This is a genomic window from Kineococcus sp. NBC_00420 (genome assembly GCF_036021035.1).
Lineage (GTDB): Bacteria > Actinomycetota > Actinomycetes > Actinomycetales > Kineococcaceae > Kineococcus.
Genome location: NZ_CP107930.1, coordinates 1 through 56830, shown reverse-complemented (window position 1 = coordinate 56830; position 56830 = coordinate 1). Strand labels below are relative to the sequence as shown.

59 protein-coding genes, 3 pseudogenes and 1 riboswitch are annotated in these 56830 nt (G+C 68.7%); of the genes and pseudogenes, 32 read left to right on the top strand and 30 right to left on the bottom strand.

The genetic code is table 11. The features are described 5' to 3' along the window. The first annotated feature begins 163 nt into the window (after positions 1 to 163). Positions 164 to 475, top strand: a complete 312-nt coding sequence (locus OG218_RS00305; protein ID WP_328291208.1) for a hypothetical protein — start codon at positions 164 to 166, stop codon at positions 473 to 475. A gap of 159 nt (positions 476 to 634) precedes the next feature. On the opposite strand, the gene OG218_RS00300 is transcribed toward OG218_RS00305, so the two are convergent. Beyond that, positions 635 to 940, bottom strand: coding sequence for a hypothetical protein (locus tag OG218_RS00300; RefSeq protein ID WP_328291207.1), 306 nt, complete (start codon positions 938 to 940; stop codon positions 635 to 637). 267 nt (positions 941 to 1207) lie between these two features. Here OG218_RS00300 and OG218_RS00295 point away from each other — a divergent pair, with 267 nt between their 5' ends. Both OG218_RS00295 and OG218_RS00290 read left to right on the top strand, forming a co-directional pair. Further along, positions 1208 to 1747 carry a GNAT family N-acetyltransferase gene (locus OG218_RS00295; protein ID WP_328291206.1) on the top strand — a complete coding sequence of 180 codons (540 nt, stop codon included), beginning with the start codon at positions 1208 to 1210 and terminating at the stop codon, positions 1745 to 1747. A gap of 214 nt (positions 1748 to 1961) precedes the next feature. Continuing rightward, entirely contained in the window at positions 1962 to 2624 is a 663-nt protein-coding gene (locus OG218_RS00290) for a hypothetical protein (protein ID WP_328291205.1), read from the top strand. Between the two features lie 133 nt (positions 2625 to 2757). On the opposite strand, the gene OG218_RS00285 is transcribed toward OG218_RS00290, so the two are convergent. Next, positions 2758 to 2982 (bottom strand): helix-turn-helix domain-containing protein, encoded by a 225-nt coding sequence (locus tag OG218_RS00285; RefSeq protein WP_442906434.1) that lies wholly within the window; start codon positions 2980 to 2982, stop codon positions 2758 to 2760. An 83-nt stretch (positions 2983 to 3065) separates the two neighbouring features. Next, the gene (locus tag OG218_RS00280; protein ID WP_328291203.1) at positions 3066 to 3776 is read right to left on the bottom strand and encodes a hypothetical protein; all 711 of its coding nucleotides are present in this window, start codon (positions 3774 to 3776) and stop codon (positions 3066 to 3068) included. 208 nt (positions 3777 to 3984) lie between these two features. Between OG218_RS00280 and OG218_RS00275 the strand changes: the two genes are divergently transcribed. Continuing rightward, positions 3985 to 4362 (top strand): hypothetical protein, encoded by a 378-nt coding sequence (locus tag OG218_RS00275; protein WP_328291202.1) that lies wholly within the window; start codon positions 3985 to 3987, stop codon positions 4360 to 4362. A 70-nt stretch (positions 4363 to 4432) separates the two neighbouring features. On the opposite strand, the gene OG218_RS00270 is transcribed toward OG218_RS00275, so the two are convergent. Together OG218_RS00270 and OG218_RS00265 are read right to left on the bottom strand one after the other, a co-directional pair. After that, on the bottom strand, positions 4433 to 4849 hold the full coding sequence (locus OG218_RS00270; protein ID WP_328291201.1) for a hypothetical protein: 417 nt from the start codon (positions 4847 to 4849) through the stop codon (positions 4433 to 4435). Positions 4850 to 4967: 118 nt separating this feature from the next. Further along, complete coding sequence (locus OG218_RS00265; protein WP_328291200.1) at positions 4968 to 5753, bottom strand: aminoglycoside 6-adenylyltransferase; 786 nt, start codon at positions 5751 to 5753, stop codon at positions 4968 to 4970. A gap of 243 nt (positions 5754 to 5996) precedes the next feature. On the opposite strand from OG218_RS00265, the gene OG218_RS00260 reads away from it, so the two are divergent. Beyond that, positions 5997 to 6665, top strand: a complete 669-nt coding sequence (locus tag OG218_RS00260) for a hypothetical protein (RefSeq protein ID WP_328291199.1) — start codon at positions 5997 to 5999, stop codon at positions 6663 to 6665. 537 nt (positions 6666 to 7202) lie between these two features. Here the strand turns inward: OG218_RS00260 and OG218_RS00255 are convergent. The 7 genes from OG218_RS00255 to OG218_RS00225 form a co-directional block, all read right to left on the bottom strand. Then, on the bottom strand, positions 7203 to 7862 hold the full coding sequence (locus OG218_RS00255) for a hypothetical protein (RefSeq protein ID WP_328291198.1): 660 nt from the start codon (positions 7860 to 7862) through the stop codon (positions 7203 to 7205). 2 nt (positions 7863 to 7864) lie between these two features. Next, positions 7865 to 8437 carry an RNA polymerase sigma factor gene (locus tag OG218_RS00250; protein WP_328291197.1) on the bottom strand — a complete coding sequence of 191 codons (573 nt, stop codon included), beginning with the start codon at positions 8435 to 8437 and terminating at the stop codon, positions 7865 to 7867. A gap of 260 nt (positions 8438 to 8697) precedes the next feature. After that, on the bottom strand, positions 8698 to 9387 hold the full coding sequence (locus tag OG218_RS00245) for a hypothetical protein (RefSeq protein ID WP_328291196.1): 690 nt from the start codon (positions 9385 to 9387) through the stop codon (positions 8698 to 8700). Between the two features lie 314 nt (positions 9388 to 9701). Continuing rightward, complete coding sequence (locus tag OG218_RS00240; RefSeq protein WP_328291195.1) at positions 9702 to 9995, bottom strand: hypothetical protein; 294 nt, start codon at positions 9993 to 9995, stop codon at positions 9702 to 9704. Positions 9996 to 10325: 330 nt separating this feature from the next. Next, complete coding sequence (locus OG218_RS00235; RefSeq protein ID WP_442906339.1) at positions 10326 to 11078, bottom strand: phosphotransferase family protein; 753 nt, start codon at positions 11076 to 11078, stop codon at positions 10326 to 10328. 134 nt (positions 11079 to 11212) lie between these two features. Then, on the bottom strand, positions 11213 to 11614 hold the full coding sequence (locus OG218_RS00230; protein ID WP_328291193.1) for a YunG family protein: 402 nt from the start codon (positions 11612 to 11614) through the stop codon (positions 11213 to 11215). A 106-nt stretch (positions 11615 to 11720) separates the two neighbouring features. Then, positions 11721 to 12245, bottom strand: a complete 525-nt coding sequence (locus OG218_RS00225; protein WP_328291192.1) for a GNAT family N-acetyltransferase — start codon at positions 12243 to 12245, stop codon at positions 11721 to 11723. Positions 12246 to 12336: 91 nt separating this feature from the next. Here OG218_RS00225 and OG218_RS00220 point away from each other — a divergent pair, with 91 nt between their 5' ends. Then, complete coding sequence (locus tag OG218_RS00220) at positions 12337 to 12840, top strand: GNAT family N-acetyltransferase (protein ID WP_328291191.1); 504 nt, start codon at positions 12337 to 12339, stop codon at positions 12838 to 12840. Between the two features lie 112 nt (positions 12841 to 12952). On the opposite strand, the gene aspS is transcribed toward OG218_RS00220, so the two are convergent. Further along, positions 12953 to 14236 carry an aspartate--tRNA(Asn) ligase gene (gene aspS, locus OG218_RS00215; RefSeq protein WP_328291190.1) on the bottom strand — a complete coding sequence of 428 codons (1284 nt, stop codon included), beginning with the start codon at positions 14234 to 14236 and terminating at the stop codon, positions 12953 to 12955. Between the two features lie 477 nt (positions 14237 to 14713). On the opposite strand from aspS, the gene OG218_RS00210 reads away from it, so the two are divergent. Next, positions 14714 to 15253, top strand: coding sequence for a hypothetical protein (locus OG218_RS00210; protein WP_328291189.1), 540 nt, complete (start codon positions 14714 to 14716; stop codon positions 15251 to 15253). Between the two features lie 107 nt (positions 15254 to 15360). Then, on the top strand, positions 15361 to 15963 hold the full coding sequence (locus OG218_RS00205) for a hypothetical protein (protein WP_328291188.1): 603 nt from the start codon (positions 15361 to 15363) through the stop codon (positions 15961 to 15963). A 123-nt stretch (positions 15964 to 16086) separates the two neighbouring features. On the opposite strand, the gene OG218_RS00200 is transcribed toward OG218_RS00205, so the two are convergent. After that, positions 16087 to 16707, bottom strand: a complete 621-nt coding sequence (locus OG218_RS00200) for a hypothetical protein (RefSeq protein ID WP_328291187.1) — start codon at positions 16705 to 16707, stop codon at positions 16087 to 16089. Between the two features lie 349 nt (positions 16708 to 17056). Between OG218_RS00200 and OG218_RS00195 the strand changes: the two genes are divergently transcribed. From OG218_RS00195 to OG218_RS00180, 4 genes are all read left to right on the top strand, one after another. Further along, positions 17057 to 17590, top strand: a complete 534-nt coding sequence (locus OG218_RS00195) for a hypothetical protein (protein ID WP_328291186.1) — start codon at positions 17057 to 17059, stop codon at positions 17588 to 17590. Positions 17591 to 17774: 184 nt separating this feature from the next. Then, positions 17775 to 18869 carry an IS630 family transposase gene (locus OG218_RS00190; protein WP_328291185.1) on the top strand — a complete coding sequence of 365 codons (1095 nt, stop codon included), beginning with the start codon at positions 17775 to 17777 and terminating at the stop codon, positions 18867 to 18869. 145 nt (positions 18870 to 19014) lie between these two features. Then, on the top strand, positions 19015 to 19602 hold the full coding sequence (locus OG218_RS00185; RefSeq protein ID WP_328291184.1) for a hypothetical protein: 588 nt from the start codon (positions 19015 to 19017) through the stop codon (positions 19600 to 19602). A gap of 6 nt (positions 19603 to 19608) precedes the next feature. Beyond that, positions 19609 to 23694: a PHP domain-containing protein gene (locus OG218_RS00180; RefSeq protein ID WP_328291183.1), complete on the top strand. Its 4086-nt coding sequence runs from the start codon at positions 19609 to 19611 to the stop codon at positions 23692 to 23694. 38 nt (positions 23695 to 23732) lie between these two features. Here OG218_RS00180 and OG218_RS00175 read toward each other — a convergent pair whose 3' ends face one another. The 7 genes from OG218_RS00175 to OG218_RS00145 all read right to left on the bottom strand — a co-directional run bounded on the left by OG218_RS00175 (position 23733) and on the right by OG218_RS00145 (position 31864). Continuing rightward, on the bottom strand, positions 23733 to 24281 hold the full coding sequence (locus OG218_RS00175; RefSeq protein ID WP_328291182.1) for a hypothetical protein: 549 nt from the start codon (positions 24279 to 24281) through the stop codon (positions 23733 to 23735). 61 nt (positions 24282 to 24342) lie between these two features. Then, positions 24343 to 24591 carry a hypothetical protein gene (locus OG218_RS00170; RefSeq protein ID WP_328291181.1) on the bottom strand — a complete coding sequence of 83 codons (249 nt, stop codon included), beginning with the start codon at positions 24589 to 24591 and terminating at the stop codon, positions 24343 to 24345. Between the two features lie 269 nt (positions 24592 to 24860). After that, positions 24861 to 25169: a DUF4193 domain-containing protein gene (locus OG218_RS00165; RefSeq protein ID WP_328291180.1), complete on the bottom strand. Its 309-nt coding sequence runs from the start codon at positions 25167 to 25169 to the stop codon at positions 24861 to 24863. A 743-nt stretch (positions 25170 to 25912) separates the two neighbouring features. Then, on the bottom strand, positions 25913 to 27709 hold the full coding sequence (locus OG218_RS00160; protein ID WP_328291179.1) for a hypothetical protein: 1797 nt from the start codon (positions 27707 to 27709) through the stop codon (positions 25913 to 25915). Between the two features lie 422 nt (positions 27710 to 28131). After that, positions 28132 to 28428 (bottom strand): hypothetical protein, encoded by a 297-nt coding sequence (locus tag OG218_RS00155; protein WP_328291178.1) that lies wholly within the window; start codon positions 28426 to 28428, stop codon positions 28132 to 28134. Between the two features lie 268 nt (positions 28429 to 28696). Beyond that, on the bottom strand, positions 28697 to 30328 hold the full coding sequence (locus tag OG218_RS00150; protein WP_328291177.1) for a TerD family protein: 1632 nt from the start codon (positions 30326 to 30328) through the stop codon (positions 28697 to 28699). 291 nt (positions 30329 to 30619) lie between these two features. Continuing rightward, positions 30620 to 31864: a M15 family metallopeptidase gene (locus OG218_RS00145; RefSeq protein ID WP_328291176.1), complete on the bottom strand. Its 1245-nt coding sequence runs from the start codon at positions 31862 to 31864 to the stop codon at positions 30620 to 30622. A 790-nt stretch (positions 31865 to 32654) separates the two neighbouring features. Between OG218_RS00145 and OG218_RS00140 the strand changes: the two genes are divergently transcribed. The 6 genes from OG218_RS00140 (at position 32655) to OG218_RS00115 (ending at position 39556) form a co-directional block, all read left to right on the top strand. Further along, positions 32655 to 32990 (top strand): hypothetical protein, encoded by a 336-nt coding sequence (locus tag OG218_RS00140; protein ID WP_328291175.1) that lies wholly within the window; start codon positions 32655 to 32657, stop codon positions 32988 to 32990. Positions 32991 to 33339: 349 nt separating this feature from the next. Beyond that, on the top strand, positions 33340 to 33993 hold the full coding sequence (locus tag OG218_RS00135; protein ID WP_328291174.1) for a DUF305 domain-containing protein: 654 nt from the start codon (positions 33340 to 33342) through the stop codon (positions 33991 to 33993). A 176-nt stretch (positions 33994 to 34169) separates the two neighbouring features. Further along, positions 34170 to 36710: a heavy metal translocating P-type ATPase gene (locus OG218_RS00130; protein WP_328291173.1), complete on the top strand. Its 2541-nt coding sequence runs from the start codon at positions 34170 to 34172 to the stop codon at positions 36708 to 36710. Positions 36711 to 37106: 396 nt separating this feature from the next. Then, positions 37107 to 37403: a metal-sensitive transcriptional regulator gene (locus tag OG218_RS00125; RefSeq protein WP_328291172.1), complete on the top strand. Its 297-nt coding sequence runs from the start codon at positions 37107 to 37109 to the stop codon at positions 37401 to 37403. A gap of 269 nt (positions 37404 to 37672) precedes the next feature. Further along, complete coding sequence (locus OG218_RS00120) at positions 37673 to 38113, top strand: hypothetical protein (RefSeq protein ID WP_328291171.1); 441 nt, start codon at positions 37673 to 37675, stop codon at positions 38111 to 38113. 154 nt (positions 38114 to 38267) lie between these two features. After that, a protein-coding gene (locus tag OG218_RS00115) for an IS3 family transposase (protein ID WP_328291170.1) occupies positions 38268 to 39556 on the top strand; the annotation gives its coding sequence in 2 pieces (ribosomal slippage) (positions 38268 to 38541 and positions 38541 to 39556; 1290 coding nt in all). 190 nt (positions 39557 to 39746) lie between these two features. Here OG218_RS00115 and OG218_RS00110 read toward each other — a convergent pair. The 3 genes from OG218_RS00110 to OG218_RS00100 all read right to left on the bottom strand — a co-directional run bounded on the left by OG218_RS00110 (position 39747) and on the right by OG218_RS00100 (position 41348). Next, positions 39747 to 40451 carry an anti-sigma factor family protein gene (locus tag OG218_RS00110; RefSeq protein ID WP_328291169.1) on the bottom strand — a complete coding sequence of 235 codons (705 nt, stop codon included), beginning with the start codon at positions 40449 to 40451 and terminating at the stop codon, positions 39747 to 39749. Beyond that, positions 40448 to 40954, bottom strand: a complete 507-nt coding sequence (locus tag OG218_RS00105) for a sigma-70 family RNA polymerase sigma factor (protein ID WP_328291168.1) — start codon at positions 40952 to 40954, stop codon at positions 40448 to 40450. Before OG218_RS00105 ends, OG218_RS00110 begins: the two co-directional genes overlap by 4 nt. Positions 40955 to 41081: 127 nt before the next feature. After that, a complete protein-coding gene (locus OG218_RS00100; RefSeq protein ID WP_328296298.1) occupies positions 41082 to 41348 on the bottom strand; it encodes a hypothetical protein in 267 nt (88 codons plus the stop codon). 25 nt (positions 41349 to 41373) lie between these two features. Between OG218_RS00100 and OG218_RS00095 the strand changes: the two are divergent. Together OG218_RS00095 and OG218_RS00090 are read left to right on the top strand one after the other, a co-directional pair. After that, positions 41374 to 41481, top strand: a pseudogene (locus tag OG218_RS00095) (hypothetical protein); the annotation flags it as partial. 9 nt (positions 41482 to 41490) lie between these two features. Continuing rightward, positions 41491 to 41703 (top strand): hypothetical protein, encoded by a 213-nt coding sequence (locus OG218_RS00090; RefSeq protein WP_328296200.1) that lies wholly within the window; start codon positions 41491 to 41493, stop codon positions 41701 to 41703. Between the two features lie 266 nt (positions 41704 to 41969). Here the strand turns inward: OG218_RS00090 and OG218_RS00085 are convergent, their stop codons facing one another. After that, positions 41970 to 42932 (bottom strand): LysR family transcriptional regulator, encoded by a 963-nt coding sequence (locus OG218_RS00085; protein WP_328291167.1) that lies wholly within the window; start codon positions 42930 to 42932, stop codon positions 41970 to 41972. A gap of 92 nt (positions 42933 to 43024) precedes the next feature. Between OG218_RS00085 and OG218_RS00080 the strand changes: the two genes are divergently transcribed. Further along, positions 43025 to 44137, top strand: a complete 1113-nt coding sequence (locus OG218_RS00080; RefSeq protein ID WP_328291166.1) for a YeiH family protein — start codon at positions 43025 to 43027, stop codon at positions 44135 to 44137. 112 nt (positions 44138 to 44249) lie between these two features. On the opposite strand, the gene OG218_RS00075 is transcribed toward OG218_RS00080, so the two are convergent. From OG218_RS00075 to OG218_RS00065, 3 genes are read right to left on the bottom strand one after another with little or no spacing between them, the layout of a single operon-like run. Next, positions 44250 to 44747 (bottom strand): universal stress protein, encoded by a 498-nt coding sequence (locus OG218_RS00075; protein ID WP_328291165.1) that lies wholly within the window; start codon positions 44745 to 44747, stop codon positions 44250 to 44252. Continuing rightward, complete coding sequence (locus tag OG218_RS00070; protein WP_328291164.1) at positions 44744 to 45121, bottom strand: fluoride efflux transporter FluC; 378 nt, start codon at positions 45119 to 45121, stop codon at positions 44744 to 44746. The genes OG218_RS00075 and OG218_RS00070 overlap by 4 nt, the downstream gene beginning before the upstream one ends. Continuing rightward, on the bottom strand, positions 45118 to 45585 hold the full coding sequence (locus OG218_RS00065) for a fluoride efflux transporter FluC (protein WP_328291163.1): 468 nt from the start codon (positions 45583 to 45585) through the stop codon (positions 45118 to 45120). The genes OG218_RS00070 and OG218_RS00065 overlap by 4 nt, the downstream gene beginning before the upstream one ends. 145 nt (positions 45586 to 45730) lie before the next feature. Continuing rightward, positions 45731 to 45807, top strand: a riboswitch (Fluoride riboswitch). A gap of 48 nt (positions 45808 to 45855) precedes the next feature. Here OG218_RS00065 and OG218_RS00060 point away from each other — a divergent pair. Continuing rightward, entirely contained in the window at positions 45856 to 46614 is a 759-nt protein-coding gene (locus OG218_RS00060) for a 2,3-bisphosphoglycerate-dependent phosphoglycerate mutase (RefSeq protein ID WP_328291162.1), read from the top strand. A 75-nt stretch (positions 46615 to 46689) separates the two neighbouring features. Continuing rightward, entirely contained in the window at positions 46690 to 48063 is a 1374-nt protein-coding gene (eno, locus tag OG218_RS00055; protein WP_328291161.1) for a phosphopyruvate hydratase, read from the top strand. Positions 48064 to 48152: 89 nt separating this feature from the next. Here eno and ilvD read toward each other — a convergent pair whose 3' ends face one another. Next, on the bottom strand, positions 48153 to 50012 hold the full coding sequence (gene ilvD / locus OG218_RS00050) for a dihydroxy-acid dehydratase (protein ID WP_328291160.1): 1860 nt from the start codon (positions 50010 to 50012) through the stop codon (positions 48153 to 48155). Positions 50013 to 50088: 76 nt separating this feature from the next. On the opposite strand from ilvD, the gene OG218_RS00045 reads away from it, so the two are divergent. From OG218_RS00045 to OG218_RS00020, 7 genes and pseudogenes are all read left to right on the top strand, one after another. Continuing rightward, positions 50089 to 50931 (top strand): helix-turn-helix transcriptional regulator, encoded by an 843-nt coding sequence (locus OG218_RS00045; protein WP_328291159.1) that lies wholly within the window; start codon positions 50089 to 50091, stop codon positions 50929 to 50931. A gap of 177 nt (positions 50932 to 51108) precedes the next feature. Continuing rightward, positions 51109 to 51531, top strand: a pseudogene (locus OG218_RS00040) (integrase core domain-containing protein); the annotation flags it as partial. A gap of 69 nt (positions 51532 to 51600) precedes the next feature. Then, on the top strand, positions 51601 to 51990 hold the full coding sequence (locus OG218_RS26445) for a histidine phosphatase family protein (protein ID WP_380156080.1): 390 nt from the start codon (positions 51601 to 51603) through the stop codon (positions 51988 to 51990). Further along, positions 51975 to 53564: a molybdopterin-dependent oxidoreductase gene (locus tag OG218_RS00035; RefSeq protein ID WP_328291158.1), complete on the top strand. Its 1590-nt coding sequence runs from the start codon at positions 51975 to 51977 to the stop codon at positions 53562 to 53564. The genes OG218_RS26445 and OG218_RS00035 overlap by 16 nt, the downstream gene beginning before the upstream one ends. A gap of 53 nt (positions 53565 to 53617) precedes the next feature. Next, the gene (locus tag OG218_RS00030; RefSeq protein ID WP_328291157.1) at positions 53618 to 53767 is read left to right on the top strand and encodes a hypothetical protein; all 150 of its coding nucleotides are present in this window, start codon (positions 53618 to 53620) and stop codon (positions 53765 to 53767) included. A 90-nt stretch (positions 53768 to 53857) separates the two neighbouring features. Beyond that, the gene (locus OG218_RS00025; protein WP_328291156.1) at positions 53858 to 54043 is read left to right on the top strand and encodes a hypothetical protein; all 186 of its coding nucleotides are present in this window, start codon (positions 53858 to 53860) and stop codon (positions 54041 to 54043) included. A gap of 84 nt (positions 54044 to 54127) precedes the next feature. Continuing rightward, positions 54128 to 54589, top strand: a complete 462-nt coding sequence (locus OG218_RS00020) for a ribose-5-phosphate isomerase (protein ID WP_328291155.1) — start codon at positions 54128 to 54130, stop codon at positions 54587 to 54589. Between the two features lie 181 nt (positions 54590 to 54770). Here the strand turns inward: OG218_RS00020 and OG218_RS00015 are convergent. Next, a pseudogene (locus OG218_RS00015) lies at positions 54771 to 55088 on the bottom strand (integrase core domain-containing protein); the annotation flags it as partial. Positions 55089 to 55379: 291 nt separating this feature from the next. Here OG218_RS00015 and OG218_RS00010 point away from each other — a divergent pair. Continuing rightward, positions 55380 to 55772, top strand: coding sequence for a type II toxin-antitoxin system Phd/YefM family antitoxin (locus tag OG218_RS00010; protein WP_328291154.1), 393 nt, complete (start codon positions 55380 to 55382; stop codon positions 55770 to 55772). Then, positions 55769 to 56185, top strand: coding sequence for a PIN domain-containing protein (locus OG218_RS00005; RefSeq protein WP_328291153.1), 417 nt, complete (start codon positions 55769 to 55771; stop codon positions 56183 to 56185). Before OG218_RS00010 ends, OG218_RS00005 begins: the two co-directional genes overlap by 4 nt. Positions 56186 to 56830 lie beyond the last annotated feature (645 nt).

Genomic DNA, 56830 nt, shown 5'->3' with positions numbered 1-56830 from the left:
CCTGGTCAGCCCGAGAGAGCACACGGTCGTAGCGTGAACCGAAGCCGGTGATCCAGCGGTCAAGTCGCGGTGCGCGACGTCACGGTCATCCCGCGGTGCGCGCGGGACATCCAACGGTCTTAGCGCCAGCAGACGACCACGTCCCGCTGGATACCGTGCAGCGATGGCAGAGGACATGCAGGCGCCAGTAACCCTGATCTTCAAGGCCGACTTCGGCGCCGACCCGCTCTGGCGGCGCGTCGCAGGACGTCAGAACGGCATGGTCAAGCTCGGCCAGCTGCCCCTGTCTGACAACCTCAAGACTGACGTGCGGGCCTGGGCACGGCACCACGACGAGCTGCAGGACCCGCCCGGGCCCATCCGAGGAACCCCTGCGGATCTGGCCGCGTGGGTGGCAGCGGGCAGGGACTTGGTCGCTCGGCTGCGCACCGAGTTGGGGCCGGACTTCGATGTGATCGACGGCTACCAGAGCTAGGACACGACGGAGTGTCCGGCTCCTCCGAACGTCACGGTCATCCCGCGGTGCGCGGAGCGCACGGTCATCCCGCGGTGCGCGCGAAGCGCACGGTCATCCCGCGGTGCGCGCGGTCCTGAGCAGCCGACAGCGTCACAACCACCGCAAGAGCGGGCCTACCTACGACCGGCGTCGCACTAGACCCCGCACACCCAGAATCAAGGCGTTGATGAATGCCAAGTACCCGGCCACCAGACCGCCGAGCATGATCGCCGCCACCGCCCACAACGCATCCTCGGTAGACAGCGGCGGCACCGCACCCACCATGAATCCCACCAACACCACCGCAGGTCCCCACCAGCTGTGAATGCCGAGATGCCCCATGAGGCACGCCACGGCAAGGACAACGGCGAGGGCAGCAACCATCCGCCCGGGGATCTGTGGACCAGCCCAGCCCGGCGCGGTCACGAACAGGTACCCGGACACGACGCCGACCACGGCTGCGACCACCCAGCACCCGATCTGAACCGCGATCGGCCTGCGCCGAGCGGGAGGCTCAGAGGAGCTGCCACCCGGGTACTTCGTAAGGGGTTGCACTCGAGCACCTTGCCCTAGCCGCGAAGGAGCAACGCGGGCATCGACGGTATCGGTACCCCTCCGGCGCAACGCGGATCGCGTAACGGACCGCAGCGTACGGTCATCCCGCCGTGCGCGTGACGCGAGCTGGTACGAACGACCCCGCATGATCTACCGGTGACTGACCTCCAGTGGCCCACCCCCGAGCAACTGCACAGCGACCGCCTCCTGCTCGAGCCGCTGCGAGGCGACCACGTCGATGAAGCGTTCCCCCTACTCGATGACGTCCGTCTGCACGCCTTCACCGGCGGTGCGCCTGACACCTTCGACGAACTGACCGCCCGCTTCGCCCGCCAAGTCCTCGGCTGCTCACCCGACGGTCAGCACGGCTGGCTGAACTGGATGCTGCGCCACCGAGACGGCGGCCCGCTCCTGGGTACCGTCCAAGCCAGCCTCACCCGGATCGAGGACCAGACGGTAGGGGGCGTCAAGACGATGGAGGTGGAGCTGGCCTGGGTCATCGGCCACGACCACCAGGGCAACGGCTACGCCACCGAGGCGGCCTCGGCCGTCGTCGCCTGGCTCGCAGCACGAGGTGCGCAGCGATTCAGCGCCCACATCCACCCCGACCACCACGCCTCGGCTGCAGTCGCCCGCCGACTGGGTCTGCACCTCACTGACCGTGTAGTCGACGGCGAGCTGCTCTGGACGAACTGAGCGCTCACGCTCAATCAGACGACGTCACGGTCATCCCGCGGTGCGCGCGAAGCGCACGGTCATCCCGCGTTGTGCGCGCTGCTGAGCTGCCGGCGACGTCGCGGTCTTGACGATGACCGCAAGATCACTAACGCCCGGAAGGCCAGCCGCTGGGTGCCCGCCTGCTCAGACGAGACGCCCCTGCGCCGATGGGTTGCCTGTGAACAGTGGAGCCGTGGAGCGTCCCAACACCTCGATGTGGCGCGCGTCGTCACGCCCGAGCATGAACGCCCCCACCACGGCAGACGGCGCGAGCACCAGTCCCGCGGCTGCGGCCAACACCTCGACGGAAGTCGTCAGCACCGCCTCGCTGGCCCATGCCTTCGGCGTCTCCGCCGACGACGTGGCCGCGTTCATCGACGGCGCCTCCATCCCGAGCACCTCTGCCTCGAGCACGTACACGCTGGACACCGCGACGCTGTCCACCGGCTCGAACGCTCAGCGCGCCACCCGCGCTGGACTTACTGGTCTCGGTATCACCTTCACCGCGGCGGGCGTGCCCGACTTCAGCGCCATCGTCAAGGCCGGCGGCAAGGTCACCGGCTGCCTGCCCCCCGACGGCCAGTCCAGCGTCATCTGGTCCATCTCCGGGGTGAGCACCACCGTCCAGTACGCCGTGGAGATCGACAAGGGCGACGGCTCCGCCCCCATCTACCTCAAGGGTGTCAACGTCAGCACCGACGCAGCCGCCACCAAGGCCCAGCGCAAGGACGCCCTCGTCTGCGCCGCCAAGCTGATGGCCCAGATGCCCAGCACCCTGGACGAGGTACGGACGCGCTGCTGGGCTGGCCAAAGCGAGTGGATCACTCCGCAGCGCAGCATCGACATCACCGCCTAAGCCGCACACACCGGCCATCTCCGGCAGCCGCGATGTCGCGGTCATCCCGCGGTGCGCGTCGTCGCCAGCGGCCGATGGCCCCGCTCTTGACGAAGGGCGGTGACCCGACCCGCGTTCCTCATCGGTCGGACGTTCAGCTCCGCGGTTGCAGACTCAGCACGTCACCTGGCTGGCACTGCAGGACATCGCACACCGCGGTCAGGGTGGTGAAACGCACCGCGCGGGCCCGGTTGTTCTTCAGCACCGACAGGTTCACCACCGTGACCCCAGCCCGCTCCGCCAGCTCGACCAGGGTCATCTCCCGTTCCCGCAACAGCTCGTCCAGGTGGCAGACGATCCGGTGCGCGTCCTCGACCACTCCAGCGGCCCCACCGTCGTGACCGGTCGGGTGCGCCGGGCCCGTCGGGTCCGCCCCGTCTCTTTTCGGCGTCTTGCGTGGGCTCACACCAGCCCGTCCACGTCCCGGTCCAAGCGCTCGGCGTGGCGAAACGCCTCCGCCAGCAGCAGCAGGGTCACCACCACCGCCCCCACGGGCAGTGAGTGCCACTGCAGGCCCGGCACCGCCAGCCCTAACGGATGGTGCAGACGCTCCAGCACCATCCCGCTGGCGATGGTCGGCAGCAACGGGTGCAGGACCGCGGCGAGCAGCACCGTGACGGCCAGGGCGGCGAAGCGGCGGGCGTTGCGCCGGGCGAATGGTCGCGGACCGGCCAGCGAGGTGAGCACCGGTTGCAGCAGGAAAGAAATGATCGCCGCCGCCAGACCCAGGACGGCGCGGTCCCCGCGGGAGAGGAACTGCTCCCAGCGGGTGGAACCCCACGACGACAACGTGAAGGTGGCCGCCTCGTCACGGGCAGTGACCCAGTTCCCCTCGCCGGGCACGACGTCGTTCAGGCGTTGGTGGTGGTCGGTGAGGGCGAATCCGCCATCCTCGACGCTGGGGGTCGCCGTGGTGACGGCCACCGGCACCCGAACCGTCGCCGGGGCCTGCGTGGCCGCGCCGATCGCGTAGGCAAGGCCGGTGATCAGGAGGTAGACCCCGACGAAGTGCACAGCCCAACCGATGAGGCGGATGGTGCGGGGGCGGACGTAGGTCCTCGGCGCGGGCGGCGGCGTCGGTGTCGAGGTGGACAGCGACCTGGACGACGGCATGGGGCTCCCGGGATGGCTCGTGCCGCCCAGGGTGGCGACGACCTCCGAAGCATGGCATATCGGGAATCGATGCGTGCGTTGTTCGGGGAACCAGCTTGTGTGGCCCGCTCATGCCGCCGACATTCCTGCGGTGGGGAGGCTGCCGCGACGTCACGGTCATCCCGCGGTGCGCGCGGAGGGCACGGCGCGGCGCTGCCAACATCAAGACATGGCCGCACCACCGATCACGTTGTCGACGACTCTGGACAGCACCGCCTCTGTTGACGAGGTCCTGACCCGGTTGCGTCAGCTGTCCTGGGGGCCATCCGTGCGCTGGGACCAGCCGACGGACACGACGCTGCGCATCTCCAGCGGGTCCAGGCTGAGGTACCGGATGCTGGGCAAGTGGGCGGGCGGTCAGCACTTCCCACTCAGCGCGGTGTTCCACCTGGAACCGCACGAACACGGAACCTCGGTGCACTTCACCCTGACCAACAACGAGGGCTGGTACCTGCTGCAGACGCCCCGGGGGCGCGAGGCCTGTCGAGCGCGGTTCGACGAGCTCCTCGCCGCGATGAGCGCGGAAGGCATCGTCGAGCACCGCTGAGTTTCTCGCCGCGCGACGTCGCGGTCACGACATCGAGCACGGGCGCCCAAGCCTGTCGGAGGTGCTGCGCTCAGTCGCTGCTCGTTCCCGCGAACCAGTCATCCACCGCCGTCTTGGCCTCGACCAAGCTCAACCGCGGATCAACACGACGCACCAACTTGATCACCACGATGCGACCCCCCGGCCCGCTCACGTCAACCCGGTGCTCTTGGACCAGGCCCTGGATGCGCTCCGGGGTCATCGACCGTACGGCGTCCAGGGAGTGTCGACGCTCATCAGCCTCGTCCTGAGTTGAAGCAGGATCACGGCGGAATCGGCGGCGCACGTCCACGACGACCTGCGCGATGAAGTAGACGCCGACGACCACTCCGAGCACACCGAAGAAGTAGTCGCCTGCACCCTCGTGATCGGTGAGTCTCTCGGCTGCGCTGAGCAGGGCGAAGAGGCCGAGGAAGGCGCGAGCAACCACCTGCCAGGCGGGCGTCACCTTGGGCCTTGACCGAGATCGCGAGTCCACGACCCTGACCGTGCCAGATTCCGGAAGTAACCAGGGCAGTCGTCACCCGCCCGATGTACTGCTCATCCCGCGTTGTGGTCGTTGACGGTCAAGCGTTGAGGTGGGTGTACGCCTGCTGCGCCAGCGCGTGCAGACCTGACCAGTCCGAGACGTAGCCGGGCTCCAACTGCACCGCCAAGTCGTCGTAGACCTGAGCCGCTTCCAAGACCAGGGCGATGCCACCGGCCGCAGTCCATGGATGCCGACGCACCGCCTCCAGCTGAGCGACAGCCTCGTTGCGCGGACCGCCGAAACGGTGGCTGCTCGTCCCTGTGTCCCGATCTCGCAGCACCATCGCCTGCACCAGGCAGCACCGCACCAGCTCCAGACCCAGGTGGAAACCGATGAGCAGGTCCGCGCGAGCCAGCTTCACCACCGCCAACGCCGCGGTGAACCGGACGTCCATCACCTCATCCGCCACCGCACTGACGCGCGTGACGTTGGGGCCGGAGTCACCAGGCTTCGCGAACGGCACCTGCTGTGGAAGGGTCGAGGACCGTTGGTGCAGCAGCCGACCAATCGGTAGAACCGTCGGTTCGGACGACGAGACCAGGTCTAGACGCCGGCCGTCGTCGTAGACCACGCGCTGCACGTGCAGCTCCCCGTCCTGGTGGCGGGTCAGAGCCCAGGGCTCACCGAAAAGTGTCGGCCAGGCAGCGGCAAAGGTGGCGTCAGCGGCCGGATCGAGCAGGACCGCAAGGTCGACGTCACTCCAAACGTCCAGCAGTTCGGCGGCCGGGTCAGCGGCCGAGCCGTGCACGCGAAGTTCGATCACCTGCTCGTCGTCGAGGGCCGCTTGCCGCGCTATGTCGAGCAGTTGCTGGTGCCACGTCATGAGCTGAGTCTGGTCGGTGACGACTTCACGGTCATCCCGCGGTCAGGCGGTAGATCGCCTCTACGTGGCGGAGCCACCGTGCCGCCCCACCCACACCAGAACGAGGATGAGCCCAACCACGATGAGAGCCCCCCAGACTCGAACGTCTTTCACGAGTGAAGCCTCGCAGGGCACACTGTCCGAAGGGCCGTTCCCGCAGTTCCGAGTCATCCCGCGGCGACGCCACCAGGCAAACTCACCAACGTGCAGCCACCGGCCAGCCCATCCCGTCAAGCCCTACTCGAACAGCTGGCCACCGAGGTCGAGGCCCTACCCACCGATCCCTACGTCCGCCTCGGCATCGACGGCGTCGACGGAGCCGGCAAGAGCGTTCTCGCCGGTGAGCTCACCGCCGTCCTGCGCCGGCGGGGCCGCACGGTGGTTCACGCCTCCATCGACGGCTTCCACCATCCTCGCGCCCACCGCCACACCCGCGGGCCGAGCGACCCCGAAGGCTTCTACCGCGACTCCTACGACCTGGCCGCCCTCCAGGAGCAACTGCTCGACCCCTTCGCCGCTGGCGGTCACGGCCGGCATCGCACCCACGTCTTCGACGCCCGCACTGACACCGTCCACCTCGCCAAGCAGCAGCAAGCCACGCCCGGCACCATCTTGGTCGTCGACGGGATCTTCCTGCACCGCCACGAGCTGCGCGGGCGTTGGACGTGGTCACTGTGGCTGCAGGTCGACCGGGCCACCACCTTGCGGCGCTGCGCAGAACGCGACGGCTCCGGTTCACCCGATCCCGCTGCTGCCTCGAACCGCCGCTACGTCGAGGGCCAGATGTTGTACATCCGCGACGCCACACCGCAGCAACAGGCCACCCACGTCCTGGACAACAACAACCTGGCCCATCCCGTCCTGCTGCGCTGAGCCGACACTCGACAAGGTTCCAGTACAGCGTCGCGGAGCGCACGGTCATCCCGCGGTGCGCGCTCGAATCTCGTCGGCGGAGTCCACAGCACCCCGGCTAAGTCCTGCTGCGACCTGACTGGAGCCTGCGGCGAGTAGTCACGCCAGCCAGAGCACCGAGCCCGATGCCGAAAGCGGCTATGAGGACCGGGAGGAGCCAACCGGGTGCCGACGGGACGATGAGCGCCACCACGAGTCCCAGAACAGCTCCCAGAACGGCCGCGATGGCGCCAACTATCGCGGGGAGCCAAGCTTTGATCTCGTTCACGAGGCCACCCTCTCAAGACGCAGGGACCGTACGGCCATCCCGCGTTGTATGCGCCGTCGCCGGCGGCGGGCAACTTCTCGCTCGTGGCGAAGAGCGAGTGATCGCTGTCGGACGACCACCTACCTGCCTCGACGGCTCCTCCTCACGAGGGACGCCGCACCCAGGGGTACGAAAGTGGCCGCCAGGATGGCCACGAGCCACGCCCCTCGGATGGCGTGTCGTAGACCACGCTACTGACTGCACTCAGACACAACCGGGGCCGAGAAGCTGAGCGTCGCAACGTTCCACTGGCTGGGCTGAACCTCAACAAACCGGGCCTGCGCGACGGTCTTACCGTCCTCATCGCGAACCACGACAGCACCGTCTCGGCGCACCCGGTCGACACCCAGCCTCGAAGCCTCCTCCTGCACCGCGTGCAACACCCCCAAGACGGCGGAGTTCTGGACGAGGGCATTGTCGATCTCAGCCGACCTCGGCTGGGCCTTGAGGTGCTCTTCCTGGGAGTCGGAGACATCGATGAGGTACTGCACCGCCAGTTCCGGGCTGGAGTAGCCGCTGCCATCGGAGTCGTAGGTGATGCTGCCGCCCTGACACCACGCCGGGAGGTCTCTGCCCGCAGAGTCACTTCCCGCGCCGTGAGCCGAGACGACTCTGACGGCCCCCTCTCGCCCCGTCAACGCTCCTGAGCTGACCGCGGCGGTCCCAAGGCCCACGACAGCTAGCACCACGACGGCAGGCAGGACCTGCGCACGGCGGCGCCGGCGCTTACCCCTGCGCTTCACCGCCTGCAGGTCAGGGGTGTAGGTCGGTGCGGGACGGGCCTGCAGGTCCCGGCGCAGTTGCGCCTCCACCCCTGCATCACCTGGCGACTCCTCGAACTGCTCGATCATGCTCACCCTCCTCGATGCGTGCTCGGTGGTGGCTGCTCCTCAACGGCGGTGCTCACCGGGGCGGCCTGGACCAGGCCCGCTGCGCGTAAGGCGGTGCGGGCGTGGTGGGCCTGGCTTTTCACCGTCCCTTGTGAGCACCCCAGCAGCTCGGCCACTTGCGCCACCGGCAGCTCCTCCACGAAACGCAGCACCGCCACAGCACGTTGGCGCAGCGGCAGGCGGGCGAGCAGGTCGGTGGTGTCCAAACGCGCGGCACTGTCCGCGGCAGTGTCCGGTATCGGATGGACGTCGGCGGCGGCGTTGAACGTCTCCTCGTCCACCGCGCTGCTCTCGTGGCGTCGCCAGGCGCGGCGGTTCTCCGAGATCAGTCGGCGTACCAAGGTGGTACGGGCGTAGGCGTACTCCTGCCCGCCACGACGTACTCGAGGCCAGGCGGCATAGACGCGTTCCATGGTGTCCTGCACGACGTCTTCGCTGTGGTGCCAGTCGTGGCACCAGGCGTAGGCGACCCGCCGTAGCCGCGGCATCGCCGTCACGGCGAAGTCGTCGAAGGACGTCTCGCTGTCTGCGCTCACTACTCACCCCCTCACATGCTGATACGCCGCAGCCATCTCTTGAGGTTGCATCTCCGGTATCGAAGCCGGTGGTGAGTTGACGCCGTCGTCGGGTGGGCAAGCGCACGGTCATCCCGCCTTGTGAGCGCTGTCGTCAGCGGTCGCGACGTCGCGATCATGTCGAAGAGAGAGCGATGCGCTGAGGTGGCGAGCTGGCCGATGGTGATAGCAGGCGCAGCCGTCAGCCTGTGGCGATGCCACGGGCTGCACGGCACCCAGGCTCACGTCGCCTCAAGCCCTCGCACACCCCAGTCCGCGCAGTTCACGACCTGCACGCCTTCAGTCGTGATCAAGACCAACGTTCGGCCTCCGCGCATCGTCGCGGTGCCGCCGACGCGGTCCCAAGGACGTCGCTCCAGGACCTCCCCGTCGTGGCTGAACCGAAGCAGCGAGTTCTTCCCCTCGATGGTCTCGTGGACTGCGACCCAGGTCTTCGTCACCGGGTCGTGCAGGACATGACGGAAGTGGTCGGCCACCCTCGCTCGTTCCCGTCCGTCAGGGTCAACGATCCGCAACGGCCCCCCAACCTCGGCGACCGCCAGATGCTCACCGTCGGTGGCCGCAGACACGAGCCCACCCCCGGACGTCCCAACCCGGGACCCCAGTGGATCCAGCGACCCGTTCAGCAGACGGCACCAGTCGCTGCCTACCACCAGCGTCATGTCTGCGCGCACTGCGAACACCTGCAACGCCCCACGCAGTGAACGCACCTCCTCCCCTGAGGCTGCATCCAGCACGCGCGTGGCTCTGCGGAGGTGTGTCACGACCACCCGACCGTCAGCCACGGCCGTCACGGCTTGCACGTTCGTGCGGCTGCGGTCCTGCCACAGCCGCTTTCCCATCAGGTCGTACCCGCACACGCCGTGGCGCTCCCACGCACCAGCCACCACCACAGGGCGCTCCCCGGGCACGAGTGCTCCCCGCCAGCCGCCGCCGGATCCCTAGACCGTCTCGAACGTGGCGCAGCGCGCACCGCGCACCAGTGACCACACGTCCACGACTCCCTTGGGGCGGGCAGTGACCAACAGGTCCTCTTCCCACGGTGGGGCGGCCACATCCCGAAGGTCGATCACCACGAAGCACCCCCTACGAGCCCACCGAAGATCATGCCCAGGAGTGTGCCCGGTGGATCCGACAGCAGCGTCCCACCGAGGCGACGAATTCACGGTCATCCCGCGGTGTGCGCGCAGTCGTCGGGCTAGATGACGGCGACGACAACACAAGATCACCGGGGTCGCCTGCTCACTCGCGTAGGCACACTCGGCCGATGCAACTGCTCCTGGGTACGGACGTCACGGATCCATTGGCGGATCTCAATGAAGGTTCCGTCGAACATACGAACAGGCAGGTACTCCGCTGCCGTGTTCACCTGCACGAAGACCTGCACCGCGAAGGCTTTGTTTTCCTTCTCGATGCGGTCGCCAGCATCGGTCCACGCTGCCCAGTAACGCCCGGTGGCTAGTTCGACGACCTGCATGGTGCCCTTCCAAGGGGGTCCCATCGGCTCGCCGGTCAGCATGTCGGTGATCGGGGCGGGCCGAAAGATCAGGGAGTCATCGACTGGTCGGTCCCACTGAGTCCCGTCCCACCGCGTCCTACCTGGCGCTACTGAGTCGTCCACACGCCACCCCTCCACCAAGAGACCAGTCCACTTACGACAGTGTCGACTGCGCCTGGCACGTCTCGAGCGAATTCTCGGACAGGCTGACGGTCGATCATCTCGTCTCGTGTGCGGAGCGCACAGTCATCCCGCTGGCCAGGACGTCTTGTTCTTGACGGTTGGGGCATCGGACCAACAGCTGAACGAGGATCGCCGTCACGAGCGGGCTGCTGCCTGACGTGGAGGAAGTCACATCTGCGCCTTGAGCACATCGACCTCACAACCTGGCGCGAACGGGTCGAACCCGTGCTCGAGCAGCCACCGGATGGCCGACAAGCTGCGCACCGACCACCAGCCCCGGACCACGTCCAGGTCCAGGTCCACGGCCGAGCCGTAGCCCGCGACGACGTCCCGTAGGTGCTCCTCGTGCCCAAGGGTCAGGGTGGCCAAGTCGGACAACCCATCCCCTCGCGCCGCCTCGGACCAGTCGATCACCCCCGTGACCTCATCCCCGTCGACGAACACGTGGGTGAGCTGCAGGTCTCCGTGGGTGAAGACCGGGATCCACTCCCGCAGCGCGAAGTCAGCAACCCGCCGGTTGCGCATGACCAGGTCGGTGGGCAGCACGTCGTTGCTGATGAGCCACTGGCACTGCCGGTCGAGGTCCGCCTCGATCTCCTCCAGGTCCGGGCCGGGCCATGGAGGCAGTGGTGCATCGTGCAGTCGCCGGATGGCGGCACCGGCCGCGGCCCAGGCGCCTGGCGATGCGGTCGAGGGTTGTCCCAGGCGCCCCAGCGCTACTCCCGGCATGGCGGCCAGGGCGAGGACGGGAGGGTTGCGCCAGAGGACCTGTGGTGTGGGGACCGGCGCCAGCGCCATCGCGGCCATCTCGACGTCGGTGCGCGCTCGATCTGCATCGATCTTGAGGAAGATGTCACCGACGCGTAGGGTCGCCCGCTCCTGATGGGCGACGACGACCTCCACCTGTTCCACGTCCGTCATCGTGGCGGACGCCGTCACCGGAGGGCGACGGCTTTGTGCTGGCGACGGCATCGCTGGTTGACCAGCAGACTTCACGGTCATCCCGCGATCTGCACGTGGCTGCGGACTTCTCGGTCTGCTGGTCCACTCGGGGGTCAAGACGATGACGCCTTGGACTGGAGTGCGGCGGTGACTCTTTCCTGGAGCAGCTGGAACGGTCGCTCGCCAAGCCCGTCAGGGTTCCGTCGTGTCGTGACCCGGCGCACGTTGATCAACGACTCAGTGTCAGTGAACTGGTCTCGTGTCAGGTCGAGCTCGACCCCGCCAGCGGTCACGTTCCAGTAGTGCACGCCCTCCACCCGGCCCTCGTACTCGACGTCGGCCACCATCAGGTCGCCGCCCAGCAGCGCCTGCAGGAGCAGGGCCGTCGTTCCGCACTGACCTCGCGAAGGCTGCCCGCTGCCGCGGGCCATGTAGTCAGCTGAAGCGAAGAGGGTGTCAGGTCCCCACGACGCACGCACGGCGGCTTCGATCGCGCTCAGGGTCAACGTCGCCATGGAGGGCATCGTCCCGCATCGGGACGACCGCCAGCTCTGCGCACCTGCGCGTACCGCCTGCTGGCGATCTTCCGGTCATCCCGCGATCCGGGCGGCCCCCGGCTCGTCAGAGGGCAGCTACGTCCTCGGTGAGGGTCCGTCGCAGTCGCACGATGGGGACCGGCCCCAGCCGGTCCATGACCGCGGTCTTGCCATCCGACTCAAAGCCGAGCGAGGCGTAGAACGCTCGCGTCGGTGCCGTATCGCGAGGAGTCCAGAGCACCACCTCCCGCCACCGACTGCGGTCCAAGCCGGTCAGCAGGTGCTGCATCAGACGGCGACCCGCGCCGGCACGCCAGTGCGTCGGGGCCACGTAGCAGGCCCGCACCTCGTAGACGCTGCCCCGATGGCAGTCCTCGTCCTCGCTGGGGTGCCCCAGCAGCCACCCCACGACACGATTCCCGTCCTCGGCGACGAACTGGACCGCTTCGGAGGACATCGTCAGCAGGTCCTCCCGACGTCGCTGCGGTGCGCCGTCGTAACTGGAGAGGTACTCCTCGCTGACCACCCCGGCGAACGCCGCCTTCCACGCTGCTGCGTTCACCTCTGCGATGGCCTCGGCATCGTCGGGGACAGCGGGTCGGATCAGCACCCGCTCGACCCTAGCTATCGCTTGAGCCGTGTTCGCGGTCATCCCGCCTTGTGCGCGCTTCTGGCGATGGTCGAGCTCCTAGAGTGACGAGATGTCTCGGGTCACCGTTCGCCGCGCACGGGCCAGCGACGCGCCTCAGATGGCACGAGTCCATGTCACCTCCTGGCAGGAGACCTACCGCGGTTCGATGCCTGACTCGGTACTGGATGATCCCGCTCTCCCCGCGGCCCGAGAAGGCTTCTGGACCGCGGCCCTGACCGACGAGCGCTGGAGCAACAACCACGCTGCCGTCGCGGAAGCGAACGGTCACATCATCGGCGTCGCCATGTCCGGCCCGCCTGAGGACCCCGAAGCAGTCGAGGACCGCCAGCTGTACCTGATCTACGTCGAGGCGCTACACCACGGTTCTGGCGCAGGACCAGCACTGCTCAACGCTGTCCTGGACCCGCGGCAGTCAGCTGTGTGGTGGGTCGCGGAACGCAACCCCCGTACTCATGCCTTCATGCGCAAGCACGGCTTCGCTCCCGATGGACGCAGCCAGACCCAGGACGGCATTCGCGCGGTTCGCTGGGTCCGCCGAGCGGACCAGCCGTAGCGGTGCGACGGAGGAGTACAGGGACCACTCGGCATCCCGCGGTGCGTGCGGCACGGAGCGGACCGCCCTCCGACAGTCCGCTCCGCCCCATGTTCTCAGCCCGAGGTTCCGCTCACGGGGTCAGCCGGTGTAGGTCACGCGGAAACAGCGTGCTGCGCCGGACGTTATCCAGACCAGCCAGTCGGGCGACCCACCGCTCCAGGCCCAGCGCGAACCCGCCGTGCGGGGGCATGCCGTGGGCGAAGGTGTCCAGGTAGGTGCGGTAGTCGTCCAGGTTCTGCCCGCGGGCGGTGAGCGCGGCAACGTAGTCGGCGTGCTCGTGCAAACGCTGCCCTCCGGTCACCAGCTCCAGGCCGCGGAAGAGCAGGTCGAAGGAGTTCGTCCACCGGGGGTCATCAGGCTGAGGATGGGTGTAGAACGGCCGCTTGGCCGCGGGGTAGCCCTCTACGGCGAGGAAGTCGCTGTCGTGCTCACGCAGCGCCCACCGGCTCAGTTCCCGCTCGTGCTCCGGAGCCAGGTCCGGCTCCTCCGGGTCAGCGCCGACCAGGCGCAACGCGTCGCGGAAGTGAATGAGCGGGATCTGTTCCGGCACCACCGGCACCTGCACCCCAGCTAACCGGCAGACGTCCTCCTGCTCTGACACGGCGGTGACCATCCCGGCCAGGACCTCACGCAGCACCGCCAGGACGTCACGGTGGTCGGTGATGAAGCCCAGCTCGACGTCCAGGGAGGTGTACTGAGCCAGGTGGCGGACGGTGTCGTGCGGTTCAGCGCGAAACACCGGGCCCGTCTCATAGACCCGCTCGAAGACCCCGACCAGCATCTGCTTGTAGAACTGCGGGGACTGGGCCAGGTAGGCGGGGCGGCCGAAATAGTCCACGGCGAACACGTTCGCGCCGGACTCGGTGGCGGTGGCGGTGAACTTCGGGGTAGCGACCTCAGTGAACCCGCCCGCATCCAGCGTGGTGCGGAAGCCACGCAAGGAGGCCGCCGCCACCTCCCACACCGCTCGACGTTCCCGATGGCGCCAGGTGAGGGGCGCGTGGTCCAGCAGGGTCGGCAGCGCCGCGTCCAGGTGCGGTCGCCACAGCTCGACCGGCGAGGTCGCGGCGGGTGCGCTGAGAGCAGTGATGGTGGGATTGGTGACCTCCACCCCGCCGGGCGCCTTGGCGTTAGCGGTAGCTGTCCCAGTGACGCGGACGACGGTCTCCTCGGGCAAGCCGTCGAGTGCTGTCCGCGTCGCTTCGTCGCTCACCACGATCTGGGCCAGGCCGCTGCGGTCGCGCAGGACGAGGAAGGTCACCGCGGCCAGTCGCCGACGTCGGTGAATCCAGCCTTCAAGGCGGACGGGTTCGTCGATGTGCGCGGCGAGGGTGGTGTTGAGCGTGCGTTTCATGATCACCTCCAGGTGGTTCCTACCCCGGAGGTGTGGGCGATCGGGTTGCTCGCGGTGCCACCACACCTTCACCGGTCCGTACTGGACCGGCCTCGTCGGTCCGATGTCGGGGACCACCCGTCGCGGCTCGGGGGTCGTCACGCCCGTCAACGCCGCACCACCACTGTAGGGACCGGGCAGTGTTCTCGTCGAGACCAACTTCGGCGCCGCGTCCGCGGCGCATCCCCACCGCAGGGAACGACCTCACGGTCATCCCGCGGTGAGCGCGAAGCGCACGGTCATCCCGCGGTGAGCGCGAAGCGCACGGTCATCCCGCGGTGAGCGCGAAGCGCACGGTCATCCCGCGGTGAGCGCGAAGCGCACGGTCATCCCGCGGTGTGCGCGGTGGCCGGCGACGTCGCGCTCTAGCGATGAGCGGAGAGCCGAGAGGCAACCTCCAAACGCGCTACCCGCCCCCTCCAAAGCCGAAATCACAGCATGATCACGCTAGGTCGTACTGGCTACGCGCGTCCCTCCTCAAAGGCATCCTGGACTTCCCGTCAGGAAGGCAGGTCGATGAGGACCACACGCACACCGCCCCTCCTTGCGGCAGTTGTCGCCGCCGCCGTCACCTTCACCGTGACGGCGTGCAGCTCCGTCGACACCTCCACCGGGTTCGGACTTCCGCAGCTGCAAGACGTCACCGGACTCGACATCACTACCTCTGCGCTGCAGGGAGTCCTCCACGTCACCGACCAGGGCTGCTTCACCCTCGACGTGCTGGCTCCCATCGACCAGGCCGCGGACGGTCTGTGGATCGTGTGGCCCGATGACGCCGCGCAGGACGACAAGACCGTGAACCTTCCGGGCGACGTGGAGCTCACCGAGGACTCACGCATCAGCGCTAGCGGCATGATCTTGGCCCTAAACGACCTGCCGCAGGGATCCGACAAGAACAGCAAGATCGGCAGCTTCGGGCGTCTCTGCGGAGCAGACACCAGCGACGTCGTCGTCCTTCAGGACGTCGCGGACGCCTGACGAAGAAGTGACAGCGACCTCGCGGTCATCCCGCAGAACGCGCGGCCCGCGGACCCGCGCACCCCGGCCGACACCTACTCCGGCAGCTCATGCGTCACAGTGCCTTGGTGAGCGTGCTCCCGTGCCATGACCTCTCCGCCGCTAACTGGCTCCAGACCAGTGACCGGCCCTGGAACCAGCTGGTCACCCTCGGACCCGCCGGCTACGACGCCTACGCCCGCCTGCGCTTCATCCCCGACCCCACCCACCCCGGCCAAAGCGAAGGGGACGTCGACTTCGACCCGGGCCCCGACGCCCCCAGCGAGAACGACCAGATGCGCTCCGCCCTCACGCTGCTCACCACGCACACCACGCACACCACCACCGAGCGGTGCTACTTCGCCATCTGGGACGGCTGGGGTCTGCTCCCCACCGACAAGACCACCGCCCGCCTGCAGCTGCCCAACCGGAACTACTTCCTCTTCGATGGCGCCGTTGCCGACCTCGGCGACGGCGCGCAGTGGAATCGGGTGCTGTCAGGACCGGCCGGGGCGTGGCCGTCTGGACCCGACCCCGCGTTCGTGTGGCCAGCAGATCGCACCTGGTGCCTGACCAAGGACGTCGACCCGCACTACGCCACCATCGCCGCCTCGAGCGTGGCGATCACGGCCCTGCTGAACCACCCCGGCCTGGACATCGTCCCCGCCGAGGAACCTCTCCACTACCTGTGACCCTGCCGAACGTAGGTTCCTCGCTCCAGGAAGAGTGCGGAGCGCACGGTCATCCCGCGTTGCGCGGTCGACCCGGGCCAGCGACGTCCGCTTGTGACAAGGAGCAGCTAATCGCAGCGCAGCTCAGAACGAAGCAAGCGTCGCAGTTGGCGATGCTTCCGCCGCGATGTCGAGGTCCACTTGGACCACCCCCTTCACCGACGTACCGCCCGCTCCGCTCCAGTGCGCCGGAGCCGTCCACTGATACGAACCAGGCCCCGCCTTGGAGAAGTCGATGTACCAGCCCGTGAAACTCCCGAACGACCCCCCACCCTGGGAGTCCACATCGTTGACCGCCTGATCGGTGATGAGCACCTGCCCCTGGCCACCCCCAGAATCAACGCTCTGATGATCCATCCTGGACTCCAGCCCAAGACCTCTATCCAGGTCCCCACCGATGTCCCGGAGCAGGCTCAGGACTGCGACGACGCACGGGGTGACCTCGGTCAACGGGCCACCGGCGGCACCATCAGGTGAACCTTCTGAGTAGGTCATCGACCCCGTCAGCGCCGGCGTGGGTGACCCGTCGTCGGGCTGAGCCGTCACGCGAGTACTGACCTGACCCACCGCCGGCTTCGAGCACCCGGTCGAGGTCATCGGCTCAGGCTGAGACGTCGTCTTGCCCGAGCAGCCGGTGATGGCCGGGATCAGCAGGACGCTCATCAGGGCGACGACCCGCCACAGACGTGCTGACCGCTTGCGCATGATCTCTCCTGCCTCGTTCCTGCGACGTCAAAGGTGAGATGACTTTCCGTCCTTCACGGTTCCCTCAGCACCAAGAGCTGACCGCCATGCTCAATCAGCACCTCGACTCACCTCGCGTCCCAGGGTGAGCAGCACGTCCACCGTGCACAAAGACGCCGCCACGACTTCACGGTCATCCCGCGTTGTGCGCGCTGTCGCCCGCGGCCCGCGACGTCGCGGTCATGCTTGATATGTGGGTGGTTGGCGCAGCCGTCAGAACCCCCACGGTCACGGCGGATGTGATCAACCTCCCTACCTGGCCCCCCGTCGTCATCTACGGTCGAGCCCCTGACCTTGAAGGAGAGCCGATGTGAAGCGTGGACACCGCACTGACCTGTTGGCCACAGCAGCGGCCCTGGTGCTCCTGACCGCAGCGTGCTCGAGCACCGGGGAAGGCGACGACATCCCGACCCAGCAGCCGGACACCACCATCGTGAGCTACTGGACCGAGCACCCCGAACTGGCCCCGACCTTCCTGCAGACCAGCACCGTGCTCCTGGACGAGGAGCACACCGGCTCCCACACCTTCGTCCTGCCCGACACCAGCTCCTTCGCCGAGGTGACCGTGGGCGTCTCCTGCGGCGACGCCTACGAAGGCCGCCCCTGGAACGCCGGCTTCGGCGACGAGCACACCGTGTGGGCCACCCAGGTCAACTCCGGCTGCGGAGGCTCCGGCGCCAACCTCGGCACCTACAAGACCGCTCAGGTAGGGGTACCGACACGTCTGTACGTGATGGTCGATGACGACACCCGGTACTCCGTCGGCGTCTGGGGCGCGACCCCGCCCTCCGAGCTGCCGACGGTCGTGGCGGTAGACCCGTCACCCAGCTCCGCACCGTCGTGAACGCCACCGTGCGGTGGGGCCTACGCACCGCACCGCACGGTCATCCCGCGTTGTGTGCGCTGTTGTGGGCGGTCGACACCTGCTCAGACCTGCGGCTGTCACCGAAGTCCTGAGACATCACACCGGGCTGGACTCCTAGTGTCGTGTCTCACTGTTTCGCAAGGTAAGTCGGGTACAATTCACCATGGCCCGTACCGGACGCCCCAAAGCTGAACTCGTCCTTGGTGACGCCGAACGCGACGAGCTCACGAAACTGGTTCGCCGACACTCCACCTCCCAGGCGATGGCCCTGCGAGCCAACATCATCCTCGCCGCAGGACAAGGCATGAGCAACAACGACGTCGCCAGCCACTGCCACACCACGCCCAGCACCGTCGGGAAGTGGCGCCAGCGGTTCGTCCGCGACCGCATCGAGGGCCTGTACGACGAACCACGCCCCGGTCACGCCCGATCAATCACTGATGAGCAGGTCGCAGACATCATCAACGCCACCCAGTCGATGCAACCCATCGACGGCGGGACTCACTGGACCACCCGACTGATGGCCAAGCACAGCGGCGTCTCCGCCGCCAGCGTCGCCCGCATCTGGCAGGCCTACGGCCTTCAACCCCACCGGCAAGAAACCTTCAAGATCTCCCAAGACCCCCTGTTCATCGAAAAGGTCCACGACGTCGTCGGCCTGTACCTGAACCCACCCGAGCAGGCGGTTGTCTTGTGCGTAGACGAGAAATCCCAGATCCAGGCCCTGGACCGCACCCAGCCCTGCCTGCCGATGCTGCCCACCACCCCCGCCCGCCGAACCCACGACTACGTCCGCCACGGCGTGCAAAGCCTCTTCGCTGCACTGGACCTGGCCACCGGACATGTCCACCACACCCTGCACTCCCGGCACCGCAGCAGCGAATTCGTGAAGTTCTTGAACCAGATCAACCGTGAGGTCCCCGACGACCTGGCAGTGCACCTGGTCCTGGACAACTACGCCACCCACAAGACCCCCGCAGTCAAACGCTGGCTGCTTCGCCACCCCCGCTTCCACATGCACTTCATCCCCACCAGCTCCTCCTGGCTGAACTTGGTCGAACGCTGGTTCGGCGAAGTCGACGCCCGCGTCCTGCGCCGCGGTATCCACCGTAGCGTCGCTGATCTTGCCTCCGACATCCGCACATGGACCACCAACTGGAATGACGACCCGAAACCCTACGTCTGGGTCAGAACAGCAGACGAGATCCTGGACCGACTCGCTGGCTACCTCACCGCCGTTAATGCCGCGAAACAGTGAGACACGACACTAGCGGCTCAGCGCTCGGCCACGTCGCGGCTGCGGGGCGTTAGGCCGCCTGAGCCACGCCGGTTCGACGCAGATCACGGTCTACCCCCTACAGTGCTGATCGAACAAGTGTTCGACCTCGGCCGAAGGGAGGCTCATGGCCGCCACCATCGGCGAGTACGCCCCCGACGGCGACACCGGGGGAGAACGTCTCGACCAACTCTCCGCGAGCGCCGCTGAAGACGTGGTCGTGGTGGTTGACGCTGGCCGTCCCACTGCCGTGCGCTGGCGCGGCATGCTGCTGCCGATCACCCACGCAGTGCGCTGGCACGAGCGGCCCGTCATCCCTTGGTGGCGCTCGCAGCGTCGCCTCGATCTCGACCAGGCCCTAGCCCTGGTCGACCAGGAACGCTGGCGGCTGCAGGCAGAGGTCCCGCCGCCGGCGCCCACCTTGCGCGCCGTCCCCACGTACTCGCGTCAGGGAGGGGATCTCTCGCGCAGCGCGGACCGACACGACGGATTCGGGGCTGACGGCGAGGAGGGTTTCGCGGACGACTTCGGCTGCGGCGACGAAGGCGACTACAACGACGACTACAGCGACGACTACAGCGATGACTTCGACGAGGGATCCCAAGACCTCCAGGACCTCGCGGGGGAACAGCCTCGGTCCGAGCCGGTCACCATCAGCGTCGAGGTCCTGCGCGCCGGCGACGACTGGCACGTCCTGCGCGTCGAGGAACCGTGAACCGTCGTGAGCACCCCGTTCACCCACCTGCACGTCGCCAGCGGGCACTCCCACCATCACGGCACCACTGACCCCGCCACCTTGGCCGCGGCCGCCGCGAGCGCCGGATCTCCCGCGTTGGCCCTGACCGACCGCGGTCAGATGGCTGGGTTGATCCAGCACGTCAGTGCCTGCCGGTCCGTCGGTATCGATCCCATCGCCGGTGTCGACCTCGCTCTGCGCCCGGGTCAGTCGAGCAGGCGTCCTGGGGCCACGCAGACCTTCACCCACCCGCCGGCGCCGGGCGGTGCCGCAGTTGGTGCCGCAGGCGGTGCCGCGGTAGGTGCCGGTCCCGGACCGGGAGCTGGGCGCATCGTGGTCCTCGCCCACGGCCGCACCCACGGGGCCGGGTGGGCCGCGCTGTGCCGCGCCACCACCACCGCTCACCGCGCCAACACCACCAGTTCTGGTGCCAGCCCCAGCGCCGCAACAGCCGCCCTCACCCCTCACGCCCTGGCCACCGCCCTGGCCCCCGCCACCGGCAACGAACACGCCGCCACCGTCCTCCTCGGCCCCGGCACCGACCTGGGCCAAGCCCTCGCCACCGGACGCCTCCGCGACGTCATCGACGCCTGGGAAACCTGGACCCGCCTCCTACCCGCCACGGCGCTCGCGGTGGAGGTCGTGTGCCACCTCACCCGCGACGGGCACCCCGCCTCGGTCGGCACGGCCGCGCGTGTGCTGCGGGCTGCGGCTGCCGTCGGCATCCCCACCGTGCTGACCAACGCCGTCCGGCTCCTGCACCCGGGTGACGTCCCCACCGCCGACGTCGGCGACGCCGTCGCCGCGTTGCGCGGCCTGGAGGAGCTACACGCCGCACATGCCCTGTTGCCCAACGCCCAGGCCTGGCTGAAACCCCCGCAGCTGATGGAGGACCTGGCCCGTGAGATCGCCACCGCCGCCGGGGTGGAGCACCGCGGCCGCGACCACGCCGGCGGACTGCTGGAACGCACCGCCGCCCTGGCCGAGCGGTGCCGCCTGGACCCGGAAACCGACCTGGGGTGGGGCAGAGCGCGGGTGCCGGAACCGGCGGTCCTCGGGATCGACGCCGCGGCCACCTTCGCCGACGACCCGAACGGCTACGCCGCCGCACTCGGGATGCTGCGCGCCCGCGCTAATGCCGGTATCGGCCGTCGCTACCCCGGCGCGAACCCTGCCAGGGTGCGGGCGGTGCAGGAGCGGGTGCACGCTGAACTCGCCGTCGTCGACCGCCTCAACTACGCCACCTACTTCCTCGCCGTCGACGAATCCGTCCGCCTCATCCACGGCCTCGGCGTGCGCGCCACCGCCCGCGGGTCCGGCGTGGGCAGCGTCCTGCTGTGGCTGCTCGGGGTAAGCAACGTGGACCCCCTGGACCATGGCCTCCTTTTTGAGCGCTTCATTTCAGATCGACGCGAGACCCTTCCCGACATCGACCTCGACGTGGAGTCCGCCCGCCGCCACGACATCTACCGCGCCATCCGCGACCGCTTCGGGCCCGAACGCGTAACCCTGATGGCCACCACCCAGGCCTATCGCGCCCGCGGCGCGGTCCGCGCCGCCGGCCTCGCCCTGGGGGTGGAACCCGAAGTCGTCGACGAAGTCGCGGCCAGCCTGCGCGGGGTGTCCGCCTCCCGCGTCCGGCAAGCGATGGCGGAACTCCCCGAACTGCGTGAGCTCGCGGAGCTGGTGCGCGGTCACCGGCAGCTGGACCTGCTCGTCGACGTCACCGCCACCCTCGACCGCCTGCCCCGGCACCTCTCGATGCACCCGTGCGGGGTGATCCTCTCCGACGCGTCCCTACTCGCCCGGACCCCGGTGCAGGCGTGCGGGATCGAGGGCATGGCCATGAGCCAGTTCGACAAGGACGACATCGACCCGATGGGCTGGCTCAAACTCGACGTCCTCGGTGTGCGGATGCAGTCGGCCATCGCCTACACCCTCACCGAGATCGAACGCACCGCAGCGGCGCCGGAGAACACGCAACCAGCGCCACGTTCCGCCGCGGTCGGAGTTCCCGAACTGGCCCACCTCGTTCCCGGCTACCGCGCCGTGGGCGCGGCGGGTTCGCAGTCCCCGGTCGGCGAACCCGCCCCTGTCGCGCCAACCAGGGAAACGTCTACCGGGGCACAGGTCCTCGTCGGTGGCTCCACTCCTGGCCTCGCGCCAAACCTGGACACCATCCCCCTGGATGACCCCGCCACGTTCGAGCTGATCCGCTCCACCCATACCCTCGGGGTGTTCCAGATCGAGTCCCCCGGCCAACGTGAGCTGCTGGGGAAGTTCCAGCCTCGGGCGTTCTCCGACCTCGTCATCGACGTTGCCCTCTTCCGGCCCGGACCGATGGCCGGGGACATGATCTCCCCGTTCCTGGAGGGCCATCACGGCTGGGTCGCCACCGGCGGACCCCGCCGCCTCCCACACCCCGACCTCACCCCGATCCTGTCCGAGACCCACGGCGTGGTCATCTTCCACGAGCAGGTCATGCGCATCCTCGACGTCTTCACCGGCTGCGGCCTGGCCCGCGCCGACGTGTGGCGCCGCCACCTCTCCGACCCCGACGCCCGCCTCGAGGTGGAAGCCGACTTCCGCGCCGCAGCCACCGCCCGCGGCTACCCCCGCGACGTCGTCGACGCGGTGTGGAAACTCATCGCCGCCCACGGCGGGTTCGGTTTCGCGCGCGCCCACGCCGCCGCGTTCGCCGCCATCACCTACCAGAGTGCCTGGTTGAAGGCGCACTACCCGGTGCAGTTCCTCACCGGTCTCATCGAACACGACCCCGGCATGTACCCCCGCCGCCTCCTCGTGGCTGAGGCTCGACGTCTGGGCATCGCGATCCTGCCCGTCGACGTCCAGGCCTCCACCGACGTCTGGCGCAGCGAGCCTCCGACTCCCGCTGGTCCATCGGTTGATGGGGAGCAGCGGTGGGGGATCCGTCCCCCGTTGACCGTGGTCAAGGACCTGCACGCCGTCGAGGTGGAACGCATCGTCGCCGCGCAGCCCTTCCTCGACGTCGGCGACTTCCGTGACCGGGCCCGACCCCGCCGCCCCACCCTCCTGCGCCTGGCCCGCCTTGGAGCCCTGGACGACCTCGCCGGCCTGGACCCGGTGGTGGGTGCATCCCTTCGGCCAGGAACCACCTACCGCGCAAGCCACAGCACCAGTCCGGACGGGGGAGAGGGAAGCGAGCGGGCTCTGAGGCGGGTCTTGACCCGTGGGGACCTGCTGGCCCACCTGCAACAGATCAGTACCCGCTCCAGAGCAGGACGCCCGCCCGGGCCTGAATCCAGGGGTAGGTCCGGGGAAAGGGTGGTGCCGCAACCACGAAGCTCCGCAGCGACCTCACCGCCCCTCGCCGCCAATACTGCAGTCATCTCTGCAGCTACTTCTGCGGAAACTCTCGTCAGCGACCTCGCCGACGTCGAGACCCGCACCGAGACCGGCACTGCGAGACCGCAACGCACTGCGTCGCCCGCTGCACGCACCGCGGCGGGGTTGTCCTCGGCGGTGCCGCCCGCGGCGGTCCAGCCAGGAGAACGGTCAGCCGTGCAGCCGGCGGGACAGTCAGCGGGCAGGGGAGTGGGCCGTTCAGCGGGTCGGTTCGCCGGCTGGCACTCCGGCCAGCTTGCGTTGCCGCTGGGTGATCTCGACCTGGCCAGCGCCGCCGCCGGGCATCTGGCGCCGACCCCGGAGCAGCAGGTGAGCACCGAGCTGGCCAGCACGGGGATGGACCTGCAGCAGCACGTCCTCACCCCACACCTGCCTGAACTGCGCCGGCGAGGCTTCACCCCGGCGCAGCGACTGCTGGAGGTGCGCACCGACGTCGACGTCCTGGTCGCCGGCGTGCGCGTGGCGACCCAGACCCCGCCGGTGCGCTCAGGACGCCGGGTCGTGTTCCTGACCCTGGAGGACGGTACCGGCTGCGTCGATGTCACCGTCTTCGCCGACGTGCAGGCGAGCACCAGTCACCACCTGCTGTACCGGGCCTCGCTGCTGCTGGTCACCGGCCGCGTGCGCCGCACCGGCCCCCGAGGGGTCAGCGTCCTCGCGGTACAGCTGCACGCGTTGACCTGACGCACCCGACCGGCGCAGACCCATCTGCGATGGCTGCATCAGCGACGGTTCTCCGGCGCGTGATCGCGGTGGTCGGTGGCAACGGCTGCGGCAACAGAGTCGAGGAAGACGTCGATGGCGTCTAGGTCACCCGGCTGCAGACCTCGAGCAGGCGTCGGACGGAGCAGCAACGCCGGTCCCGCGCGCAACAGCTCCTCGCGCACCGGACCGTCCAAGGGAACTTCGGTGTCGTCAGTCCACACCAGCGCCCGCCCAGAGGCCAGCACCTCCCGCGCCGCCGCCAACTTCGCCGCGGCGGCCTCCTGATCGAACAACGGCATCGACCACGCGCGCGGCAGGGAGGGAAGCCCGAAGAGTGCCTCCAACTGGTCCGCGTCTGGACACCACGTCGTGCACCAGCGGATCTCCACCCGGCCCGAGAGGTGCAGAGCCCGGACCCGGTCCAGTAGCGCCGGGGACCAGCGGATGCGGTACCCCACCCCATTGGAGACGGCGTTGCGGGTTCGAGGCGGTCCACCCCAACCAGGGCGGGAGGCGTTGAGCACGCCGTCGACGTCCAAGAGCCAGACCGGCAGTGCTGCGTCCAACGTCCTCACCTCTCCCTCGATTCCCGCTGCACGACCTACGAAGTACGCGCTTCTCCACCACCTAGCGTCCCGAGGCAGGTTCCTCAACCGCGCCGCTGGGCATGAGTTCCTCCGTCACCGCGGTCGTACGGCGCACCAGGTGCCAGGTGGCGGACGGGCCACCCGAGCGGGCCTCCTCCAGCGCAACCACAGCGTCCTCGTACGTGCACCCGCGCTGGAACAACGTCCACCGGCCGCCGCGCTCACCCACGACGTCGTACTCCACTTCAGACGTGAGGACGGGAGTGAAGATGAAATCGGTGATCGCCACCCGCGCTCCTTCTCACCGGACCCTGCCCGGAAGATCGACAACTCACGACGCTACAACCGCCACCGACAGGAGAACCCCGTTCGTCTCGCTTGGGGAAACTCACCGTGCGGCCGTGCGGCCGTGCGGCCCTGCGGCAGTGCGCTCCACGCACCCTTCGAGCAGGAGGGCTCGAGCGGACCGGGGCCCCGCTCATCGCCGCAGCCGCGCCGCCGTCGCATGACCCGATGACGATCGACGCGAGCCCGGGGCGAGCCTGCGCCGACGACGCGTCAGTCGGCGCAGTCGTTGCAGATCAGCTGACCGTCGCCCCTGCTCTGGGCGGTGTGCAGTTGGCTGCGGTGCTTGACCAGGAAGCAGTTGGTGCAGGTGAACTCGTCCTGCTGACGCGGCAGGACTTGCACCGACAGTTCCTCGCCGGAGAGGTCGGCACCGGGCAGCTCGAAGCCCTCGGCGGCGTCGGTCTCGTCCTCATCGACGCGGGAGGACGAGGTCTTGTCGGTGCGGTGGGTCTTTAGCTCCTCGATGGAGTCGGTGTCGTCGTCGTCGGTCTTGCGTGGTGCGTCGTAGTCGGTTGCCATGAGTTCTTCTCCCTGTGTGGTGCGTTGTCTGCCCGGTGCCCTGACGGTTTGTCTGGGTACGAGGGCGCCGTACTCAACCACGTCGAGACCGCGCGCATGCCCGCGCCACACCTCACCGGGCTGTGGCCCTCACCACGCTTGCGACGCTCACCGTGGAGCTCTGCGGACCTGAGGAGGAGGGGCGTCATGTCCTGACCGCTCCCGTGAAGGTGACCCTCCATACCGAATCAGCTGCCTCTGTCGCCGGCCGCGAGTCAGGCCGTGCAGGTCCGTGCGGGGGAGACCTCCGCGGCTGCGGCTGACGCGACTGCTGACGGGACTGCTGACGGGGTGGCGGCGATGGGGTCGGTGCGCTCGGCCTCCGGAGACGCTCGCTGTACCTGGCCGCGGCGGCGGGTGCACTCGAGGTCGACGCGGCGGCCGGTTCACCGGTGGCTGCTTCGGGCTGGGCGTCGGGGGCCTCGGTGACGGTGACGGTCGGGGCCGGCCGAGCGTCCTAAGCTCCAAGACTGCGGAGGCCAGCGGCACCCTCGGCAGGAGCAGAGTGGCTGCGGTTAGGGCGATCTTGATTTTTCCAGGGAACTCCTCCACAGGGGTTGGCTGATCCCCAGGGTGACGCAGTAGCAGCAGCGGGCTGGGAGTTTCGGGGTACGGTGCGCAACCTTCCTTCCGCATGGCCGACACCAGCGTTAGGTGATCTACGAAGACCCGTCACTTTGCGCCGACTACCTGCACTCCGAGCCTTAGGTTTCTGGCCATAGGTCGACATCAAGCCCCTTCGCGGTCAGCAGGTCGATCGGGGTATCTGACTCTCGATGCATCTCGACCCGACCGATTTGCGTCGGTGAGGCCACATCCAGCAGCTCTAACCTCCCCTGTTCATCCACTCGTAGCAGCTCCAGGTGGGCACCTTCGTCCAGGGTGAGGCCGCGCAAGACCGAGGTGTTGAGGTACACCATCCCGGTGATGCGGGCCCCGGAGCGTAGGGCTAGGTGGCCGCCTACGATCGCCCGCCTGTATAGGCGCACTCCGCGATGAACTTGAGCCCCGTCGTCGAGCGTAATCATGTTCTCGATGTGAGCCCCGTCAAGAATAATGCCGCCATCGATGATGGCTCCTGCGTCGACGTCTAGGGCCAGCAGATGTGAGTCTTGTCCGATCTGTACGGCCCCGTGCACAAGTGAATCCCAGCCAATCTCGATGCCCTGTGCGATGTGAACGTCCTGCTCGACAGAGAGATTGCCATGCAGGCGGCCGTGAGACAGACCAATCTTCCCGCCGATGCGAGTGCCGCGCCCAACCCTCAAGACCCTTTGCACCTGGGCCTCGTCCTTGATGGTGATGTTTCCGGCCACGCGCACACCCGCGCCGAGATCGAGGCGGTCAACCTCCGCCGCCCCTGCGATCTCTATGGCTCCGACGTAGCAATCGGGTCCGAGGTCCACCCCTCTTTCGATGCGGGAACCGCCACTGATCCTCAACGTTCCGTCTACCCGCGTTCCCTGACCCATGTAGACCTGCAGTACACGAGCCCCCAAGCCGATGACCAGGTCCTTGCGGATGTGTGTTCCCTCACCCAGAAGCAGTGCGCCATCCACCTGCGCCTGTGTCAGCACCACCCTTCCGGCAACGTAGGCGCCTTCCAGGGCGAGGACACCAACCTGACGTTCACGGAGGTCAAGGTGGTCGAGCGCCGCGCCGCTGAGGTTGAGGTTGAAGCGCTGTTTGCCCGGCGTCAGAGGGATGACGTCGTTGAGGGCTGAGTCTGGCCGCTGGTCACTGGGTAGGGCTGGCGGCAGTAGCTCGCGGATCAGGCGGAGCGCGGTACGGCGTACTTCGCCTTCGGCGGCTCGCTCATCGCGTTCCTTGTGGTCGTGGGGCCACCATGCGTCGCCAGTGGGGTCCTCCGTGCTTGGTGGTTCGGACGGCTCGTGGTCGTGATCTGGGTGATGAAAGGGCTGACGCAGGTAGGCGCAGAAGACATCAAGGACGACTTCGGTGCGCTCTGTGCGCTGGGTAGCCAGGCGATGCAGGGAGTGCAGTGCCCCCAGGCGTACCGAGGCGCTGGTGTTCCCGAGCTGGTCGATGGCCTTGGTGAACCGGTCGTCGTCAGCGCGGGCTTGCTCATGGGTGAGGACTCGGGAGCTGTGCTCCTTCGTATCGCTGTCGCGCAGTGCGGCGAGACGATTGGACTCCCGAGTCTGCTCCAGTGACTCTCGTGTCAGCCGAGCGTTGTGGCTGCTGACGATCGCCCCCGCGACTGCGGCAGCTCCAGCCAGCAGGGCAGCGCCGGCGACACCGAGTGGCGTGCGAGCCGCTCCTTCTGCTTCGGCGATCTTCTCGCGGTCCGGTACCTCTTGTCCGGCGGCGGTGATTCGCGTGTGGTCGGCGTCGTTGACTGCCCACATCGGTGCGAACCACCACAGGATGCTGGCGAGCCCAAGGGCGCCAAGAAACACTGCTGCGATCGTCGTCCAGGCACGGCGGGGGAGTCCCTCATGGATAGGCCTGCCTATGAGGCGGTCCTTGTTGTCAGCCACCTGACGATCTTGTCGTTGTGGGCTCATCTCGACACCTCGGACTACGGGATGACGCCGCGTCAATCATTTTCGCCGCCCGCTGAAAGGAGGAAGAAGACCAGGATTCGGTCGCCTAGGCCGGAAGTTGCTCTGGATCCAACCGGTACCGGTTGGGATCCCGGCGTGAGGGGTTGGGCGAGAGCGTCGCTGGCGTTGCTCTACTGCCCGGAAGGTCCGCGACCAGCGCATTGCGAACGCTTCGAGTTCGTCAGCGTTGACGCACGCGGCCAGTTCATCGTCCTCGGCTGGGCTCCACGGCGCGGTGCGTCGGGTCGCGACCGCGGCGGTGTCGGCGTGACGCTGCGCCTGCGAGCGGTGCGGCCGGTGACCCTGGCCCGGTGACTGGGGCTGCGACTGAGACCGCAGCTCCTCATGGGGTGGGATCAAGGCGTGCTCAGCTGCCAGCCGTCGCTGGGCCCACCGGGGCCGTGTACGAGCCAGCCCCGCTCGCGCAGCCACGCGGTGCGTTTCTGCCAGACCCGGTCCCCGACACTGGCTTCGCGGGCGAGTACGGCGGCGGTGTGATCAGGCGGGATGCGGTTGTCGTAGTCGGCGGCCGCGGCGAGAACCCACACCACCGCTTGCAGCGAGGTGCGTGAAGGGGAGGGCAACTGCGTGCGGGGGATGGTGCGGATGCTGGCGTGAAGCGTGCAAGCCCAGCGCACGGCGGAGGGGACCATGTCGCGGGGGTCGGTGGGTAGCAGTCGCACGTGTCCGAGCGGTGTCTCCTCCGGTGCTGCTGGTGCCGCCGGGAGAGCCCTGCTGTCCAGTGCGCCCGGTCGGAGGTCGCTGCTTGTCGCGGGGAGGTCGTGGTGTGTGTCCGCGAACGGCATGATCGTCGTTTCGGCTTGTGGTGGTCGGGTCTTGAAGCAGACCACCCGGGCGGTCGAGCCAGCCCAGGGGATGTCTGCGGGACGTCGAGACGGGCGCATCTGCATCGGATCTGCCTCAGATGCGCGCGCCCTTCTCCTGGTTGCAGCGCCGGCACAGCAGTCGCAGGTTGTCCTCGCTGGTGGCCCCGCCCAGGCTCCAGGGGATGTCGTGGTCGTACTCCAGGTACTCACTGCGTCCGCACTGCACGCACTTGCCGCCATCGCGCTGGAAGACCGCGACTTTCACCGCGTGCGGGATGCGGCGGGAGTCACGCTGGCCGGGGGCGATGACCAGGCGTTTGGCGATGCGCAGTGCCCCTTCAGTGGTGGCGGCGACGATGTCGGCGTCCACGACGCGGTAGACGTACTCCCCACCGGCGCGGGTGGTTTGGATGTGGACGTCGGGGCCGAAGGCGTCGACCCGCAGCACCTGCTTGTAGGTGTACTGGTGCCCGCTGACTCCGCTGAAGGCCAGGCCACGGCTGGTGATGAGCAGCTGACCAGAGTGCAGGCGCTCGCTGGAGGCGTTGCGCTTGACGTAGGTGGCCGGGGCTTGCAAGTGGGGGGTTTCATCGGCTTGCAGGTGCAGGCCGTAGACGTTCACCCGGGGCAGGACTCCGGAGCGGATGAGGCTGAGTTGTTGCCCGCGCAGCAGCTGGCTCCTCAGCACCGCGACCTGGTGGTGGTCTTGCAGGGAGAGGGCAGCGACCCAGGCGTCGAAGTCGTCGATCTCGTGCTGTTCGATGATGGAGTCGGCGAAGGCGACGTGGACGACGGTCTGCAGGTGCGTCAGCGCGATCGGCTCGATGTCCGGGCGCATCCGGGGGTAGGTCAGGCCCAGCTCGTGCAGGCGCCGCCAGTGCTGGTCCAGGCCGGCAGGTGGTGAGGTGGCCAGGATGCGCTCGAGGTCGCGCAGCCACGCCTGACGCAGCGGCGTGCAGGTGGGGCAGGGGCTGAAGGACAGCAGCTTGCGGGGCAGTTTGGTGCTGCAGTGGGGGCAGTAGCCGCGCTGGCCCTGTCGGGCGGGGTCGGGGCGAAGCGGTGCCGGCGGGGGAGGACCACCGTGAGGTGCAGGTGTAGGCCTGGGTGGGGTGCTCGAGGGACCGCTTGAGGCTGGCCGTGCGGAGCGGGACCCGGCCGGTGGGGTCGCGGCTGGTGGCGGTGGTGGCGGAGCTGCAGTTCGGGGCACGGTCGGGTCGTGGGTCGGGGCTGCGTTCTCGGTCCCGTCGTCATCAACGGTGATCCCGTGATCGCGTAGGAGTCCGACGAGGCCGTTGGCGTAGCCGGCGCCAACGGAACTGACCCGCCACGCGCCTTGGTGGCGGTAGACCTCGCCCAGGATCACGACGGTCTCGACGCTGAGGTGGTCGGCCTGCAGGAGCACCTGGGAGCCGTCGTCGCTGCCGAGGGTGGTGCGCAGGGATCCCAGGTCGGCGAAGGGGGCACCGTCGCGGGAGGCGGCGAGGATGATGCGCTCGATCGAGGCCGGGACCCGGTTCAAGATCAGTTGCAGGCGCCCGGAGCTGAGGAGGCGGACGCCGTGGCGGTCGTCGGGGGCGTTCCAGAAGATCAGGTCTGCATCGGAGGCGGCCTGGCGGCGTTCGTCGACGAGCAGGGCCAGCAGGTCCAGTCGATCTTCGAGGTGGGTGGCGACCGTCAGCCGTTGACCGGTGAGGGGGGTGCGAGCGCCGCTGAGCAAGGTGAGCACCGGCACTCCAGAGGGTCGACTGAGCTGGTCCTCATCGTAGAACGGGTGGCTACGCAGCGTCAGCTGATGCGGTGATCCCTCGCGTCCGCACCTCAGGCGGCAGGTGCTTGGCGGTCGGTGAGGCGGATGTAGAGGATGAGGTGGTCGGTTATCCACGGTCATTGGCTGTTTCCGCAGGCCGCTTCGTGTGCAACAAGTTGCAGTCAGAGCTGAGGTGTCCAGCGGTCTGCTGCGGCACCGTGTTGGGGCCACGGGAGCAACGGCCGGCAACCGGCTGAGATTGCTGGGGTATTACCCGGTGTACTCCCAGTGCCAGGGCTCGAAAGGACCGTTCGCACGCTCTGCCCAGGCCGGATGCAGCCAGCCGAACAGGGCCGCGTTGCGCTTGAGCCAGATGAACTGTGGAGAACCAAAATTCTGCACCCCGCACCCGAGGTCGACGGCGATGCCCAAACCGTGGCGACTGGTGCCCGGTGTGGCGGCCAGATCGGGTTTGCGTCGCTTCACGTCGATCTGCTCAGTCAGGGTGCGGTAAGAGTCAGTCACGCACATCGGCCGACTGAACTCCTGCGCGTAGGCCTGGCTGAGGCGGTTGAAGGCCTCGGCGGCGTCGACGCGCAGCACGTGGCCGGAGGCTCCCCACAACGGGCACAGCGCGCTGCGTGGGATGAGGCCGTTGGGGTAGCCGGCGGTGCTGCTTCCCGCACAATCACCCCCTGTGCTCGGGCCAGCGCCAGCACTGGTGGCGTCTAGGGCGCTGCTCGCCGTAGACCTCGCTTGGGCTGCAGCGGTCGCTTGAGCCTCAGCTGCGGCCCGCGCTGCCGCGGCGGCAGCTTCAGCGTCAGCGACGGCTCGGGCCGTGGCCAGGTTGTCCGCGCGGGTCGCGTCATTACGGGCCACCCCGGTCGCAGCGGTCTGCAACGCGGTCAGATCCTTCACCTGCGCACTCTGCTGAGCGACCAAGGCATCGACCGCTTCCTTGGCCTTGCTGGCCTGCTCAGCGCGGGCCTGACTGGCCTGACGAGCCTCAACGGCACGCTCGGCGGCTTCAGCTTGCCTCCGCTGAGCCATCTCGTAGTCGGTGACGGCGTTGTTGCGGCTGGCGCCCAAACGTTGGGCGATGGCCATCGCCTGAGCGGTCTCATCGGTGGCACTACGTTGCAGCAGTCGCACCATGCCGGTGTACTGCGGCATCACCTCAGCGCTGCGATAGGCCTGCGAAGCCCAGCGGCCGAGATCGTCCTGACCCCGGCTCAAGGCAGTTTCAGCCGCGTCCAGTCGCGTCTGCTCCTCGACCTCACGCTGCTGAGCGGCCTGGTGAGCCTCGACCGCCTGCTGGTAGCGCTCCAGCGCCTCATTGGCCTCAGAGGCCACTACGTCCAACTGGGCTTGCGCAGCCTCCAAACGCTGCTGAGCCGCCGCGGCCGCCGCGGCCGAGGCCTGCGCGGCGCGGCGCGCCTGCTCGACCTCTTCGGGAGTGGGGGGCTGGACTACGGCGGCGGCCGCGCTGAGGGGCGCAACTGCACCGACGCTCACGGGCCTTGCCGCCGTTCCCCTCATCGAGGCGGGTGCGGCGACAGGTGTGGCGACAGGTGCGGCGACAGGTGTGGCCGCGGCGGCCACTCCGGCACCAGCACCCATACCGTTGATCAGGCCTAACGTCAGGACCACGGGAGCCAGCACTGCTGCTGGGGATAGGCGGCGCGCAGACCGGCGGCGTCGCTGAGATGAGGAGGTCAACACACTCACGTCCCGTGCGATCGGGGGCTTGATGCCCAGTGACTGCTGACCGGTGCCTCGTTCTGCGTCATCGTCGACCTTGTCGTCGTCGACCTTCTAACCGTCGATCTTTTAGTGGTGCACCGTTCCTGGGTCTCACGCCAGGTCTTCCTTGCCCTGAGCGCGCATCATGCGGAGCTGACGTGAAGCGGGACCTGCCGTGTTGTCGACCGTCCTGGTGGCGCACTGTAGCCGCTGACTCACGGTTCATTGGGCGTCACGCGTAATGACCACGCACCGAATCCTGAGGCAGGTCACGTGGCGATCACGCGGCGATCATCTGGACGGTCACGCGGTGTATCCGCTGCACCGCTCGGTCCCCAGGCCGGTATCACCATCGATTCCTTGCCTTGCCGAACGAAACGCGTCCGGTGATCCTCCCGCCGTTGCGTACTCGCGGGCACCCCGTCCGCTTCCTCACCGCCGGATGAAGGTGTGCGCGGGCAAACAACTGCCGACTGGCACCCGAGACCGGGTTGCCTGGTTCCGTCGTGCACCCAGCGCTGCGCGTACTGGCGATATACCCCCTAGGGGTTAGCCTGAGTGCATGCGACGGAACGCCGGCCTACTGATCGGGCGGTCCGTCGTGCTGCGTCTCCTGCTCGTCGTGGCGCTGGCGGTAGGACTATCGGCGATGCACGTCCTGGCAGGTGTGGTCGGGCAGCAACACGCTCAAACCCACGTGACGTCACCCGCCACCCTGTCCAGCTCAGCCATGAGCGGCATGTCCGGTGGCCACGGGCACACCCTCGCGCCTCCTGCACCAGACGCAGCGTCACCGACATCGGCCACCCAGACCAGCGATCATGAACATCACTCGGCGGTCGACTGCGTGCTTTTCCTCAGCGCCGGCATCGCCGTGCTGGTGGTCTTGATCGCCTAGGCCGCGGCCCGCGCGTTGCGACCCTCCTACCGGCCGGCCGATCCGTGGCTGAAGAGGGCCACCACCAGCACCCCGTGGCGCGGGCCGCCACCGTGGCATTGGCCACGCATCTCCCTCTGCGTGATCCGGGTTTAAGCCGACCCTCCGTGCGTCGTGGACCACCGCCGTCCACGCGCGGCTTCGTCGTGCCTACTCACCCGTGACTCATCAAGGAGCTGTACCTCTCATGCGCACTTCCACCCGCACTTCCACCCGCACTTCCACCCGCACTTCCACCCGCACTTCCACCCGCACTTCCACCCGCACTTCCACCCGCCTCAGTGCCCTCGGGGCCGCTGGTGCCCTGTCCTTGATCCTGACCGCTTGTGGCGGCAGCGACAGCGGCTCGATGGACCACTCCTCGATGTCGTCCTCGACAATGTCCTCGTCTTCGGCTCCCGCGGCCGGCGCATCCGTTGATGCCGAACACAACGACCAGGACGTGATGTTCGCCCAGCAGATGATCGTGCATCACCAGGGCGCCGTGGAGATGGCCCAAATGGCCACCACCCAGGCCTCCAGTCAGGAGGTCAAAACCCTGGCCGCGAGCATCGAGTCGGCCCAGGCGCCCGAGATCGAAGAGATGACGTCCTGGCTCACCGCCTGGGATGAGCCCGTCACGGCTGACTCCTCGATGGGGAACATGGACCACTCCAGCGACCCCGCGATGACCAGCTCAACGATGACCGGCTCGAGCATGACCGGCTCGGGCATGGGTGGTTCCTCGATGCCCGGAATGATGAGCGAGGAGCAGATGACTCAGCTGCAGAACGCTACCGGCGCTGACTTCGACCGAATGTTCCTGCAGATGATGACCGAGCACCACGAGGGTGCGGTGACGATGGCTCAGACCGAGCAGCAGCAGGGGCAGAACCCCCAGGCCATGGAACTGGCCGACTCCATCGTGACGAGCCAGACCGCCGAGATCGACCAGATGAACCAGATGCTGACCGCCATGGGCTGACCCACGCGGTCAGGAGCTGACGAGGTGCGACTGGTGGGCGGCGCGAGGCCACCGTCCATCAGTGGCACCAGCAGCCTTCGCACTGCGGCTGCACCCGGCGGTTGCGTATCCGTGTGACGACCTTTCCCGGTGGCGTCACCTCTTACGCATGTACCCCCCGGGGGTATGGTTGAGGCATGACGACTCGCAACGACGGCCTGCGGCAGGCAACACGACCGTCGGCAGTGGACCCGGTGTGCGGCATGACGGTGGACCCCGCGACGACGGTCGCCGCAGAGCACGACGGGCGAACCCACCACTTCTGCTCCGATGGCTGCCGGGCCGCCTTCCTCGACGACCCTGAGCGCTATGCCGGCGCGTCGAGCGCCGGTGAAGGAACCGCCGTCCACGGCAGCGCTCACGATCACGATTCGTCCCACAATCACGGTGCGTCCCACGGGCACAGCCAGCACGGGCACAGCCAGCACGAGCACCACCACCACCACGACGACCACGCCGGTTATGGTGCGGGCGCCGATGTGCACGCCGGTCCCGGTGAGGCCGTGGAGTACACCTGCCCGATGCACCCGGAGGTGCGTCAGGAGGGTCCGGGCAGCTGCCCGATCTGCGGGATGGGGTTGGAGCCGGTCGTCGTGACGGCCGACGCCGGGCCCAGCCATGAACTGGTGGACATGCGTCGCCGCTTCTGGATCGGGCTGGTCCTAGCGCTGCCGGTTCTGCTGCTGGAGATGGGCCGGCACCTGTTCATGGCCGTGCACGACGCGGTCCCGGCTGAGGTTTCGACGTGGATCCAGTTCGCGTTGGCGACCCCGGTGGTGTTGTGGGCCGGGTGGCCGTTCTTCGTCCGCGGCTGGGCCTCGCTGCGCACCCGTAACCTGAACATGTTCACCCTCATCGCGATGGGCACCGGGGTGGCGTGGGTGTTCAGCACCGTGGCCACCTTCGCACCGGGCATCTTCCCCGACGCCTTCCGCGACGAGAGCGGCACCGTCGACGTCTACTTCGAGGCTGCAGCCGTCATCACCGTGCTGGTGCTGCTGGGTCAGGTGCTGGAACTGCGGGCCCGTGAGCAGACCTCCGGCGCCATCCGCGCCCTGCTGGACCTGACCCCCAAGACCGCACGTCGCCTCGACGAAGACGGCCAGGAGCGTGAGGTCTCCCTCGAGGAGGTCCAGCTGGGCGACCGGTTGCGGGTGCGTCCGGGGGAGAAGGTCCCCGTCGACGGCACCGTGACCGAGGGCCGCTCCTCCGTCGATGAGTCCCTGGTGACGGGTGAGTCGTTGCCGGTCACCAAGACCACGGGAGATCGGGTGCTGGGGGGCACCATCAGCTCCTCCGGCTCCCTGGTCATCACCGCGGACGCGGTGGGCCGGGACACGATGCTCTCGCGCATCGTGGCGATGGTCGCCGACGCGCAGCGTTCCCGGGCCCCGATCCAGCGCACCGCTGACCGGGTCGCGGCCATCTTCGTCCCCGCTGTGATCAGCGTCGCCGTCGTAGCGTTCATCATCTGGGCCGTCTTCGGTCCCGACCCTCGCCTGGCCCACGCGCTCATTGTGGCCGTCGCGGTCCTGATCATCGCCTGCCCGTGCGCGCTCGGGCTGGCCACCCCGATGTCGATCATGGTCGGCGTCGGTCGCGGCGCCCGCTCCGGAGTGCTCATCAAGAACGCCGAAGCACTCGAGCGCCTGGAGAAGGTCGACACCCTGGTGGTGGACAAGACCGGAACCCTCACCGAGGGCCGCCCCTCCCTGGACAGGATCATCCTGGTGTCCTCCACCGCCACCGCCACCGCCACCGCCGGCGCCGGCACCACGGCTGATGGATCCCAGGCTGATGCAGACGCCGAGGCCGAGGTGCTCCGCCTGGCCGCGGCCGTCGAACGCGCCTCCGAACACCCCCTGGGGGAGGCCGTCGTACGCGCCGCAGAAGAGCGGGGTCTGCGCCTGCCGGCGGTGCAGGACTTCGCCGCCCCCGCTGGGCGTGGGGTTAGCGGTGTCGTGGAGGGCCGGCGGGTGGCCATCGGCAGCGCTGGACTGCTGTCCTCTCTCGGCATCGACGCCAGTGCGGTGCAGGAGCAGGCGGACGCGGTGCGCTCCACCGGCGCTATCGCGGTCCTGGTCGCCCTCGATGAGCAGGTGGTGGCCGTGCTGGCCATCGCCGACCAGGTCAAGGAGAGCACCGCGACCGCGTTGAGCCAGCTGCGCGAGGCGGGGCTGGAGATCGTGATGCTCACCGGCGACAACCGGGTCACCGCGCAGGCCGTCGCGGCCGGTCTGGGCATCGATCGCGTCGAGGCCGAGGTGCTACCCGACCACAAGAGCGACGTCGTGAAGGCCTTGCGCGCCGAAGGGCGGGTCGTGGCCATGGCCGGGGACGGCGTGAACGATGCCCCCGCCCTAGCCGCCGCCGACGTGGGCATCGCCATGGGCTCCGGCACCGACGTGGCGATGGAGAGCGCCGGGGTGACCCTGCTCACCGGCGACCTGACCGCGATCGTTCGAGCTCGGCGGATCTCGCAGCTGACGATGCGCAACATCCGCCAGAACCTCGTCTTCGCGTTCATCTACAACGCCGCGGGCATCCCCATCGCCGCCGGCGTCCTGTACCCGTTCTTCGGGATCCTGCTCTCCCCGATCATCGCTGCGGCGGCGATGGCCCTGTCCTCGGTCAGCGTCATCACCAACGCGCTGCGGTTGCGCACCCAGCACGTATAGCGCCCCACCGTCTGCGCCCCACCGTCTGCACGTCGCCGGCCGCACGTCGCCGGCCGCACGTCGCCGGCCGCACGTCGCCGTCTGCACGTCGCCGGCCGCACGTCGCCGGCCGCACGTCGCCGGCCGCACGTCGCCGTCTGCACGTCGCCGTCTGCACGTCGCCGTCTGCACGTCGCCGTCTGCACGTCGCCGTCTGCACGTCGCCGGCCGCACGTCGCCGTCTGCACGTCGCCGGCCGCACGTCGCCGTCTGCACGTCGCCGATCTTTCGTCGTCATCAGCTTGCACCACGACCGATGACCACTTCCCGTCCGCGGGCGCGTGGTGGAGCACTGAGCTGGCGCTACCGCAGCTCAGTGATGATGGTGACCCCAAGATGCAGCAGGAGGAGAAGACCATGACCGCCACGACACTCCCCGGCTACGCCGAGACCAAGACCGCGCATCTGAAGCGGCTGCGCCGCATCGAAGGTCAGGTCCGCGGGCTGCAGCGCATGGTCGAGGAGGACTCCTACTGCATCGATGTCCTCACCCAGGTCTCAGCCGCCACCAAGGCTCTAGAAGCGGTCGCGCTCGGCCTGCTGGAGGAGCACCTGGCCCACTGCGTGCGCGACGCCATCGCTCAGGGCGGCGATGAGGCAGACGCCAAGATCAAAGAAGCCTCAGCCGCCATCGCTCGGCTCGTTCGCTCCTGACGGCAAGCTCGAACACCTCCTCTTGTCTCATCCAGCCTTGGGCTCTGACTAGCGCGTGTCCTGCCGATCAAGAAGACGGCTGACATCGAGTCGGCGTGATCGTGCTTGCATGAGGTGGAGAACAACCACTGACACCTTCGAACACTTGTGCGATCATGAGTGTGTCGTTCGGGAGGCGCTGGCGAAGTAATAGTTTCGTCAGCACTCCTCGATGTGCGTCTACGGGTGGAGGTCATGTGTTCAAGTCCTTAACCATCGGGTCGTCGCCGGTGGCGACCGTCGACCTGAACCTGATCTCCGTTGAAGCGGCGCAGGCCACGTTCACGCTGAACGTTCGTCACACCAGCCCCGTGACGCATGACGTCACCTCTGACCTGTTCGATGAAGCTGGCGCTTTCGGCGAGGATCCAGGCGGGCCAGCGAGGCTACGACTGACGTTGAACTTCTCTGACGGGCAGTCGGTGGACAACGTGTCCTCACTACAGCGGCAAGCCCCCACCAGCGGTAGTAGCGAACACTTCTCACCATCGGCCGGCGACTTGCCCCTGCTGGCCGGCGGTGAAGGCGGCTCGTACATGAGCGACGACGACCCGATGCGAACCGCAGAACGGACTCTCCGGCTGCAGCCGCTGCCGGCGGGGAAGCTGGTGAGCATCGACTTGCGGTGGCCGGGACTGCAGATCCCTGACACGCGCACCGGTTGGACGTAACCCTTCTCGAGTCCGCCGTAGTTCCGTCGCGATTTCGTGGTGGTTCGACTCACGTCGTGGCGCGGTTCATCGAAGGCGCAGCATGATGCAAGCGAGGATCACCTTGAAGCGTCACGGCTTTGATGCCGCTTCCTGATGGGTCAGGATGACGATCATGCCCAAGCAGTACCCCGCCGAGATCAAAGACCGAGCAGTGCGGATGGTCCTGGACCACCAAGGCGACTACCCCTCCCTGCGCGCAGCGTGCGTAGCCATCAGCGAACGCCTCGGCGTCTCCCGCGCCAGCCTGCAGCGCTGGGTCGACCAGGCTCAGGTCGATGCCGGCGCCAAGCCCGGTCTCAGCAGCGCCGAGGTGGAGGAGATCAAGGCGCTGAAGGCGGAGAACAAGCGCCTGCGTGAGGCCAACGAGATACTCCGTTCCGCCTCGATTTTCTTCTCGTGGGAGCTCGTCCCCCGCAAGCGGGAGGTGCCCCCACCGCGCCAGCGTTGATCATCGCCTTCGTCGACGAGATGAGGGTCAGGGGTTTCGCGGTCGAGTCGATCTGCGCCGTGCTCACCGAGCAGGGTTACCAGGTCGCCGCGAGAACCTACCGGGCCTGGGAGCAGGGCCCGGTCCCGTCGATGAGAACCGTGTCCGACGCGCATGTCGTCAACGCCCTGCGCAGCACTGTTGGGCAACCGGAGTCGCTGTACGGGCGGCGGAAGATGGTTGCCCATCTGCGCCGGGCGGGCCTGGCGGTGGCGCACTGCACCGTGGACCGATTGATGCGCGCAGAAGGCATGAACGGGGCCCGGCGGGCGAAGAAGATCCGCACCACCGTCCCCGGCAAGGACGGGGTGCGGGCCGGGGACCTGCTGAACCGGAAGTTCAGCGCCCCGGCGCCGAACGTTGTCTGGGTGGCGGACTTCACGTATGTCTGGACGTGGGCGGGGTTCGTCTACCCCACCCTTGCGGTCGCTTTCATCGTCGACGTGTTTGCTCAGCGGATCGTGGGCTGGCACGCGAGGACCAGCAAGCGCACCGAGCTGGTCCTGACCTGTCTGCGGATGGCGACCTGGGGACGGGAGCATGCGGGGACACCTGTGGCGCCGGGGTTGATCGTGCACTCGGATGCCGGGTCGCAGTACAAGAGTTTGAGGCTGACCGAGCATCTGTTCATCGAGGGTTTCGCGGCGTCGATCGGTTCGGTCGGTGACGCCTACGACAACGCCCTGATGGAGACGGTGATCGGCCTCTACAAGACCGAGTGCATCCGCACCGGTCCCTTTCACGCCGGGCCGTTGAAGACTCTCTCCGATGTGGAGTACGCCACGGCTACCTGGGTGGAGTGGTGGAACAACTCCCGGCTGCACTCCCGGTTGGATTACCGTCCACCTGCTGAGGCTGAGGCCGCCCACTACGCTGACCTCAGCGACTCCATCCAGGAGTTGTGCCCCATGTGAAGACGGCGGAGAAGCCGTGACGCTTCAGACTGATATAGCGCGGTGATGTCCCTCGACTGGGTGCGGTTCTTTGGGTGACCGCAGCGCGGTATGAGCGTGCGGTCGCAGCGTCCATAACCCGACGACGTATATCAATCTCTGAGTTGCCCCGATGATCTGGCCTCAACCGTCGCTCCGCGAAAGATCGAGGCTAGACATCGACGGTGGCCACGACGGTCGACCTCGCGGCGACGACGATCTCGACCGCGACGAGGGACTCCGTCGGCAGGCTGGACGCGGCCACAAGACCGCCTGCGGTGCCGTCCACGGCGCTCCACGTCGCGACGACGGTGCGGGTGCCGTCGTTGGCGATGGCCACGAGGTCGTACACCCGTGACGATGCGGTGCCCCTGTCATCTCGAAAGGTCCAGTCGAACCGTGTTCCCCAGCTCTTGGCGCTGACGGCCAGTTCGGCGCTGATCGCGGACCCCTGCGTGGGCGTCATCGCTTTCGCCGAGCTGGCAGACAGCGCGGCAGATGGCGCGGGGGCTGCAGGATCGCCTGCAGCGCCGATCGCGTATCCGCCTGCACCGACGACGACCACGGCGGCGGTACCCAACGCCACCAGCACGCGTCGTGGACGTCGGATGCTGGCCCAGTGCCGTCCCAGCAACGGTCTCCTGACGGCTACCTGCCGTGGCGCGGTCTCGTGGGGGGCCTCGTCCAAGAGCTCGACCGCTTCGTCGATCGGTACCGATGCCAGGAGGCCGGGCACGCCGGCGAGCTCGGCGACCGATGCGGTACAGGCTGCGCAGCTCTCGAGGTGGCGCTCGTAGGTGGCTCGCTCCCGGCTGGTCAGTCCTCCCAGCACGTAGGCGGCGTCCCACTCGTGCATCTCCCGCGGCGCATCGCTCACCGGACTGCTCCTCGCTCTTGCAGGGCCAATTTGAGGGCCTTGAGGCCGTAGTGCAGCCGGGACTTGATGGTGCCCGCAGGAACCCCCTCACTGGCCGCGATCTCAACGACGGTGCGCCGGAGGTAGTAGCAGCTCACCACTGCCCGACGGTGCTCCAAGGACAGCGACGACAGCGCGTCGGTGACCAGCCAGCGCTGCAGGAGCACGTCCGTCGCGTCGTCGACCGCGGTGTCCGGCGGATCCGCCGTCATCAGCTCACGCCTGTACCGGGCGCGACGGTGTTCGTCGATGGCGAGGTGCCTGACGACGGTGAACAACCACCGCCGGGCCGCTTCGTCGTCCACGTCCAAGATCGCGGGAGAGCGCCAGGCACGCAGGAGAGCCTCCTGGGTGATGTCCTGCGCCGTCACCGGGTCCCCGCACAAGCGCAGCGCGAAGCGCTCAAGCGCCGGTGCGTGGTTGTCGTGCAACAACGCGAGGCGGTCGGCGTGCTCGCTGGTCATCAACACCTCCTGCCCTAACGACGGTGCGGTGACCCGAAGCGTTCAGCGGACTCGCACCGGATCTGCCTGGCCGCAAGACGGGCTGCCCGCCGAAGCGACCGGCGCCGCGGGTCGCCAGGTGAACCCTTCACGGAGGCGGTCCGTCGTAGAGAGCGTTGGGTCCACCGCGCACCGGTGCGGATGGATCCCGGCCGACCCAGGAAGCAGGACCCATGAAGATTCGGTACATCCTCCCCGCCGTCAGCGCCGCCTCCCTCCTCGCCCTCGCCGGATGTGGCTCCTCCGATACGACCGCAGCAGCGCCCAGCTCCTCCGCGGCGTCCTCTTCTGCGGCGTCCTCATCTGATACCCCCTCTGCTTCCTCCTCCTCGAGCAGTCCGGCAGGGACGTCCACGGCTGACCTCGCGGTCGCGCAGACCTCTCTGGGTGAGGTGCTCGTCGATGGCCAGGGAAAGACGGTGTACGTCTTCGACAAGGACGCCATGGGCGCGACCGCCAGCGCCTGCACGGACCAGTGCGCCACGACGTGGCCGGCGGTGGTCGCGACTGCTGCGACCCCTACCGGTGATGGTGTGGACGCCGACCTCGCGAGCATCACCGGGGTCAGTGGTGAGCCTCAGGTGACCGTGGATGGTCTGCCTGTCTACACCTTCGCCAAGGACACTGCTCCTGGTGACGTCATGGGTCAGGGCGTCATGGGCAAGTGGTGGGTCCTCTCGCCGACCGGGGAGAAGATCACGGCCAGCTGAGCTCGGCGGTGCGGGAAGGGCCCGGTGAGCGGTCGCCAGTGGGATGAACCGATCGGGCTGATCACCGCACAGTCGATCTCGTGAGTTCTCCAGGTGCCCGTGACGTCTTCGACGACCGCGAGTCGGCGACCTCTTCGTGATCGGCTTTCCGCGGATGCGGTGCAGGAGGTCGGTGAGGTCAGCGCCCCGGGACATCAAGGGCCTCGCACCACCGGCGGTGACTGCGCCTTCGGCGGGTAGCCCGGTGGCCGCAGATCAGAATGCGGTCACCGAGCTCGTGCCCGCCGGGGGGTCGTGTTGACGATGGCGAGCAGGTCCTGGGCGGGGCCCCGGGGGCGCTGGCCACTCGGCCACACCGCGCGCAGCGTGCGCCGCAGATCCACCCCCTCGACCTGCACGAGCACCAGACGTCCCGCGGCGACGTCCTGTTCGACGGCGAGGTGGCTGAGCACCGCCGGGCCGGCGCCCTCGGCGACGGCTGCGCGCACCGCGGTGGTGGTCGAGAGTTCCAGCACCGGCCGGGCCGGTGCCACCTCGTGCCACCCGCCGCCGGGCTGCTTGCTCCGCAGGGCGGCCCGCAGCGCCGCCTCGGCCGCGGCGCGGGTGCCCGACGTCGCCTCGCGGGCCACCAGACGGGTTCCGGCCAGCTCGGCGGCGTCGATGCCCCGCCGGCGCCGGGTCCACGGGTGGCCGGGAGCGACGACGACGACCAGGCGGTCGCTGCCGATGCTCCTGGTCTCCAGCCCGGCAGGGACGTCCGGGCCCTCGACGAATCCGATGTCGGCGTCGCCCGCCAGGACCGCGGCGGCGACCTCGGTGGAGTTCATCGCCTGCAAGCTGACGGCGGTACCCGGGCTGGCCGCGGCCAGGCGCACCAACCAGCTCGGCAGCAGGTGCTCGGCGACCGTCATGCTCGCCGCGACCCGCAGCCGGCTGGCGCTCTCGGCGTTCAGGGACGCGATGCCCGCCCCCAGTCCGGCGGCGGCCGCGAGGACATCGCGGGCCCAGCCGACGACCAGCGCCCCGGCCGGGGTCAGGATCGAGCCGCGGGCCGAGCGCTGCACCAGGGCGGTCCCCATCCGGCGCTCCATGCCGAGCACACGGGCACTGGCGGCGGGCTGACCGATGCCGTGCGCACGCCCGGCACGGCTGAGGCTGCCCAGCTCGGCCACCCGCACCAGCAGCTGCAGAGAATCCAGGTCCGGTACCCGACGCAGGTCGACGTCCACCCCCCCACGCTACGGCAGTCATCGAGACCTTCGATGACTACATCATCAGGACACCGCTACCGGTCGCGGCGGTACCGGCCCACAGTGGTGGCGTGAGCGAAGAGAACGTCTCGATCCCCTCGACCGGCACACCCCGCACCGCCGCGACGCCGTCTTCTCCATCGGCCTCGACGGGTCCCGCCCCGCGCCCCGAGCGTGCGTCCCCGTGGCCCGGGCTGCTCGTCGTGGCTGCGGCCACCGCCGCGGCCTACGGCATCGCCTGGCTCGTGCCTGCCGTCAACGCCACCACGGCCGGGGTCGTGCTCGGTGTGCTGCTGGTCAACTGCGGCTTGCACCGCCCCGTTCTGCGCCCGGGCACGCGGATCGCGTCCAAGCGCCTGTTGCGCATCGCCGTCGTCCTGCTCGGTCTGCAGCTGTCCCTGGCGCAGCTGGCCTCCCTGGGCCTGGGCGGGTTGGCCGTCGTCGTGGTCACGGTCGCGGTCACCTTCACCGGAACCCAGCTGCTCGGGCGTGCGCTGGGCGTGGGGCGGGCCCGGTCGCTGCTGATCGCCACCGGCTTCTCCATCTGCGGGGCCTCGGCGGTCGCGGCGATGGAACCCGTCGCCGACGGAGACGAGGAGGACACCAGTGTCGCCATCGCGCTGGTCACGCTCTGCGGCAGCCTCGCGATCTTCCTCCTGCCGGTGCTGCGGGGGCCGCTGCACCTGGACCCGACCGCGTTCGGCAGCTGGGTCGGCGCCAGCGTGCACGACGTGGGACAGACCGTCGCCACGGCCAGCCGCGTCCCCGGAGCCCTCACCGCAGCGGTGGTGGTCAAGCTCAGCCGCGTGGTCCTGCTCGCCCCCCTGGTCACCGGCGTGGCGCTCGTACGGACCCGGCGCCTGCGCCGCGCCGCTGCTGAGCAGCCCTCACGCGAGGGCGCACCCGGCGCCCAGGCGCGGCGGCCGCCCGTCCTGCCGCTCTTCGTCGCGGGCTTCCTGGCCGCCATCGTCGTGAGCAGCACCGGTGTGCTGCCGGCGGCGGCCCTGGCCGACGTCAAGGTCGTCCAGCAGGTCCTGCTCGTCGCCGCCCTGGTCGGGCTCGGCACCGGCATCCACCTGCCGGCGCTGCGCCGCACGGGTGGGCGCGCCCTGCTCCTCGGGCTGGCCTCCTGGATCCTCGTCGCCGCTGTCGCCTACGCCGGGGTGACCCTCCTCGACCGCTGAACCAGGTCCGGCGCTAGCCCGGCTGCCTGGGGCCCGCTGGACCGGCCCGCCCCGTCGCTGCTGCCTTGATCCTTGATCATGGCGTGTCGGGCGATCATGGCGTGTCGGGCGATCATGGCGTGTCGGGCGCGGCCGGGACCACGACCACCGTCGCGGGCTGGCGCGAACTCAGGTGCACTGCCACCGAGCCCTCTACCAGCTCGTGCAGCGAAGCCCGCCAACCGTGGGCCCGAGCCCCGACCACGACGAACCGCGCATCGACCTCGAGGGCCAGCTGAGCCAGGGTCGTCGCGGGTTCTCCCAGGAGCCCTCGCACTTCGATGGCCACGTCCTCGACACCACTGTCGGTCATGATGCCTTCGACCCGTGCCCCGACCTCGGCGACCTGCGGTGCGGGAGCGTCGTCGATGATCTCGCTGGTGTCGGAATCGACGGGCACGACGATGGGACTCCCATCCGCGCGGCGCCCTTCGACGAAGCGGGAAGGGTCGCTGAAGACCACGATCAACGGCACGTCGTAAGCCCGGGCCAGGCTGGCAGCTTCTAGGAGGATCCGCGGGGAAGCCGTGGGGGTGAAACCGACGACGACCGGGCGTCTCGGCGGGCTCACAGCCACCACCCGAGGCCTAGACCCGTGCCGCCTGCGGCCGTCGCGGCCACCAGGGTGCCCAGGGCGTACGTCATGCTCGCGATGGTGGCCTTGCCCTGTGCCAACCGCAACGTCTCGACCATGGCTGTGCTGAAGGTGGTGTAGCCACCGCAGAATCCCGTACCGACGACCGTCTTCCACACCGTCGGCTCCCCGTGCGCCACGACGACACCGGTGACGATCCCCAGCAGCAGCGAGCCGGTGACGTTGATGACGAGCGTCGCCCACGGGAACGACGACGGCCGGCGTCGGCGGATCTCCCCGTCGACGACGAAGCGGCTCACCGCTCCCAGCGAGCCGGCCAGGCACGCGGCCGCGAAGACCCAGATGGTCATCGCTTCCCTCCTGCTGCGGGGCTGGTGTCGACCGCGTCCGGGTCCTGCGGCAAGCGGCTCAAACGCCACCGGTGGTGACCTGCGGCCAGCGCTATCCCGGCCAGTGCGACGATCAGCCCCGCGGCGACACTGGCGAGGGAGTAGGCCACAGCCAGGGCGGGTCGGGCAGCGTGCACCAGCATGTCGGTCTCGACGGCCAGCGAACTGTAGGTGGTGAACGCCCCCAGGAAGCCGGTACCGACCCCGAGTCGCACGAGCCGTCGACGGCCGGCGTCCTCACCCCGGCGCGCCAACGCCTCCAGCAGGAAGCCCAAGGCGAAAGCGCCGATCAGGTTCACGGTGAACGTCGCCCACGGCCAGGCTGCGGTGCGCACGGGCCAGTGCAGCGCGAGACCGTAGCGCGCGGCGGTCCCCAGCAGTGCCCCGCCGGCCACGATGGCGATTATCGGGGCCGACAGATGCACGGGACGAGGCCTAGCGCGTGGTGCAGGAGCGCCGCCCGCAGGCTGGGTGTTGGCAGACACGAGGTGGAACCTTCCGGCATGAAGGCGGGGGCGGCAGCAACAGGGCTGGTAGCGGGAGTGGTGGCCGACCCCGAACGAGAGTAATCTCTGGCGTGGTGATGGATCCCGCCTGAGCGTACAACCGCTCGAACCGCCGAGTCGGCTGATGGTTCCTGTCCCTGATCGAGTCAGAGGGGCAGGTCTGTTGTGCGCGAGTATGCTGCGGATGGCGTGGCGGGATTGGTCCTGCTGCGTCACGGTGAGAGTTCAGCCAACGCTGCCGGTCGCTTCACCGGGCACTGGGATGTCTCACTTTCTCCCGATGGGGTCCGTCAAGCGGCTGTAGCCGCGGAGTTGCTGCACCACAGTGGGTGGCGGCCGGGCATCGTCTTCTCTTCTCCTCTGCAGCGAGCCACCCGCACCGCTGACCTCGTGCTCGACGTGCTGTATCCCACCGGTGCTCGACCTGAGATCCATGTTGACGCGGAGCTGATCGAACGTGGGTACGGCGTCCTCACGGGGATGCGCAAGAGTCGGGTTCGAGCGGAGTTCGGTGCGGACCTGGCCCACATCTGGCGGAGGTCACTTTCGGTGCGCCCACCTACTCCCAGCGAGCTGCAACGCACTGGTCCTGCAGTCGACTGGGACGGTGCGCCCGGTCAAGGCCCGCCCGCCGCAGCCTCGGAGATCAGTGAGTCCTTGACCGACGTGCTTGCCCGTATCGATTGCTGGCTCGACGAGGCTCTCTACCCCGCCCTCGCCCTGCGGATGCGGGTGCTGACCGTGGCTCACGGAAACTCATTGCGTGCGCTCCTCATGCGTCTGGACCACCTTTCTGAGGAACAGGTCATCGAACTCAATGTCCCAACGGGCCAGCCGCTGGTCTATGACGTCGGCGGGCGCGGGGTGGTGCCGGGCAGCGGGCGCTACCTGGACCCGAAGGCTGCTGCAGTTGCTGCCCGGGCCGTGGCGGAGGAGGGGGGCACCTGAGCGTCCTCACCTGCTCGCGACCTGCACGACACCGAGACCTTGCCTGACACCTTGCCAGAGACCTTGCCTGACACCTTGCCCGAGACCTTGCCCGAGACCCTGGAGCCCATCGTGAAGTTCGACCGTCTGGATGCCCGTCAGATTCTGGACTCCCGGGGTTACCCGACCCTGGAGGTCCGCCTGCATCTGCCCGACGGGTCGAGCATGATCGCCAGTACCCCCTCCGGTGCCTCAACCGGTGCACACGAAGTGGTGGAACTACGGGACGGCTCAGGTACAGACGGGCCGCCACCCAGCGGACGGGAGTCTGATCCGTGGCAACGAGTCGGAGGTTTCGATGGGCGAGGGGTGAATCTTGCTCTGACTGCGGCTACAGGTCCCGTCGCCGACCTGCTGTGCTCTGGTCGCGACTGGAGCGATCAACGCGAGGTCGACGACGCGCTGCACGCCCTCGACGGGACACCGAACCTGTCGCGACTGGGCGCCAACACCGTCATCGCGGTGTCGATGGCCACCGCTCGTGCGTTTGCCGCGGCCGCTGGTCTCACTGTGGCGCAGTGGATCGCCAGGCAGAGCGGGCAAGTTCCCCGTATGCCGGTTCCTCACTTCAACGTCATCAACGGCGGCGCTCACGCCGCCAACGGTCTCGCTTTCCAGGAGTTCATGATCGCCCCGGTCGGTGCACCGGACACCGTCTCGGCGTTGCAGTGCGGCGCCGAGATCCATCACCGCTTGAAGGTCTTGTTGCAGCAAGCTGGGCACGACACCGGCCTGGGTGATGAGGGTGGGTTCGCTCCGCGTCTGACCTGCCCCGAAGAAGTCCTCGACCTGCTGGTCGAAGCGATCGAGGCCGCCGGCTACACCGCAGAGCGTGATCAGGTGGCTATCGCGTTGGATCCGGCCGCCAACAGCTTCCATCGCGACGGTTCCTACCACCTGACCTCGGACAAACGCGTGAACGCCAGCGGGCTCATCGACCTCTACGAGGAACTGCTGGATCGCTACCCGATCCGCAGCATCGAGGACGGTTGCGCAGAGGATGACCTCGACGGTTGGCAAGAGATGACCCGGCGGCTGGGGGAGCGGATCCAGATCGTCGGCGATGACCTGCTGGTCACCGATCCCGGCCGCATCCGAGCCGCCGCACGTGAGAACTTGGCGACGTCCGCCCTCATCAAGCCGAACCAGATCGGCACCGTCTCACGCACCTTGGATGCCTTGGCCGCCGCCCGTGACGTCGGTTTCACCACAATGGTCTCCCACCGTTCGGGAGAGACCCTGGACACGTTCGTCGCCGACCTCGCCGTGGGCGGCGCCACGGGGCAGATCAAGGCGGGCGCCCCCGCTCGTGGGGAGCGCCTCGCCAAGTACAACCGACTGAGCGAGCTCAGCGCCGACTACCCGCAGTGGGCCTACGGGCTTCCCGTCGATCCTTCATCCTCGAGGTAGGAGTTCTCGGTCGAGGTAGGAGTTCTCGGTCGAGGTGGGAGTACCTGAAGGAGGAAGAAGTGCTCGAGTGAGGTGGGAGTGCTCGGGCATCAGCGCAGCTGGTCGAGCCGGGCAACGTCGCGCACGGCCCCCTTGTCGGCTGAGAGGGCGAGGGCTGCGTAGGCCCGCAGGGCACTGGACACCTTCCGGGGGCGCACGTGGCGGGGGCGGTAGCCGCCGCTGGCCTCCAGCGCAGCCCGTCGCTGCTGGAGAGTCTCTTCGGGCACGTCCAGGTGCAGACGGCGGGTGGGGATGTCGATGACGACGGTGTCGCCGTCCTCGACGAGGGCGATGGTGCCGCCGGAAGCCGCCTCGGGTGAGACGTGGCCGATCGAGAGTCCCGAGGTACCTCCGGAGAAGCGCCCATCGGTGATCAATGCGCAGGTCTTTCCCAGGCCGCGGCCTTTGAGGTAGGAGGTCGGGTAGAGCATCTCCTGCATACCCGGCCCACCTCGTGGGCCCTCATAGCGGATGACCACGACGTCGCCGGGGCTGATGCGCCCGGACAGGATCGCCTCGACGGCGTCCTCCTGGGACTCCACCACGACGGCCGGACCGGAGAAGGTCCACACGGACTCGTCCACGCCCGCGGTCTTCACCACGGCCCCGTCTGGGGACAGATTGCCGCGCAGCACCGCCAGCCCGCCGTCGGCGGAGTGGGCGTGGGTGACGTCGCGGATGCAGCCAGCCGCGGCGTCGACGTCGAGGGATTCCCATCGCTGCGACTGCGAGAACGCCGTGGCCGAGCGGACACAGCCGGGGGCGGCGTGGAACATCTCCACCGCCTCCGGTGAGGGCGATCCGCTGCGCACGTCCCAGTTCTTCAGCCAGTCCGCCACCGAGGCCGAGTGCACGGTGTGGACCTGGTGGTCGATGAGGCCGCCGCGGTCCAGCTCGCCGAGGATCGCGGGGATCCCGCCGGCGCGGTGGACGTCCTCCATCAGGTAGACCCCGTTGGGGGCGACCTTGGTCAGGCAGGGGACCTGACGTGAGCGCTGCTCGATGTCGTGCAGCGTGTAGTCCAGGCCCGCCTCCTGGGCCGCGGCCAGCAGGTGCAGGATCGTGTTGGTCGACCCGCCCATGGCGATGTCCAGCGACATGGCGTTGTCGAAGGCGGCGCGCGAGGCGATGGTGCGCGGCAGGACGGTCTCGTCGTCTTGCTCGTAGTAGCGCCGGGTGATGTCGACGACGGTGCGGCCGGCGTCCTGGTAAAGCGCCTTGCGGGCGGTGTGGGTGGCCAGCACCGACCCGTTGCCGGGCAGCGCCAGGCCGAGGGCCTCGGTGAGGCAGTTCATCGAGTTCGCGGTGAACATCCCCGAGCAGGAGCCGCAGGTGGGGCAGGCCGCCTCCTCGATACGCGCGATGTCGGCGTCGGAGACGTCCGTGGCGACCGCGTCGGCGATCGCGGAGACCAGGTTGAGGCGGGTGCGGACGGTGCCATCGACCAGGACGGCTGTGCCGCCCTCCATGGGGCCACCGGAGACGAAGACGGTGGGGATGTTCAACCGCAGCGCGGCCATCAGCATCCCGGGGGTGATCTTGTCGCAGTTGCTGATGCAGATCAGCGCATCCGCGCAGTGTGCCTCGACCATGTACTCCACCGAGTCGGCGATGAGGTCGCGCGAGGGCAGGGAGTACAGCATCCCGTCGTGGCCCATGGCGATGCCGTCGTCGACGGCGATGGTGTTGAACTCCCGCGCGATACCGCCTGCGGCGTGGATCGCCTCGGAGACGATGCGCCCCACCGGCTGCAGGTGGGTGTGGCCGGGGACGAACTCGGTGAAGCTGTTGGCCACCGCGATGATCGGCTTGCCGAAGTCCTCACGGGCGACGCCGGCCGCGCGCAGCAGCGCACGAGCACCGGCCATGTTCCGTCCGTGGGTGACGGTCCTGGATCTCAGAGGGGGCATGGCCGCACTGTGCCGCCTCGTGCAGCCAGGAGGAAGACGCCGCTGCTACTAGTAGTGACACCACTATCCTGCTGTGGTGAGCAGCGAGAGCCGTCGACGCGAGCTGGGGGATCTCCTGCGCAGCCGCCGCGGCCAGCTCAGCGCCTCAGACCTCGGCCTGCCCGAGGGGGCACGCCGGCGTAGCGCCGGGCTGCGCCGGGAGGAGGTCGCTGCGCTCTCCGGTGTCTCCGTGACCTGGTACACCTGGCTGGAGCAAGGCCGAGACACCCACCCCTCGCGGCAGGTTCTCGATGCCCTGGCACGCACCCTGCATCTGTCGGGTACGGAGCACGCCTACGTGCTCTCCCTCGCCGGCTACGCCGCTCCCTTGCCTGAAGAAGAGCACACGCCGCGAACTGTCCCCGCCCACGTGCAGCGGCTCTTGGACGCCCAGGTCGGCTTGCCCAGCTTCGCCATCGCCCACGACTGGCAGATCGTGGGCTGGAACGACGCCTACGCCACGCTCTACCCCGGCGTCGAGACCGTCACCCCTGAGGACCGCAACCTCCTGTGGCTGGTGTTCACCGATCCCTACGTGCGCCGACTGTTACCCAATTGGCAGCAGGACAGCCGGCGTTTCCTGGCGGAGTTCCGCGCCGAGGCCGGTCCCCGACTCGGTGAGCCGGGTATCGCCGCGCTCATTCAGCGGCTGCGCGACACCAGCCCTGCCTTCGCGGCGGGGTGGAGCGACCACGACATCCAAGGCTTCAGCTCACGCGAGCGGTTGTTCCACCACCCCAGCACCGGTGACCTGCTCCTTGAGCATCACCAGTTGACGCCAAGTGACCAGCCGGACCTCCACATCGTGATCTACACACCCGTCAAGGACGGGCGTACCCCGCAGCGATGGTCAGACCTAAGACGACCCTCTCAAGACTGAGCTCCTTTGGTGGACGTAGAAGACGACCGACTTCACCCGTGACTACCGCGACCCTTGGCGGCCCCCTCGGCCACTGATTGGTCGAGGCAGAAACCGGCCTTGTTCCCCGCCCACGTAGTGTTTCTTCTATGTGCTGGTCATGGACTTCAGAGGCTTACGATCCATTGCTAGACAGACGTCGTCCACGCCGACCGGGGCACCTCGATGACGTCGAAACCGGTGGCTCAACTGCTGGTTGACCTCGTCACCCGTTCCCACTCCCGTCCGCGGGTGTCGGACGACAATCCGTACAGCGAGGCGCAGTTCAAAGCGTTGAAGTACGCCCCGGCCTTCCCAGCCCGCTTCGCCACTCTGCACGACGCGCGGAAGTTCTGCGCGGTGTTCTTCAACCACTACAACTACGTCCACCGCCACTGCGGGATCGGGCTGCACACCCCGGCCTCGGTGCATCACGGCACCGCAGGTCAGGTCCGAGCGGCCCGCCAGGTCACCCTGGACGGCGCCTACGCCGCCCACCCCGAACGGTTTGGATCCCGCCGGCCCCACCCGCCGGCGTTGCCGACATCGGCCTGGATCAACCAACCCAGCCGAGAGGCCTAGATTCAAAGTGCGTAGATAGTCCGTGTCTCACCGGGCTTGACAGCTTCCGCCCGACCCGGCTCCACTGCCGTGAGCGCGCTGACGGCCGCCGTTGGTCACGACCTAGTGCTCCTGCGCCACGGGCAGACCGCGTGGAACTTGAGCGGCCAGTACACCGGCACCACCGACATCCCCCTCACTCCGCAGGGGGAGGCCCAGGCGCGGTCGCTGGCGCCCGTGCTGGCCCGATGGGATTTCGCGGCCGCCTGGTCGAGCCCGCGCCTGCGAGCTCGACGCACCGCGCAGCTCGCCGGCGTCCGTGATGCCAGGTCAGCGATGACCTGGTCGAGTGGGACTACGGGGACTACGGGGACTACGGGGCCTACGAGGGCCGGCGCACGGTCGACATCCAGGCCGAGCGCGCTGCCACCGGCTGACCCCCGTGGGTCCTGTGGCGCCACGGCGTGCCTGCCGGGGTGACGCCGGGGGACGCCGCCGGCGTCGGGGTGCGGGTCGACCGCTTCCTGGACCGGGTCCGCGACCGGGTCCGCGAGGCACTGGGGCGCGGGCCCGTCCTCGTCGTCGCCCACGCGCACGTGCTGCGGGTGCTGGCCGCGTACTGGCTCGCCCTGCCGCTGCAGCAGGGGTCGGCCTTCCCCGTGCAGGTCGGTCACCTCTGCGTCCTCAGCAACGAGCACGACCTGGCGACGATCGCCCTGTGGAACGCCCCGCCGCCCGTCAGCCGCCGCGACCCCGCAGCGCTCCCGCGCGCCGCCGGGACCCCGCAGCGCTCCCGTGCGCCGCCGGGACCTCGCAGCGCTCCCGTGCGCCGCCGGGACCTCGCAGCGCTCCCGTGCGCCGCCGGGACCTCGCAGCGCTCCCGCGCGCCGCCGGGCGCCCGCGGTGACACCCTCGTGTCGAGGGGAGACCCCGCCCGAGCCCGCACCACCAGGAGGACCTCGCCGATGACGACGCAGGACAAGCGGGCGGACATGCTCGTGCACCAGCAGGAGCCCTACAACGCCGAGCCGCCGCTGGGCGCCCTGGCCGGCGCGCCGCTCACCGACGTCGCGACCTTCTACAGCCGCAACCACGGCCCCGTCCCCGACCTGGACCCCCGGACGTGGCGGCTGGTCGTCGACGGACTGGTGCAGCGGTCGCTGGAGCTGTCCCTGGGCGACCTGCGCGAGCGGTTCGCCGAGCACACCCTGCCCGCGACGCTGCAGTGCGCCGGCAACCGCCGTTCCGGCCTGATCGCCGAGCGCGACATCCCCGGGGAGGCGCCCTGGCGCGGCGGTGCCACCTCCACGGCCACGTGGACGGGGGTGCGCCTGGCCGACGTCCTGGCCGCTGCCGGGCTGTCCGACGACGCCGCGCACGTGTGCTTCGAGGCCCCCGACGTCTCCGACATCCCCTCCCCCCCGCAGCCCTACTCGGTCTCGGTCCCGGTCGCCAAGGCCACCAGCACTGAGGTGCTGCTGGCCTGGGGGATGAACGGCGAGCCGCTCACCCCGCTGCACGGGGCGCCTCTGCGCGTGGTCGTGCCCGGGTGGATCGGTGCCCGCAGCGTCAAGTGGCTCACGCGCGTCACCGCCGCGGTGGAACCGTCGCCGGGCCACTTCCAAGCCACCGCCTACCGGCTGCTGCCTCCGGGCGCCGACCCCGCCACCGCCACGGACGCTGACGGGCCCCAGCTGGGCCCGGTCGCCCTCAACTGCGAGGTCCTCTTCCCGGCCGAGGGGGCGCGGGTTGAGGTGGGCCCGACGACGGTCACCGGGTATGCCTATGCCGGTGAGGACCGCCGGGTGGTCCGCGTGGACGTCTCCGTCGACGCCGGCGCCACCTGGCGCGAGGCGGACCTCGATGCCGGTGGCGGGCCGTGGACGTGGCAGCACTGGCGGCTCTCCGTCGACCTGGACGCGGGTGAGGTCGAGGTGGTGGCGCGCGCGTGGGACTCCACCGGCGCCCTGCAGCCCGAGCGCGCCGCCGACCTATGGAACCCGAAGGGGTACGTCAACAACTCCTGGGCCCACGCCCGCCTGCGGGTCGGCTGAGGCCCGTCGTGCCGGTGGCGTCGACAGCGGCTGCGCGGGTACCAGCAGCGGCCGTGGACTGGACCGCGCGGCGGCAGCGGCTCAACGAGCCGCACGTCGCGCCCCTCAACGCCTTGGTCCGCCGGGAGCAGCGGGAGCAGCGGGAGCAGCGGGAGCAGCGGGAGCAGCGGGAGCAGCGGGCGCGCCGCGGGCCGCTGAGCTGACCGAGGCCGCCACCTGCCTGCGCGAGGTGCTGGAGCGCCTGGCCTGCCGCACTGCGGCTGCTCGTCGCCTTCGGGAGCACGGCGCTGAGCGTGCACGGGCTCGCCTCCACGCCCACCACGCCCACCACGCCCACCACGCCCACCACGCCCTGCCTGGCGCTGTCCGCCCTCGCCGTGCCGAACCCTCACCCCCCTCAGCGCGATCCCCAGGCCCGCTCGCGGGCCCTGGAGCGGGTGGACGTCGCGCTGGCGCACGCCGCGCTGCTCTACGCGTGAGGGACGGGGTGCAGTTCCTGCCCGCGGGGCGCCGGTGAGAGCTCTGGGCCGGTGGACTGCCGCGAAGCGGTGGGAGACTGACGTGTGCGCATCCACATCGCCAGCGACCACGCGGCCTTTGACCTGAAGGAGCACCTCGTTGTCCACCTGCGCGAAGGCGGCAACGAGGTCGTCGACCACGGTCCACCGTCCTACCAGCCCGAGGACGACTACCCGGTGCACATCATCCCCGCCGCGCAGGCCGTCCTGGTCGACCCCGGGAGCCGGGGGATCGTGCTCGGCGGCTCGGGCAACGGCGAGCAGATGGCCGCCCACCGCGTTCCTGGGATCCGGGCGGCACTGGTCTGGAGCGTGGAGACGGCCCGCCTCGCTCGCGCCCACAACGACGCCCAGGTGATGGGAATCGGTGCCCGGATGCACACGCTGGACGAGGCGACCAGCCTCGTCGACGTCTTCCTGTCCGAGCCCTTCAGCGAGGACCCCCGCCACGTGCGCCGGCTGCAGATCATGGCCGACTGGGAGGCCGCGCACGTGACCGTCCGCTGACGGCGGCCCTCAGCGCCTGCCAACCCCGCGATGCGGCCCGCGGCGCGAGCGGCCTTGGCCATTGGTCAGCGCGGGGCCGGCGGGGCCCTGGGTGGACAGGCTGGCTCTCGGGAGCCATGGCGCTCGAGCCGTCCCCGGTGTGGGGACTGCTGTCGGTTCGGTTGACGGCGGTTGTGGGTGATCATGCCGCGATTGCGGCGTCCTGGGTGGTGAAGGCGAGCTCGTACTCGACTGGGGTGAGCTTGCCGAGGGCGCGTTGACGACGGCGGCGGTTGTAGGTGTGTTCGATCCGGTAGACGATCTCCTGGTGTAGTTCGGCGCGAGTGCGTCATTGGCGGCGGTCCAGGACGTTCTTCTGCAGCAGTGCGTTCCAGGACTCCATCGCCGCGTTGTCCCCAGTGGAGGCCACTCGACCCATCGAGCCCTGCAGGCCGGCGGCGGCCAGGACGGCCCGGAAGGTTCGTGCTCGAAATTGGGACCCGCGGTCGGAGTGAACGATCACCACACCGCTGGGCTGAGCTCCTCTCGTCATTGAGGCCGATCCTGGACCTCGTCGGACATCTTGAGCAGCCCCGCCCGTCGTTGCTTCAACCCGATCACACACTGCTGGGCGCGAGCCCCGTAACGCTATGCAGGGCACCAACGACGAGCGAGGCAACCCACCTCGGGCTTGACGCAGAACTCCTCACACTGATGTCCGGACGTCGGTGCGTCTTGATTCCCGGTGTGGGTGGCATTGCCGGCGCTCGCGGGCTGGTGCGTGGTGTACTGGATGGCTACGCTTGTAGCCATGCAGAGCATCAATGCCCGGGATTTGCGCAACGACTACGCGCGGGTGCTGCGGGAGGTGGAGGCGGGGGAGTCCTTCACGGTGACCAACCGGGGTCGTCCGGTGGCGGAGATCGCCCCGGTGGGTGCGTTCAGCGCCCGGCTGGGTGGCGGTGGTCCGCGGGATGCGGTGCCGTTGAGTGAGGTGGTGGGGGCGCTGCACTTCATGGGGCCGGGGAAGGCGATGGAGTTGCGCCGTGAGGTGGACGAGACGCTGGACACCGACGCTCGCGATCCCTTCCCCTCGAGTGAGCGGTCGTCGAGTGAGCAGTCGAGAAGTAAGAAGCCGTCGGGGGAGTCGCCCGGGGAGTCGCGCGGTGAGCCGCGCCGCCGGTCGCGTCGGGCTGGCCGATGACTCACCTGCTGGATACCAATGCCGTCATCAGCGTGTTGGAGGCGGTGCCGGGGGAGAGCTTCGCTGGGGTCCCAGCGACGGTGAGTACGCAGTTGAGCATCGTCACGATCGTGGAGTTGACCTTCGGGGTGGAGAGCGCCCGCCGGTCTGGGAGTGGCGATCTGGTGTTGCGGGAGAATCAGCGGTTGTTCGCGACCAGTCAGTGGCGTCCGATCCCGGTGGACATGGCGGTGGCGTTGGCGTTTGGGCAGGTGAGCCAGGCGGCGTTGGGTGCGGGGCAGCATCCTCGTAAGCGGATGAATGATTTGATGATCGCCGCGACTGCGCTGGTGCACGGTCTCGTCTTGGTGACTGACGATGAAGCGTTGGCGCGGGCGGTGGAGGGGGTCGTGGCGGTCACCGCTTTGCGTTGACTGGGGGTGCGGTCAAGCTGTTACTGGTTGGGTACCAGACCCTGGGCCTCATCGATCTCCAGTAGGTCCGTTCTGGGGATGAGACGGTTTCCGTCGGGCGCATTGAGCCTTTGTCAGTAGAGGTTGTCCGTGACTCACTCGGGGTGGTGCTCCTGGTCGTGAGCGAGACGACCCTGCTCAGCCTCGTCCTGCGTTTCGATGTCTTGACTATCAACTCCGCAGACGTAGCAACGCCATCGATGGGTTTTCCATAGGTGAGGCGGGTAGGAGTCGGTGTAGACGGGCATGCTCCGTAGTTTGCCTGGTCGTCACGATCGGAAACAGCTGTTCACCTTTGGTAGAGGTTCCCTAGTCGCCCATTCCATGGTTGTCGGGGCGTAGTTTCTTGGTTTCTGTTGTCGGTGAGGTAGCCGTTCTGACTCGGGGCCGTCAGGCCTCGTCGGCAACTTGTGTGTGGGGAGCGCGAAGCGCGACGATAGTTCCCCTGCGGAACTTGAAACTTTTGTACTTGGCGGGTTTTGATCCGCGCCAGCGGAGCAAAACCCGCTGCACCGCAACCACTTCCTAACTTTTAGGCCGCGCCAGCGGCCCTGCGGTGCGCTGCTCGCGCGCCAGCGCGAGGGCACGAGGCGGCGCGCCAGCGCC

What these genes read in the sequence shown, in the direction of transcription:
- OG218_RS00305 (WP_328291208.1), top strand. Translation starts at nt 164, where the DNA reads ATGGCAGAGGACATGCAGGCGCCAGTAACCCTGATCTTCAAGGCCGAC.
- OG218_RS00280 (WP_328291203.1), bottom strand. Translation starts at nt 3,776, where the DNA reads ATGCCGTCGTCCAGGTCGCTGTCCACCTCGACACCGACGCCGCCGCCC.
- OG218_RS00275 (WP_328291202.1), top strand. Translation starts at nt 3,985, where the DNA reads ATGGCCGCACCACCGATCACGTTGTCGACGACTCTGGACAGCACCGCC.
- OG218_RS00265 (WP_328291200.1), bottom strand. Translation starts at nt 5,753, where the DNA reads ATGACGTGGCACCAGCAACTGCTCGACATAGCGCGGCAAGCGGCCCTC.
- OG218_RS00255 (WP_328291198.1), bottom strand. Translation starts at nt 7,862, where the DNA reads ATGATCGAGCAGTTCGAGGAGTCGCCAGGTGATGCAGGGGTGGAGGCG.
- OG218_RS00240 (WP_328291195.1), bottom strand. Translation starts at nt 9,995, where the DNA reads ATGCTGACCGGCGAGCCGATGGGACCCCCTTGGAAGGGCACCATGCAG.
- OG218_RS00235 (WP_442906339.1), bottom strand. Translation starts at nt 11,078, where the DNA reads ATGACGGACGTGGAACAGGTGGAGGTCGTCGTCGCCCATCAGGAGCGG.
- OG218_RS00230 (WP_328291193.1), bottom strand. Translation starts at nt 11,614, where the DNA reads ATGGCGACGTTGACCCTGAGCGCGATCGAAGCCGCCGTGCGTGCGTCG.
- OG218_RS00220 (WP_328291191.1), top strand. Translation starts at nt 12,337, where the DNA reads ATGTCTCGGGTCACCGTTCGCCGCGCACGGGCCAGCGACGCGCCTCAG.
- aspS (WP_328291190.1), bottom strand. Translation starts at nt 14,236, where the DNA reads ATGAAACGCACGCTCAACACCACCCTCGCCGCGCACATCGACGAACCC.
- OG218_RS00210 (WP_328291189.1), top strand. Translation starts at nt 14,714, where the DNA reads ATGATCACGCTAGGTCGTACTGGCTACGCGCGTCCCTCCTCAAAGGCA.
- OG218_RS00200 (WP_328291187.1), bottom strand. Translation starts at nt 16,707, where the DNA reads ATGCGCAAGCGGTCAGCACGTCTGTGGCGGGTCGTCGCCCTGATGAGC.
- OG218_RS00190 (WP_328291185.1), top strand. Translation starts at nt 17,775, where the DNA reads ATGGCCCGTACCGGACGCCCCAAAGCTGAACTCGTCCTTGGTGACGCC.
- OG218_RS00185 (WP_328291184.1), top strand. Translation starts at nt 19,015, where the DNA reads ATGGCCGCCACCATCGGCGAGTACGCCCCCGACGGCGACACCGGGGGA.
- OG218_RS00165 (WP_328291180.1), bottom strand. Translation starts at nt 25,169, where the DNA reads ATGGCAACCGACTACGACGCACCACGCAAGACCGACGACGACGACACC.
- OG218_RS00155 (WP_328291178.1), bottom strand. Translation starts at nt 28,428, where the DNA reads ATGGTCCCCTCCGCCGTGCGCTGGGCTTGCACGCTTCACGCCAGCATC.
- OG218_RS00140 (WP_328291175.1), top strand. Translation starts at nt 32,655, where the DNA reads ATGCGACGGAACGCCGGCCTACTGATCGGGCGGTCCGTCGTGCTGCGT.
- OG218_RS00130 (WP_328291173.1), top strand. Translation starts at nt 34,170, where the DNA reads ATGACGACTCGCAACGACGGCCTGCGGCAGGCAACACGACCGTCGGCA.
- OG218_RS00125 (WP_328291172.1), top strand. Translation starts at nt 37,107, where the DNA reads ATGACCGCCACGACACTCCCCGGCTACGCCGAGACCAAGACCGCGCAT.
- OG218_RS00105 (WP_328291168.1), bottom strand. Translation starts at nt 40,954, where the DNA reads ATGACCAGCGAGCACGCCGACCGCCTCGCGTTGTTGCACGACAACCAC.
- OG218_RS00070 (WP_328291164.1), bottom strand. Translation starts at nt 45,121, where the DNA reads ATGACCATCTGGGTCTTCGCGGCCGCGTGCCTGGCCGGCTCGCTGGGA.
- ilvD (WP_328291160.1), bottom strand. Translation starts at nt 50,012, where the DNA reads ATGCCCCCTCTGAGATCCAGGACCGTCACCCACGGACGGAACATGGCC.
- OG218_RS00010 (WP_328291154.1), top strand. Translation starts at nt 55,380, where the DNA reads ATGCAGAGCATCAATGCCCGGGATTTGCGCAACGACTACGCGCGGGTG.
- OG218_RS00005 (WP_328291153.1), top strand. Translation starts at nt 55,769, where the DNA reads ATGACTCACCTGCTGGATACCAATGCCGTCATCAGCGTGTTGGAGGCG.